This is a genomic window from Pseudomonas sp. RW3S2 (genome assembly GCF_014268955.1).
Lineage (GTDB): Bacteria > Pseudomonadota > Gammaproteobacteria > Pseudomonadales > Pseudomonadaceae > Aquipseudomonas > Aquipseudomonas wayambapalatensis.
The window spans coordinates 55,366-109,804 of record NZ_JABWRM010000019.1 but is presented as its reverse complement, the minus strand read 5'-3'; the positions used below and the strand labels follow the sequence as shown (position 1 = coordinate 109,804).

Sequence of the window (54,439 nt, the reverse complement as noted above, 5' to 3'; positions counted from 1 at the left end):
AGCCGGTGCCAGACACCGCAGCACCTGGCACCGGCTTTGCCGGTGATCGCGGGACGAGCCCGCTCCCACAGGAATTGCTCCAGCCGCGGGATAGTTGAACCAGACAACTACCCCACAGCGCAGAGCGCTTTACTTCTTCGCCGCCTGGTACAGCGGCATCACCTTCGGAATCGCCGCCTGCAGCGAAGCAATGCGGCTGGCCGAGGCCGGGTGGGTGCTCATGAACTCAGGCGGCGCGCCTTCGGAGGCCTTGCTCATCTTGTTCCACAAGGTGATCGCCGCATTCGGGTCATAACCGGCCCGTGCCGACAGTTCCAGGCCGATCAGGTCGGCCTCGTTCTCATTGGCCCGGCTGTTGGGCAGGGTCATGGAGTAGTTCACCACGGTGTCGGCCAGCGCCATGCTGTCCTGGCCAAGGCCGAAGATCGCACCGGCCCCCTGGCGCGCCATTTCGATACCGTAAGCCTTGGACATCGCCTCGCGGCCATGCTCGCGCAGGGCGTGGGCGATTTCATGACCCATGACCGCAGCCAGCTCCGCGTCGGTGAGCTTGAGCTGATCGATCAGCCCGGTGTAGACGATGATCTTGCCACCCGGGCCGCAGTTGGCGTTGAGCTCGTCGCTCTTGATCACGTTGACTTCCCACTTCCATTGCGCGGCATCCGGCCGGAACTGCGGGGCCTGGGCAATCAGGCGGTCAGCGATGACCTGCACACGCTTGGCATCGACGCTGCTCTTGTCCAGCACGCCCTTGCTCGATGCTTCGCCCAGGGTCTGCTGGTACGACTGCGCATACATCTTGTTGACCTCATCGGTCGACAGCATGCTGAACATGTACTGCTTGCGCTCGACGCCAACCGCTCCGCCGCTGGTGGTATTGACCGCCTGGCAACCACCCAGCAGAACGCTGGCGCTCAACAGGCTGATCACGAAAGACTTACGCATGAAAACACTCCCTTTCTACATGCCGCGTATCCTAGGCCCACTCGCCTGACCCTGCCAGAGCCGCAGGGAAGATTTCTCTCATCCTCCCCTCATGCTTTCCCTCGACCACGCCGATAACAAAAGAAAACGACCTCCTTGCGTGGAGCTTTCCGGTAATGAAGTTCAAGTCGATCCAGTTTTCCGTGGCGGCCCTGGCCGGTGCCATTGTATTGAGCATTGTCGCGGCGCTGGTGCTGTACGCCGTGTACTCCGGGGCCCGCACCCAGGACCTGGTACAGCAGCGCACCCAGCAGCAGTTCGAAAGCGTGATCGAACAGCGCCTTTCGGCCTTGGCCCGCACCCAGGTGAGCGAGATCCAGCGCGGCCTGGAAGCGCCGCTGCTGATCAGCCGCAGCCTGGCCACGGTCAACGCCATGCTCGGCATGCAGGACGCCGACGGCAAACCGCTGATGCAAATCGACCGCGCCTACCTGAACAACCTGCTCAAGCGCACCGTGGAGGTCAACCCGACGGTGCTCGGTGCGTATCTGGGCTGGGAATCGAACGCACTGGATCACGCCGACATCAATGGCGAACGCTACCTGCCCTGGTGGTTCCGCAACGCCGACGGCAGTCTCGGCCAGGACCGCCTGGTGGACGTCAACGACCACACCGTGCTGTCGACCGGGGTACGCGCCAGTGAGTACTACCTATGCCCGAAGGAAACCAAGAAGGCCTGCGTGATCGACCCGGCGCCCTACAAGGTTGGCGACAAGATGGTGATGCTCGCCTCGTTCGTCGAGCCGATCATGGTCAACGGCCAGTTCCAGGGCATCGCCGGGGCCGACCTGTCGGTGAACTTCATCCAGGACCTGCTCAACGCCGCCGACCGCCAGCTGTACAACGGCGCTGGCGAACTGGCACTGGTGTCGAGCAATGGTCGCCTGGTCGCCTACACCAAGGACGCCTCCAAGTTCGGCGAAAAGGCCAGCGACGTGCTGGACCCTGCCGAAGCCGCAACCCTGGCCAGCATCAGCGGCGAAGACCTGCAATATAAAGTCGACACCGCCAAGGACCGTATCGAGCTGTTCCTGCCGTTCAAGGTCGCCAGCACCGACGCGCGCTGGGTCCTGCTGCTGGAAATGCCGCTGAGCACGGTCATGGCCGACGTCAACCAACTGCAGAAAGACCTTGGCGAGCAGCGCCGCACCGACATCGCCGGCATGACCCTGGTCGGCCTGGGCATCGCCGCCCTCGGCCTGCTGGTGATCTGGCTGCTGGCCCACGGCATTGCCCGTCCGCTGAAGCAGATGGTGGCGATGCTCGACGACATCGCCCAGGGCGAAGGCGACCTCACCCGCCGCCTGCAGAGCGATCGCGCCGACGAGCTGGGCGCCATTGCCAAAGGCTTCAACACCTTCCTCGCCAAGCTGCAGGCGATGATCAGCCAGGTGGTGACCTCGGTGCAGAAAGTCAGCGACTCCTCGGAGCACACTGCCGACATCGCCATCCGCACCAACCAGGGCGTGCACAAGCAAATGGCCGAGATCGACCAGGTAGCCACCGCCGTGCAGGAAATGACCGCCACCGCCCAGGACGTGGCACGCAATGCCACCCACGCCGCCCACGCAGCCAGCAACGCCGACCAGGCTGCCAACCAGGGCATGCAGATCGTGCGCGACACCTCGCAGTCGATCAGCGTCCTGGCCAGCGAGATCGGCCGCGCAGTGACCGTGGTGCAGACCCTGGCCCGCGACAGCGAGAACATCAATGCCATCCTGGTGACCATCCGCGCCATCGCCGAACAGACCAACCTGCTGGCGCTCAACGCCGCCATCGAGGCTGCCCGCGCCGGAGAGCAAGGGCGCGGCTTCGCCGTGGTTGCCGACGAGGTGCGCAACCTGGCGCAGAAGACCCAGCAGGCGACCCAGGAAATCCAGCAGATGATCCAGCAGTTGCAGCAGGGCACCCGCGATGTGGTCAAGGTGATGGAAGACAGCCAGGGCAAGACCGACGACAGCGTGCAGCAGGCCAGCCGCGCCGCCGAAGCGCTGGAGAGCATCACCCAGGCCGTGTCGGTGATCAACGACATGAACACCCAGATCGCCAGCGCCGCCGAACAGCAGAGCGCGGTGGCCGAGGATATCAACCGCAACGTCATCAACATCGGCCAGGTGGCCGGCGAAGTGGCCGGCGGGGCCGACGAATCGAGCCAGGCCAGCGCCGAGCTGACCAAGCTGGCCGAGCAGCAGCGGCGGTTGATCAATCAGTTCAGGGTTTGATTCACCCACCGCGTCGTTTTTTTCGCGAGCCTGTGGGGCGAAAAGCTCGACACCGACCTCAAGCCGGGGTCAGACACTCCGGCCCATCGAGCTTCGGATCGTTGACCAGATGCGCCAGCGCCCGCTCGCGCAACGCCGCTGGCGGGCTGGCCAGTAGTTCATGCAGCCGCGCCAGCGGTGTGTCGGGGTCCAGCCAGGCCGCCTGCCCGGCCTCGTCGAGGATCAGCGGCCGGCGCTGGTTCATCGCCGCCTGGGTGACCACCGCACAACTGAGCCACACCTGCTCCTGTACCGGATACACCTCCCATACCGCGGCATAGAACAACGACGCGCCCTCCCCCGGCGTCACCCAGTACGGGCGCTTGCGCGCCGTGCCGCGCCACTCGTAGAAACCGTTGGCCGGCATCAGGCAACGGCGCTGGCGAAAGGCTTCGCGAAACATCGGCTGCTCGGCGAGTGTCTCGGCGCGGGCATGGGCGGGGGTACGGGACAGGTCAGTGAGCCAGGCCGGGGTCAGGCCCCAGCGCGCCCTGGCCAGTTGCAACTGACCGTCGAGTCGGCGCTGGATCAGCACCGAAGCCCCAGGCGAGATGTTCCATTGGGCCTGCTGGTCGGCGGGAAACCCGGGCAGGGCGGCAAAAGCCTGGGACCAGCGAAAGAGGGCGTAACGTCCACACATAAGACAGCAAACCTAGCAGATCAGGGTACCGGGGATACTCTCCGGCTCGTCCCCGGCAAGGGGCTGGGCGGCATTGTACTCATCGATCAGCTGCCGTGCGTACCCGGCCTGCTCATCGGCCACCGCCAGGGCCAGCAGGCCCTGCATCGGCAGATCGCCCATGGCACCGACCAGATCGCCGCCGATCAGGTGCACCTCGACGCCTTCGCTGGCCAACATGCCTACCAGCATCTGCGCCTCCATCAGGCTTTCCGGTTCGTAGATCCGACGCATCAGGCATCGTCCTCGCGGCGCACTTCGAGCATCCATTCGTCACCATGCACCTGCAGGATGAACACGATGGGCTGGCAGCACACCTGGCAGTCCTCGGTATAGAGCTGGTCGCCAGCGGAAATATCGACCGTGGTCTCCACACGCTCACCGCAATAAGGGCAGTCATAAAAGTCGATTTCGAGCATCGGGGGCCTGCGCAGTGACTTATGCGTATAATTGCCGGTCTGTTTACGGGGTCCGTGTGTGTCCGAGCCGTTTTTTCGGCCCCGCCCCTACTTTATTACTCTAGCCGTTTCCAACAAGAGAGCATGATGGGCGAATTCGATGCCATCCGACCTTACGACGACGCTGAAGTGCCTGCCGTTCTGGCGCGCCTGCTCAGCGACCCGGCATTCCTCGATATCCTCACCCACTTCCGCTTCCCGCGTATCGCAGGTGCCTTCGGCTGGCTGCTCAAGCCGCTGATCGCCCGGCGCCTGCGCAAGGAGTTCGCTGGCGTGACCAGCGTCTCGACCCTGCAGGACAAGGTCGAATACTACGTCGACCGCACCATCGACCGTGCCACCGACGGGGTCACCTACACCGGCGTCGAGCAGCTCAAGTCGGGCAGTGCCTACCTGTTCCTGGCCAATCACCGCGACATCGTCATGGACCCGGCGTTCGTCAACTATGCGGTCTATCACGCTGGCCTGCCGACGCCACGTATCGCCATCGGCGACAACCTGCTGCAAAAGCCGTTCGTCAGCGACATGATGCGCCTGAACAAGAGCTTCATCGTGCACCGCTCGATCAGCGGTCGTCGCGAGAAGCTTGCGGCATACCAGTTGCTGTCGGCCTACATCAACCACTCGATCCGCAGCGACGGCGCCTCGATCTGGATCGCCCAGGCCGAAGGCCGCGCCAAGGATGGTGACGATCGCACCGATTCGGCGATCCTCAAGATGTTCCACATGAGCCGCAAGGACGAGCCGTTCGGCGCCGTGATCCAGAGCCTGAACCTGATCCCGGTGTCGATCAGCTACGAATACGACCCGTGCGACCAGGCCAAGGCCCGCGAGCTGTACATCCGCGCCACCACCGGCACCTACAAGAAAGTGCCTGGCGAAGACGACAACAGCATCGCCCAGGGCATCACCGGCTACAAAGGCCGGGTGCACATCAACTTCGCACCGCCAGTGACCGAGTACCACGAGGACACCAAGCAACTGGCCCAGGCCATCGACCGGCAGATTCTCGGCGGCTACCGGCTGTTCCCGGTGCACTACCTGGCCTACGCGATGTGGGACGGGCAGGACGCGGCGCTGGAAGTACCCGCTGCAGAGAAGGTGTTTGCGGCCGAGGAACTGGCACGGGCCAAGGAGGAGTGGCAGCGCCGCCTGGAAGCCTGCCCTGCGGAGCACCGGCCGTATCTGGTGCAGCAGTATGCGACGCCAGTGCGCAACCAGTATCAGGTGAAGGTGCAGGCCGAGGCGGTCTGAGCCTGGTGCAAGCGCCGGTTCGTAGGGGGACCGGCGATTGCACAGCTGATGTTCGCTACACGACGGTGAGATCGAAATCAGCTTCCAGAGCATCCGAACCACTGCCAGGGTTCAGCCGCAGTACCCCTTTAAGACGTCGGTTATCGACAAACTCGCTGATCTGCAGTGTTCCTGAGTGGACGGGAACATTTTCGCCAAGCCCCACAACACCGACCGTGGTCACATGCGCCTGACCAGCAGACAGGCTGGTGGTGCCCGGCGCAAACACATTGGCGTTGGTCCACTTGAACACCAGCTTGAGTGGTTTGCCACCGGGCCGCGGCTGCACGGCGGAGAATGACTTCTGGTCAAACTTCAGTTCGCCGGTCATCTCATATGGCGTCCCCTTGACGGTCAGAACGACCTTTCCGGTCGCCTTGGCCTTCTTCAGGACGTCCGCATCAAACGCTTCGCTTGAACGCGACATGTTGCCTCCTTGAGATGGTTGACACGCCGATCCAACGTACGTGCACGCATCACAAGCGACAACTGGCAGAATTGACAGGTAGGCAGTTCAGATCCAGGTACTGAACCACGACAGCAACAACGCCATCGCCAGGCACGAGAAGCCCAGGATGTAGTAGTAGCGCGGTACACGCAGGTCGAACGCATCGACCAGCCCTTCCTCGCCAGCCAGGCTTTCACGCGCATCGCTCTGGCGACGCCGCGCACTGTGCAGCAGCAGGCCGCCCGGGCAGGTGATGAACAGCGCCAGGACATTGATCAGCTTGGCGGGATGGGCGGCCAGGAACCCCCAGAGGACTTGCAGGGACATCGCGCAACCTCGTAACGACGATAAGCAAAGCCCGGCATTCTACCCAAGCCTGACTCACCCTCTCGTTTTTTGCGACCAAGTGTCACTAAATTTCATCTGTCACACGCTCGTCATCCAGACAGGCCACCCTGTCGGCCTTTGCAGACCGGAGCTTGTCATGCTGCACGCCGAAAACCAGGACCGTCTCTACCTCGTCTCGCAGAGCGACGAGCAGCAGGCGCTGATCGACGGGTTCGCGATCAATGTCCACGACCAGCGCTGGCTGGTGTATTGCGCCCTGGGCGGACACGCGCACCAGGACCTGCCGGAAGTGGATCAAGACACCGGGCTGAGTGTGCTGGACTTTGGAATCGAGGCGGCTTGACCTGCCCGCTCGTGCGATTGGTGGGAGCGGGCTTGCCCGCGAAATAGACATCGCGGTGCCTGGCACCGGCGAAGCCGGTGTTCGCGGGCAAGCCCGCTCCTACAGAGAAGTGACCCCAGGTGCCGCATCAACCAGGGTTTGAGCGAGCCTCAGCCCTGGTCCAGCCAAAGAAAAACCCGCTGCCTGTCACCAGGCAGCGGGTTTTGTTCATTCAGGCCGCGTGCTTATTCAGCCAGGACCTGACCGATGGTCGGATCCTTGAACAGCCGGGTCAGCGCATCGCTGAGTACGTCGCTGACCAGCTTGGTGTTGGTTTCCTGGTTCGGCGCCATGCCGAAACGCTGGTCGAGAGAAGCGCCATAGCGGCCGCTGTAGCGACGGTTGGCGTTGGACACGTCGGCACGGAAGGTGGCACCGATGGTGGCCTCGGTCACGTACATCTTGTCCTTGGGCGACTGGTACTTCAGCTCGGCCAGGGTCACGGTCAGCTGTGGCGCGCTGCCGGCACCCGAGGTGGGGGTGAAGCCGAGCAGGCGTACTGCCGCTTCGGCCTGGGCCTGCAGCTTGGGCACCACGTCATTGCCGTTGACGGTAATGGTGCTGGTCTCCGGGTACATGCCACCCCGTGTGCCCAGCGACTGCGAAGCACGGCCGTCGACCACCCGCACGACCACCGGCTGGCCACGACCCACCGGATTGAGCTGAGCGGTGAGCTTGGGTTGCGGGCTGAGTTGCTGCGGGCTGTGTGCACAGCCGACCAGGCTCAGGGTGGCCACCGCCATCAAACCGAACAACAGACGTTGCAGCATGCGCATTTCTCCAGAAAAAGCGGCAAAGGCCCACAGTATACCCAGCCTGGAGCAAGCCAGTCATCGGCCCGCAGCTGCTGTCACAATGGTTTCATGGCCACGGCGCTATCCTTGCCCCAGCCCGATCAAACAGGACTCGCCGCCATGGCCTCCCTCTGGACTCTGCTCTTCAAACGCCCGCGCCACACCACCTACGCCCGTCTCGACAGCGACGGCAAATGCCTGGCCTTCAAGCAGTGCCACCAGGCACCCAGCGGCAGTGGCTGGGTCCAGGTCAGCGAAGCGCACCTGGGCTGGCTGGGCCATCCGCTGCCCAACAGTGCCCGGATTTGCGTACCTGCAAGCCGCCGTTGGCAGCAACGCATCCTCCCTGCCTGACAAACGCTGCAATAAAAACCCAAGAAGAACGACCTTTCTGCCCGCGACCTCGTTATAATCTCCCCCCGATTATAAGGACGTCTCCTGATCGGGCCCCGCACTCGCCGCTTGACCCCGGCACCTTCACCGCTTCGCCCACAGAGAGCCTTCCACTCAGGTCTTGCATTGGCTGTCGTGCCTGCTGTCTCTGGCCGTCTGCTGCGCATGAACCTGCGGGTTGCCACCGCGCAGTCCACTTTTGAGGTTCACGACTCCAAAAGAGCGTGAAAAAACGGTTTTTCACAACTTCACGAGAGTGTGGCGAGCAAATGAACAGTCTGGCATGTGCAAAAGCGGCAGATACGTCTCGAACAGCCCTGAACAGACGGCAAAAGCGCTCATCCTGGATGGGAGCCTGAGGCCGGTCCATAACGCACGACGGAACACTTGACCATAAGTCGAATTGCCGCACCCGTGGCAAATGGCGTTCAATTATCGAACACCCAAGACTGATTGGCGGTGTCCGCGGAAGTTGCAAGAACTGCGAAGAGTCGGACATGGCGATCCTGGCCAACCCAGGGGTCCTATGCTGTCAATTAGGTGCTGTAGATTGTGGAGACGCGTTAATGGCGCAGAACGAATCGGTTGATGTGGTACTGGTAGGCGCGGGCATCATGAGTGCCACCCTGGCCGTACTGCTCAAGGAGCTGGACCCTGCGATCAAGCTGGAAGTCGTCGAGGCGATGGACTCCGGGGCCGCGGAAAGCTCCAACCCCTGGAACAACGCCGGGACCGGCCACGCCGGCCTGTGCGAGCTGAACTATACGCCCCAGGCCGCCGATGGCAGCATCGACATCAAGAAGGCCGTGCACATCAATACCCAGTTCGAGGTGTCCCGCCAGTTCTGGGCCTACCTGAGCAGAAAAGGCGGCTTCGGCTCGGCGCGCGACTTCATCAATCCCGTGCCGCACCTGAGCTATGTCGAAGGTGACAAGGGTGTGCAATTCCTCAAGAAGCGCTTCGAGCTGCTCAAGCAGCACCACGCGTTCTCCGAGATGGAATACACCGAAGACAAGGCGCTGATGAACGAATGGATGCCCCTGATGATGCCTGGTCGCCCGGCCGACCAGCACATCGCGGCCACCCGCGTGCTCAAGGGCACCGACGTCAACTTCGGCGCCCTGACCAACAAGCTGCTCAAGCTGCTGGGCGACAGCCCCAATGCCCAGGTCAAGTACAGCAAGAAGGTCACCGGCCTGCGCCGTAAAGGCGACGGCTGGACCGTGAGCATCAAGGACGTCAACAGCGGCAACAGCCGTGAAGTCGACGCCCGCTTCGTCTTCCTCGGCGCTGGTGGCGCGGCGCTGCCGCTGCTGCAAGCGTCGGGCATCCCGGAAAGCAAGGGGTTCGGCGGTTTCCCGGTGAGCGGCCAGTGGCTGCGCTGCGACAATCCGGAAATCGTCAAGCAGCACCAGGCCAAGGTCTACAGCCAGGCCGCGGTCGGTGCCCCGCCAATGTCGGTGCCACACCTCGACACCCGCGTGGTCGACGGCAAGAAATCCCTGCTGTTCGGCCCTTACGCCGGCTTCACCACCAAGTTCCTCAAGCATGGCTCGTTCATGGACCTGCCGCTGTCGGTGCGCATGGGCAACATCGGCCCGATGCTGGCGGTAGCCCGCGACAACATGGACCTGACCAAGTACCTGGTCAGCGAAGTGATGCAGTCGATGGAGCAGCGCCTGGAATCGCTTCGCCGCTTCTACCCCGAAGCCAAAGCCGAGGACTGGCGCCTGGAAGTGGCCGGCCAGCGCGTGCAGATCATCAAGAAGGATCCGAAGAAAGGCGGCATCCTGCAGTTCGGCACCGAGCTGGTCTCGGCCGCCGATGGCAGCCTGGCTGCGCTGCTTGGCGCCTCGCCGGGCGCCTCGGTGACGGTCTCGATCATGCTCGAACTGATCGAGCGCTGCTTCCCCGAGCAAGCGAAGGGCGCCTGGGCTGCCAAGCTCAAGGAAATCTTCCCGGCTCGCGAGAAGGCCCTGGCCACCGATGCCGCGCTGTACCACAAGATCAGCGCCGACAACGACGTGGCCCTAAACCTGGCGCAAAACAGCCCGGCCAAGCACTACGCCTGAAATGGCTGAAACGAAAAAACGCCCCGAGGGGCGTTTTTTTGTGCCTGCAATCCCTGCCCGCGAAAAGGGCAGACTGGAGGATCAGCCGCGGGCGTTGGCGATGACCTCGATGTACTCCGGCGCATTGCGCTGGTCGGCGATCGTTTCGGCGAAGGTCTTGCCGTGCTCGTCCTTGCCATCGACGTCGTATCCGGCCTCGACGAAGAAGCCAACGAAACGCTCGAAGTCGTCGATGCGCAGGCCACGATAGGCCTTGATCAGCTTGTGGTGCGACGGCGAGGTCAGGCCATCGGCCGGCTCGAACTGAAGGAACGTCTTGATGTAGTCGTCGCTGATCTCGTCACCGATAACCTGCTTCTTGTCTTTACGCATTGCCGACTCCAACTGGGCCATCACGGGCATTTCAAAGGCGGGCAGTGTACCGCTGGCAGCCCGTGCGCCTCAACGCGTACGTACGGTTCCGGTGTGCAGGTCGGCCCAGACGTGGCCGTTGGCGTAACTGAGGAACTGTACGTACAGCGTCTCGTTGCGCAGCAGGTCCATGATCACCCGGTAATCGGCCTGTGGATAATTCAGCGTAAGGGTGCGGGACTTGTCATCGTAGGTCGGCCGCTTGAGGCTCTTGCCGCCCTCGCCGTCGAAGGTGACCAGCACCTGCCCGATAGTTGCCCCCTTGCTCAAGGGCTTGCCCTTCAGGCGCAAGGTCAGGGACGAGGTGATGGGAATCGGCTGCTGGTTGGACTGACGCTGGGCACCGACCACCACCGAGTAGTCGGTGACCTGCAGCAGTTGTTGCGACTCGGGTTCTTCCTGGCGCAGCGAGAGGTCATCAGGCGGAAGGAACTGGCTGTGCAAGGGGGCTGCCGACAGCGGCAGGCTCAGCGCCAGCAGAAGGGGAAAGATCGCACGCATGAGAGGCTCCTTGGCAGAGGGGAGCACTCTAGCACGCCTGATCGACCGCTACTGTCAGCGCGCGCTCAATCGAACTGCGCGCGCATCCAGGCCTGGTACTGCGCCACCCCGTCCTCGCCCTCGCGCGGTGCCCAGTAGGCATGCTCGCCCTCGCCCACCGGGCGGTAGGGGCCGGATTTGCACTCGAACAGGATGCTGTCATCTTCGAGCACCACCAACCCGTGATAGGTGCCGGGCGCCAGGTCGACCCCCAGGCAATCACCGCCGGCTTCGAGCACACGCTTGTCGCACACCGCGCCCTGCTCATCGAAGATCAGCAGCCCCAGACGCCCCTTGAGCACCACCAGCGCCTCGGCCTTGTCATCCTTCAGATGACGGTGTGGCGGAATGTAGGTGTTCGTCTGCAAGCCGACTGCCATGCGATGGCAAGGCTCTTCCATCTCATGGAAATTGTGGTGCTGGCGACCACGCGGGTTGCTGGCAGCCTTGGCGGCCAGCCCGTCGAACAACGTCTTGTCGATGAAGGCAGGCTGGCGCATGGCTCACATGCCCTTTACGGCGAAGATGCCATTGGCGTTGCGCCAGTAGCCCTTGTAGTCCATGCCATAACCGAAGATATAGCGATCGACGCACGGCAGGCCGACGTAGTTGGCCTTCAAGTCCGGGCTGGCCTTGCGGTCGTGGTCCTTGTCGATCAGCACCGCGGTGTACACCGAACGCGCGCCGGCATGCTTGCAGAAGTCGATGATGGCGCTGAGGGTGTGGCCTTCGTCGAGGATGTCATCGACGATCAGCACATCGCGATCGATGAACGAGATCTCCGGCTTGGCCTTCCAGAACAGCTCACCGCCGCTGGTCTGGTTGCGGTAGCGGGTCGCGTGCAGGTACGAGGCCTCCAGCGGGAACTGCAGGTGGGTCAGCAGCTTGCCGGCGAAGATCAGGCCGCCGTTCATCACGCAGAAGACTACCGGGTTCTTGTCGTGCAGGTCCTTGCAGATCTGCTCGCCGACCTGGGCGATGGCCGCTTCGACCTGGGCTTCGTTGTACAGGCAATCGGCCTCGCTCATCACTTGGCGGATATGCTCGAGATCGGCGGACATGGCGCTCTCCAGGAGGTGCATTTTGGAAAAGCGGGCAAAGGTACGCATCCGCTCGTCCCAGATCAAGCATTTATGGACTAACGTGCTCAATGACTGCACGACAGCAAGGACTGAATAGATTAACCTAGCGCGGTTTTTTTGCCCGCCCCCCGGAGCCTTCCCCTATGCCTACTCGTGAGATCCGCCATCCGCTGATCCGCCACAAGCTCGGCCTGATGCGCCGTGCCGATATCAGCACCAAGAATTTTCGCGAACTCGCCCAGGAAGTCGGTGCGCTCCTGACCTACGAAGCCACCAAAGACCTGCCGCTGGAAACCTACGAGATCGACGGCTGGTGCGGCAAGGTCCAGGTCGAGAAGATCGCCGGCAAGAAGATCACCGTGGTCCCGATCCTGCGTGCCGGTATCGGCATGCTCGACGGCGTGCTCAGCCTGGTCCCGGGCGCCAAGGTCAGTGCCGTGGGCGTAGCCCGCAACGAGGAAACCCTCGAAGCGCACACCTATCTTGAAAAACTCGCCCCCGACATCAATCAGCGCCTGGCGCTGATCATCGACCCGATGCTGGCTACCGGCGGTTCGATGGTCGCCACCATCGAGCTGCTGAAGAAAGCCGGCTGCAAGGAAATCCGCGCGATGGTCCTGGTCGCGGCGCCCGAAGGCATCGAGGTGGTCGAGAAAGCCCATCCGGACGTGCAGATCTACACCGCGTCCATCGACGAGCGCCTGAACGAGCATGGCTATATCGTGCCGGGCCTGGGCGATGCCGGCGACAAGATCTTCGGCACCAAGCAGAAGGACGCCTGAACATGCAGGACGGCTTCAACGACCCGCTGTGGCGCCAGGTCGTCTCGGGCGCGCAGATGCTCTTCGTGGCATTCGGCGCGCTGGTGCTCATGCCGCTGATCACGGGCCTGGATCCTAACGTGGCACTGTTCACCGCGGGCCTCGGCACCTTGCTGTTCCAGCTGGTCACGGGCCGTCAGGTGCCTGTATTCCTGGCCTCGAGCTTCGCCTTCATCACCCCGATCATCCTCGCCAAGGGCCAGTTCGGCCTGGCCGCGACCATGGGCGGCGTGATGGCCGCAGGCTTCGTCTATACCTTCATGGGCCTGATGGTGAAGATCAAGGGCACCGGTTTCATCGACCGCATGCTGCCACCTGTGGTCATCGGTCCGGTGATCATTTCCATCGGCCTGGCCATGGCGCCGATTGCCGCGAACATGGCCATGGGCAAGGGTGGCGACGGCGCCGCGCTGATGCCGTACAAGACCGCCATGCTGATCTCCATGCCGGCGTTGCTGACCACCTTGATCGTCGCCGTGTTCGGCAAGGGTATCTTCCGCCTGGTGCCGATCATTGCTGGCGTGCTGGTGGGCTTTGCTCTGTCGTTCGCCTTCGGCGTGGTCGACACCGCGAAAATCGCCGCAGCCCCCTGGCTGGAACTGCCCAACTTCACCGCGCCGGAGTTCAACTGGCAGGCGATCCTGTTCATCGTTCCGGTGGCCCTGGCGCCGGCGATCGAGCACATCGGCGGGGTGATCGCGGTCGGCAGCGTGACCGGTCGCGACTACCTGAAAAAGCCCGGCCTGCACCGCACCCTGTTCGGTGACGGCCTGGCCACCACCGCTGCAGGCCTGTTCGGCGGCCCGCCCAACACCACCTACGCCGAAGTCACTGGCGCGGTGATGCTGACCAAGAACTACAATCCGAAGATCATGACCTGGGCTGCAGTGTTCGCGATCACCCTGGCGTTCATCGGCAAGTTCGGCGCGCTGCTGCAGAGCATTCCGGTGCCGGTGATGGGCGGCATTCTCTGCCTGCTGTTCGGCTCGATCGCGGCAGTGGGCATGAACACCATGATCCGCCACAAGATCGACCTCGCCGAGGCACGCAACCTGGTGATCGTTTCGGTGACCCTGGTGTTCGGTATCGGTGGTGTGCTGATCGGCAGCGGCGACGGCCCGGACGACTGGGGCCTCAAGGGCATCGCCCTGTGCGCCGTGGTCGCCATTGCCCTGAACCTGATCCTGCCGGGCAACGATGGTTGGAAGAACAAGAAGCTGGATGACCAGTTGCCTTGACCAGGCGTTGAACCGAGCCGACTTCTTCGCAGGGTTACCCGCGAAGAAGTCGTCACCGACTCAAGCCCTCTCGCACATCCCCGCCAATACCTGCGCCCACTGCGGGTGATCGTTCAGGCACGGCACCAGCACCAGCTCCTCGCCGCCGGCCTCGATGAACTGCTCCTTGCCGCGATCGCCGATCTCCTCCAGCGTCTCGATGCAATCGGCAACGAACGCCGGGCACATCACCAGCAGCTTCTTCACTCCCGCCTTGGCCAACTCGTCCAGACGCGTCTCGGTGTAGGGTTCGATCCATTTGGCTCGCCCCAGCCGCGACTGGAACGAGGCTGACCATTTGCCCTCGGGAATTCCTGCCGCCTTGGCGAACGCAGCAGCACTGGCCAGACACTGCGAGCGGTAGCAAACCTTGCGCACCTGGGCACAGGCAGTCTCGCAGCAATTCGGGCTCTGGAAACAGTGCGAACCGGTCGGATCGAGTTTCTTGAGATGGCGCTCCGGCAGGCCATGGAAGCTCAGCAGCAGATGATCGTAGTCCTGTTCCAGGTAAGGACGGGCACTGGTGACCAACGCATCGATGTACTCAGGTTCATCGTAGAACGGCTGCAACACGCGCATTTCGACAGGCAGGTCGCGCTCGGCGACTGTCTGGCGAGCCAGCTCCACCACCGTAGTCACGGTGCTGTCGGCGAACTGCGGATACAGCGGTGCCAGGGTCACCTTGCGCACACCCTGCGCGGCAAGGCGCTCGAGTACTTCTGGTAGCGCCGGTTGACCATAGCGCATGGCGATTTCCACCGGCCCATGCGGCCAATGCGGGGTGATGGCCGCCTGCAGGCGCCGAGTCAGCACCACCAGCGGCGAACCCTCGTCCCACCAGATCGACGCATAGGCGTGGGCGGACTGCTCCGGGCGCTTGATCAGGATCAGCGACACCAGCAAGCGCCGCACCGGCCAGGGCAGGTCGATCACATACGGGTCCATGAGGAACTGGTTGAGGTAGCGGCGCACATCGGCGACCGAGGTGGATGCCGGTGAACCCAGGTTGACCAGCAGCAGGGCATGATCGGTCATGCAGCGTCCTATGTCAGAGGCGGTCGGACAGGTCGTCCAACGCCGATTGCAGATCGTTGAAGCGGAACGTGAAACCTTCAGCCAGCAGGCGCACCGGGCGCGCACGCTGGCCCCCCAGCAGCAGGGTCGACAACTCGCCCAGGCCAGCCTTGAGCACCAGCGCAGGCACCGGCAGCAACGCCGGGCGATGCAATGCACGTCCCAGACGCCTGGCGAACTCACGGTTGCGTACCGGCTCTGGCGCGCAGGCATTATAGGGACCGCTGGCGTCGTTTTGCTGCAAGAGAAAATCAATGAGGCGGATCTGGTCCTCTATATGGATCCAGGGCATCCATTGCCGACCATCGCCGATCGGCCCGCCAAGCCCCAGCTTGAAGGGCAGGCGCAGACGCGAAAGAAAGCCCCCGTCGCTGGCCAGTACCAACCCGGTACGCACCAGCACCACGCGCATGCCGAGCGTATGCGCACGTTGCGCAGTCTCTTCCCAGGCGATGCACAGCTGGCTGGCGAAGTCCTCTTTCACCGGCTGCGAGGCCTCGGTCAACTCCCGCTCGCCACCATCGCCATACCAACCCACGGCCGAGCCGGAAATCAGCACCCCGGGACGCTGCTCGCGGCGCTCCAGCCAGCCCAGCAACTGCTCGGTGAGGGTGACACGACTGGCCCACAACAGCTGCCGGCGCGCGGCCGTCCAGGGTCGGTCGGCGATGGGCGCGCCGGCCAGGTTGACCACCGCGTCCAGCGGATCGTCCGCCTCCAGCTCCTCCAGCCGAGCGATACCGCGCACGCCGCTGCCGCAACGCTTGGGCACCTGGGCAGGCTCGCGGCTCCACACCGTCAGGCGATGGCCCTGGCTGAGCCAGAGCTGGCACAGGTGCCGGCCGATCAATCCAGTACCGCCCGTCAGCAATATATGCATGGCTGTGTCCTCGCAAGCTGCGGCCATGGTCTATTTTTAAGATCAAGGCACTTTTTAAACCGATAGCTCTCGGATAAACATAGGCCAACCTGTCCTATCGAGCGGAATAACCTTATACAAAACTTCTGCATTGTACAGGTTTGTCTGACAGCGTAGTCTGCTTAAAGCAAGGTTCGAAGAGGCCATCATGACAGTACCTATAGCCATCATCGGTGCCGGTATCGCCGGCCTGTCCGCCGCCCAGGCCCTGCAGAAGGCCGGACAGAACGTCCACTTGTTCGACAAGGGCCACGGCAGTGGCGGGCGCATGGCCAGCAAGCGCAGCGATGCCGGCGCGCTCGACCTGGGCGCCCAGTATTTCACCGCCCGCGACCGACGCTTCGTCGAGCAGGTCCAGCAATGGGTCGCCGCCGGCTGGGCCGCGCAGTGGAAGCCTCAGCTCTACAACTACCGCGACGGTGAACTGACCCCCTCCCCCGACGAACAGACCCGCTGGGTCGGCGTGCCACGCATGAGCGCCATCACCCGCGGCCTGCTCAAGGATGTCACGGTCAACTTCGGGTGCCGTATCACCGAGGTCTTCCGCGGCAAGCAGTACTGGCATCTGCAGGACACCGAAGGCTGCAGCCACGGGCCGTTCAGCCAGGTGGTGATCGCCGTGCCAGCCCCCCAGGCCACTCCCCTGCTGGCGGCCACACCCAAGCTCGCAGCGGTCGCCGCCGGCGTGCAGATGGAACCCACCTGGGCCATCGCCCTGGGCTTCCAGACACCGCTCGATACCCCGATGCAAGGCTGCTTCGTGCAGGACAATCCGCTCGACTGGCTGGCACGCAACCGCAGCAAACCCGGCCGCGACGAACACCTCGACACTTGGGTGCTGCACGCCACCTCCAGCTGGAGTCGCCAGCACCTGGACCTGCCCCGAGAAGAAGTGATCGAGCAGCTGTGGGGCGAGTTTGCCGAACTGGTCGGCTGCGTGGTGCCAGCACCGACCTTCGCCCTCGCCCACCGCTGGCTCTATGCCCGCCCCGTCGGCAACCATGAATGGGGCACCCTCGCCGACGCCGACCAGGGCCTGTACGCCTGCGGCGACTGGTGCCTGTCCGGACGCGTGGAGGGTGCCTGGCTCAGCGGCCAGGAGGCGGCGCGTCGCTTGCTCGAGCACCTCGAGTAAAGTTGTACAAAAAATTTGTCTTGCATAAGTTTTTCGATGTGCTGGAATAGACCTGTACAAAATTCTCGGATTGTACAGGTCTACGGAGGCCACGATGAACGCTCCCCACTCGACAGGCAAACCCCGCATCGCCATCAGCGCCTGCCTGGCCGGGCAGGATGTGCGCTACAACGGCGGGCACAAAGCCTCGGACCTGTGCCAGTCACTCGATGAGCATTTCGACTGGCTGCCGCTGTGTCCGGAAGTTGCCATTGGCCTGGGCACTCCTCGCGACGCCATTCGATTGGTCGGCGATCCCCAGGCCCCGGAAGTGATCAACCCGCGCAATCCCGGTACCGACCTCGCCCCTCCCCTGCGTGCCTACGGCCAGCAGATGGCCGAAGCACTCGACGATATCTGCGGCTATGTGTTCATGCAGAAGTCACCCTCCTGCGGGCTGGAGCGGGTCAAGGTCTACCAGGACAATGGCCGCCCCTCACTGCTGGGCGGGCGCGGCGCCTATGCCCAGGCGTTCTGCGAGCGCCGCCCGGACCTGCCGGTGGAAGAAGAAGGCCGCCTGCACGACCCAGTGCTGCGCGAGAACTTCATCAGCCGCGTCTACGCCTATGCCGACTGGCAGCACCTGCTGACACAAGGCTTGAGCCGGGGCGCCTTGATCCGCTTCCACTCACGCTACAAATACCTGCTGATGGCGCACAACCCGCAGGCCTACCGCGAACTCGGGCGCCTGCTGGGCAGCATGAGCCGCGACGACGACCCGCTGCAGATAGGCCCGCGCTACTTCAGCCAACTCATGCAGGCTCTGCGCCGCTGCGCCAGCCGCGGCACCCACAGCAACGTCCTGCAGCACCTGTGCGGCTATCTGCGCGATGCCCTGGACAGCAGCGACAAAGCCGAACTGCAGCGCCTGATCAGCCAGTACCAGCAGGGCAGCGTGCCGCTGGTGGTCCCGCTGACCCTGCTCAAGCACCATCTGCGCGTTCACCCCGACCCTTACCTGATGCAGCAGGCTTACCTGCAACCGCACCCGGAAAACCTGGGCCTGCGCAATGCACTCTGAAGACAGCCTGCCGATCGGCGAACTGGCCCGGCGCACCGGGGTCAACCCGGTCACCCTACGGGCCTGGGAGCGACGCTACGGCCTGCTGGTGCCGGAGCGCACGCCCAAGGGCCATCGCCTGTACAGCACACAGCATGTCGAGAAGGTGCAGGCGATCCTGCAGTGGCTGGAACGCGGCGCCTCGGTGAGCCAGGTGCGTGACCTGCTTGAAAACCGCAGCGAAGCCTCGCCAAGGCTGGAGGGTGACTGGCAAGCGCGCTGCCAGCAACTGGTCGAGGCCATTGCCAATCTCGCCCAACGCTCGCTGGACCAGCAACTCAACCAGGCCATGGCGCTTTATCCCGCCTCGACTCTGTGCGAGCAACTGCTGCTGCCGCTGCTCGAGCGCCTGGAGCAACGCTGGCGCAAGCACTTCGACGCCAGCCTCGAGCAGGCCTTCTTCCACACCTGGCTGCGCAGCAAGCTGGGCGCGCGGGTCTACCACGACAACCATTCGCTCGAGGGGCCGCCGGTACTGCTGGCCACGACCCTTGACGCCCCCTTCGATGCTCAACTGTGGCTCGCCGCCTGGCTGCTCAGCAGCAGCGGTTTTGCCGTGGAGGTGCTCGAACAACCGGTCGGCGGCAAGCAACTGCTGCACGCGATCGCCCAACTCGCCCCGCGCGCCCTGGTGCTGCACCTGGGGCCGCGCATCGACCTCCAAGCACTGGCCCCCCTGCGGGATGTAACGCTGACGAAACTCCTCGGGGGCGCCAGTGTCTTCATCCATGAGGAGCGACTGCGCGGCCTGGAACTTCCGGCGCTGCTGCTCTTCGAGACACCGCAGGGGGCATTGCGCCTGCTTCAGCAATCACGCTGAACCCGACTGTCAGAGACCCTGAGATGCAATTGATCTGGCTGCGCAGCGATCTGCGCATCAACGACAACACCGCCCTCGCCGCCGCCACCGCACAGGGGCCGACCATTGCCCTGTGGATCGCCAGCCCCGGGCAATGGCAGGCGCATGACGATGCGCCGAGCAAGGTTGACTTCTGGCTGCGCAACCTGCGCGACCTGCGCCACGCCCTCGAACGCCTGAACATCCCGTTGCTGATCCGCCATACCGACACCTGGCAACAGGTGCCCGAAACCGTGCTCAAGGTTTGCCGCACGCACAAGGTGCAGACCGTGCACTGGAACGACGAGTACGGCGTCAACGAAAGCCAGCGTGACCGGCGGACCCAATCCTTGCTGGAGCGCTCCGGCGTGACCGCCCGCACACACCTAGATCAGTTGTTCTTCCATCCCGGCACCCTGCTGACCAAGGCGGGCCACTATTTCCAGGTCTTCGGCCAGTTTCGCAAGACCTGCCTGGAACATTTGCATCGCAGCCTGCCAACCCTTGCCCAGCCCGTGAAACCACAGGCTTCCCTAGGCATCGCCAGCGACCCGATCCCCCGGCACATAGAAGGCTTCGACACGCCCGAGCAGAGCCTGCGCGAGCACTGGCCTGCCGGTGAAGACGAAGCCCAGGGCAGGCTGTCGCGCTTCGTCGACGAAACCATCGACGACTACCAGACCCTGCGTGACCTGCCGGCCAGGCCCGGCACCAGCCAGCTCTCGCCCTACCTTGCCGCCGGTGTGATCTCGCCGCGCCAATGCCTGCACGCCGCACTGTCGAGCAACCGTGGCGAATTCGACAGCGGCAGCCAAGGTGTACGCACCTGGATCGACGAGCTGCTCTGGCGCGAGTTCTACAAGCACATCCTGGTGGGCTATCCACAGGTCTCGCGCCACCGCCCCTTCCGCGCCCCCACCGAGGCTCTGCCCTGGCGTGACGCGCCCGACGATCTCCAGGCGTGGGAACAAGGCCGTACCGGCTTCCCGTTGATCGACGCGGCCATGCGCCAGCTGCTGCATACCGGCTGGATGCACAATAGGCTGCGCATGGTCGTCGCCATGTTCCTGAGCAAGAACCTGCTCATCGACTGGCGCAAGGGCGAGCGGCATTTCATGCGACACCTGATCGACGGCGACCTGGCGGCAAACAACGGCGGCTGGCAGTGGAGCGCCTCCACCGGCACCGATTCGGTGCCCTATTTCCGGATCTTCAACCCGGTGACCCAGTCGCAGCGTTTCGACCCCCAAGGACGCTTCATACGCCATTGGCTACCGGAACTCACTCATCTGGATGACAAATACATTCATTTGCCTGTGAAATCTTCCGGACTATTTGATACAAGTGGCTACATCAGCCCGATCGTCGATCTGGACAGCAGCCGCCATCGGGCACTGGCAGCATTCAAGGCGCTACCCGCCTCCATCAACTGAAGGGCATAGCATTGAGTAGTACGCGAAGGTTCTGGGTAACAGGGGCCAGCAATGGAGTAGGCCTCGCCTTGGTCGAACGATTGCTCGAAGAGGGCCATCGGGTCGCGGCCAGCGGCATGGATTGCCAGGAGCTCGATACCTTGGCCGAGCTGCACGAGGCACGCCTGCTGCGCCTGCCAGCGCACCTGAACGAGCTGGTCGGGGCGCAGTCTGCGGCCGAGCAGTTGCAGTCGCACTGGGGGGCACTGGACGTCTTGATCGTCAATGCCGGCACGTGCGATTACCTAGCAAACGATCTACCTGCCAACGCGGTAATGGAAGAGATCGTCAGCAGCAACCGGCGCGCCAGCGAGCATGTCCTGGCCAGCGCACTGTCGTTATTGGCCAGAGGCCACAGGCCACAGGTGATGGCACTGTTCAGCCGCTATTCGACGCTGCAACTGTTTGCGCCAGCGCAGACCCCGGCGGGCCACAACAGCCTGCCCCAGTGGTTCCGTGAGCAACGCAAGGTCCTCGACGATCTGGCGGTACAGCTTACGGTGGTCGCGCCACAGTCGCTCAAGGCACCGGTCAGCAACAGCATGGCGATACCTGAATCCTGGACGGCGCAGAGCGCAGCAGATGAGTTGGCGCGCAGGCTCAAGCACCCACAGGCCGAGTTGGTGCTCGAAGTGCTGGACCCGACGTTGCTGTGGCCACTGCCCTGGGAAGCCTGAGGTAAACACGGGGCGCTGCACGCCCCGGTGATCCGGGTCAGAGCGCCATTCGATAATGCAGCGAATAGCTCTCGACCCCATCATTGGGCTGCTTGATCCCGGCGTTGGAGTAGTGGATCGCGCGAACCCCGATCTCGTGCCCACCGGCAAAGCGCAGGCCAAAACCGATGCGGTCCTCGAACTGGAACGACGAGCCCAGGTCATTGCTTTCCAGCTTGGTCCGTGAGAATGCCGCCACACCGATCCCCGCTTCGATGTAGGGCTTGACTGAGTCCCCGGCGAACTCGTACACGAACACGGGGGCGAACGACAGGCTGTGATTGCTTGCCCGCTCATCGCCATCCCAGTAGGTGTAGGCACCGTCCCAGTACCCGGTGATTCGGCCTACGCTGGTCTGCCACCAACTGGCATCCCAGTTCGACTGCAACCCCAGTCGATAGACCATGGTACTGTCGCCAGTCTGCCCCACCGACAACGAAACATCAGCCGCCTGTGCCGACACCGCCTGCCCCAATGCCAACGCGGCAACCGCCGCCATTCCAAGCAAATGCCTCATGAGCTCGTCCTTCTTCCTGGTGTTGTTATCAAGTGTCCGCCTGTGAACCAGGCAAAATGATAGAAATCGACATTAGGACGATAGTTCAGCTTGTGTGCGGGAGATTTCAGCTATTTTTTACAGGTCGAACGCGCTGACCTGTTCTACAGACCCGTACCACAGCACCGGCAGGATTTCGCGAAGGTGCTGCGGCGCAGCGCTACTGTAGAAGGCCGCCTCGCGTGAAGGCCCCTCGGCAAGCAGGTCGCGGGCGCTCAACAAGCGCTGCAACTGGCGCGCCACCGCAGCGCCCGTGTCGATGATAGCCACATCCGAGGGCACCATTTCGGCCAACAGCGGGCGCAGGAAGGGGTAGTGAGTGCATCCGAGGATCAGCGTGTCGCAGCCCGCCGCCAGCAGCGGCTGCACGTACCCCTGCAGCATTGCACGCAGCTTCGGGCTGCCCAGATCGCCTGTCTCGATCAACTCCACCAGCCCCGGGCACGGCTGGGTCACGACCTGTACATCGCTGGCGAATCGGTCGAGCAACGCGGCAAATTTTGCGCTCTGCAAGGTGCCGGTGGTGGCCAGGACGCCGACCACGCCGGAGCGTGTCGCCGCGGCGGCCGGCTTGACCGCAGGTTCCATGCCCACCAACGGCCAATCGGGGTAGCGTTCGCGCAAGTCGGCCACGGCCGCCACGGTCGCGGTATTGCACGCCAGGACCATGGCCTTGGCACCGCGAGCATGGAAGAACTCGGCGATGCGCCGGCAGCGCTCACGGATGTAGTCGGGGGATTTCTCGCCATAGGGTACGTGACCGCAATCGGCCACGTAGAGCAGTGACTCGTTGGGCAGCAAGCGGCGAATCTCGGCGAGCACCGACAAGCCACCGACCCCCGAATCCATCACGCCCACCGGCGCCGAGCGATCAGCCATGGCGATCGCCACACACCGTGCAGGCCGGATCACGCTTGACCCGCAGCTCACGCATGCGCGTGCCGAGGGCATCGATCAGCAGCAGGCGGCCCACCAGGGGCTCGCCGAACCCGGCCAGCAGCTTCAGCGCTTCCAACGCCTGCAAGCTGCCGACCAGCCCTACCAGAGGACCGATCACGCCGGCTTCGCTGCAGGTCAGCTCGGCCTCGCTGCCATGGCCATAGAGGCAGTGATAGCAAGGGCTGTAGTCGCGGCGGGGGTCGAACACCGACAACTGCCCTTCCAGGCGAATCGCCGCGCCGCTCACCAACGGCTTGCCGGCCGCCACGCACGCGGCGTTGACCGACTCACGGGTGGCGAAATTGTCGGAGCAGTCCAGCACCAGGTCCACCGCCGCCACCGCCGCAGCCAAGGAGTCGTCGTCCAGGGCATGGCGATGGGCGACCAGCGTGACTTCCGGGTTGATCGCCTGCAGGCGCTGCAGCGCCGAATCGACCTTGCTCATGCCGACGCTGCCGCTGTCATGGAGGACCTGGCGTTGCAGGTTGGTCAGGTCGACCGTGTCGAAGTCGGCCAGGTGCAATTCACCCACGCCGGCAGCCGCCAGGTAGAGCGCGACCGGCGACCCCAGGCCACCAAGCCCGACCACCAGGGCCTTGCTCTGCTTGAGCCGCAACTGGCCGTCGATGTCGACCTGCGATAGCAGGATCTGCCGACTATAGCGCAACAGCTCCTGGTCGCTCAGCATGGCAGGCGCCCCAGGGAAATACGTTCGTGGCCGCCCAGGTCGCGGCGGCTGTCCACGTCGATGAAACCGCTGCCAACCAGCAGGTCGCGCACGGCGGCCGCCTGGTCGTAGCCATGCTCGAGCAGCAACCAGCCGCCGGGCAACAGGTGCTGCGGCGCCTGGGCGATGATCAGGCGCAGATCGTCAAGGCCATCGGGGCCGGCCACCAGCGCACTGCTGGGCTCGAAACGCACATCGCCCTCGCTCAGGTGTGGATCTTCGGCGGCAATGTAGGGCGGGTTGCTGAGGATCAGGTCGAAGCGCTCGTCGGCCAGGGCGTCGAACCAGTGACTGCTGCGCACCTGGACATTCGCCAGGTGCAGACGCTCGCGGTTGCGCTCGGCCAGAGCCACGGCCTCGTCGATGCGATCGACCGCCGTCACCTGCCAGGCCGGGCACTCGCTCGCCAGGGCCAGGGCGATGGCGCCGCTGCCGGTGCCAAGATCCAGCACCCGGGCGGGTTTGGCAGGCACCCGTTCGAGCGCGACCTCCACCAGCAGCTCGGTGTCCGGCCGAGGGATCAGGGTGTGCGGCGCGACTTCAAGGTCGAGCTTCCAGAAGCCCTGCTGACCGAGAATGTACGCCACCGGCTCACCTGCACGACGGCGCTCGAGAAAAGCCGCGAACGTCTGCGCCGCCTCACTGCTGACGATGCGCTCGGGCCAGGTGTGCAGGTAGCTGCGCGACTTGCCCAAGGCAGCGGACAACAACAACTCCGCGTCCAGGCGCTCGGTCGGCGAATCGGGCAATTGCGCGTTGCGCAGCAGGCTGGCGATGATGGTCATCAGTCCCCCAGGGCGGCCAGTTGATCGGCCTGGTATTCGGCCAGCAAGGGTTCGATCACGGCATCGACGCCACCGGCGAGCACATCGTCGAGGGAGTAGAGCGTCAGGTTGATGCGATGGTCGGTCACCCGACCCTGCGGGTAGTTGTAGGTGCGGATGCGCTCGGAGCGGTCGCCCGACCCCACCAGCAGCTTGCGCTCGTTGGCAATCGCATTCTGCGCGGCGCTGGTCTGCATGTCGTTGAGCTTGGCCGACAGCCAGGACATGGCGCGGGCGCGGTTCTTGTGCTGGGAACGCTCTTCCTGGCACTCGACGACGATACCGGTCGGCAAGTGGGTGATGCGGATCGCCGAATCGGTCTTGTTCACGTGCTGACCACCGGCACCGGAGGCGCGGTAGGTGTCTATGCGCAGGTCGGCCGGGTTGATCTCGATCGCGGCCTGCTCGTCAGGCTCGGCCAGCACCGCCACGGTGCAGGCGGACGTGTGGATGCGACCCTGCGATTCGGTTTCCGGCACCCGCTGCACGCGGTGCGCACCAGACTCGAACTTGAGCTTGCCGTATACGCTGTCGCCCTCGACGCGGGCGATGATTTCCTTGTAGCCGCCGTGCTCACCCTCGTTTTCGGAGAGAATCTCGAGGCGCCAGCCACGCTTCTCGGCGTAGCGCGAGTACATGCGGAACAAATCGCCGGAAAAGATCGCAGCCTCGTCGCCGCCGGTGCCGGCGCGGATTTCGAGGAACACGTTGCGCCCGTCGTTGGGGTCCTTGGGCAGCAGCATGCGCTGCAGCTGCGACTCCAGGACGACGAGTTGCTCCTTGGCGTCGCGCACTTCCTCCACGGCCATCTCACGCAGGTCCGGGTCGCTGTCCTTGAGCAGCGCCTGGGCGCCCTCCAGATCCTCCTGGACCTTGCACCACTCCTTGTAGGCGACGAACACCGGCTCGACTTCGGCATATTCACGGGAATAGGCGCGGAAACGGGTCTGGTCGGAAATGACTTCGGCATCACCCAGCAGGGCGGTGAGTTCTTCGAAGCGGTCCTGGAGGATGTCCAGTTTTTTCAGCAGCGACGCTTTCATTGCGTGGGTTTGTCCGTCAAGCCCTCGTGGAGGGCAAAGAGTTCCTGGGCCATGGCCAGCGCATCGACGCGGCCTTCGGCAGAGAGCTTTTTCAGTTGCACGCTGGGCGCGTGCAACAGCTTGTTGGTCAAGCCGCGGGCCAGTTGGGCGAGTACTTCTTCGGGGTTGCCGCCGTTGGCCAGCAGGCGCTGGGCTTTTTGCAGTTCCTCATCGCGTAGCCGCTCGCTTTGCTGACGGTAGGCCTTGAGCACGTCCACCGCAGCCAGCTCGCGCAGGCGCGCCATGAAATCCTCGGCACCGAGATTGACCAGCTCTTCGGCGGCCTGGGCTGCACCCTGGCGGCTCTTGAGGTTTTCGGCGACGACCTCGTGCAGATCGTCGACAGTATAAAGGTAGACGTCGTCCAGCTCGCCCACCTGCGGCTCGATGTCCCGCGGCACAGCGATGTCGACCATGAAGATCGGCTTGTGCCGGCGCTGCTTCAGCGCGCTCTCGACCGCACCCTTGCCAAGAATGGGCAGCTGGCTGGCGGTGGAACTGATGACGATATCGCTGTTGGCCAGCTCCTGGGGGATGTCCGCCAGCAGCACGGCATGGGCACCGAACTGCTCGGCGAGGATGCTGGCTCGCTCAAGCGTGCGGTTGGCGACGACAATCCGCTTGACCCCCTGCTCGTGCAGGTGGCGGGCGACCAGGGTGATGGTTTCACCGGCACCGATCAGCAAGGCCTGGCTGCGGCCCAGGTCGGCGAAGATCTGCTTGGCCAGGCTGACCGCGGCAAAGGCGACCGAAACCGGGTTCTCACCGATGGCGGTGTCGGTGCGCACCTGCTTGGCGGCACTGAAGGTGGCCTGGAACAGGCGCCCGAGCAGCGGACCGATGGTGCCGGCCTCGCGGGCCACTGCGTAGGCCGACTTCATCTGACCGAGGATCTGCGGCTCGCCCAACACCAGCGAGTCGAGCCCGGAGGCGACACGCATCATGTGCTTGACCGCATCGTGCTCTTCGTGAACGTAGGCGCTGGCACGCAGTTCGTCGAGGCTCAGGCGATGGTAGGCGGCCAGCCATTGCAGCACGGCGTCGGCGCTGAGCTGGTCCTGCTCTATATAAAGCTCACTGCGGTTGCAGGTCGACAGGATCGCCGCCTCGCGGCTGGCGGTCAGTCGGCAGAGCTGCTGCAGGGCATCGACCAGTTGCTCGGGCGTAAACGCCACGCGCTCGCGTACGTCTACCGAGGCAGTCTTGTGGTTGATACCGAGGGCGAGAAAGGCCATGCAAGGTCGCTGGTTGGGACGGGAAGCCGATAATTGTCCTACTTCGCAGGATTCAGGACAACCACCGTTCGCTATTGTCGTGATGAGCCTGGGCTATCTCGAGGCCTGCGGATAAGGCGCGAATCAAGGCCCGGCACCTGCCGCAACCAGTTGTGGTAGCGGGCCTGCCCGCCGAACATCCCGCGCCCGGCGCGGTCACACACTTCGCGGGTGGGTTTGCCCCCGCGCTTGTGTCATCATGCTCCGACCGCCGGTTAGTCCACCAAAGCCTCTATGAACAGACCCTACGCATTGCTGCTTGCCTTCGCCCTGCTCCAGGGCTGCCAGAGCCTGACCCCGCACAAGAGCGAGGATCAGCAAGCTGTTGCCGAAGCCGACAAGCCCGAGGCGAAAGCGCCTGTGGTGTATGGATCGTTCAAGCAGGACACACTCTACAGCCTGCTGGTGGCTGAGCTTGCCGGCCAGCGCAATCGCTTCGACATTGCCCTGGCCAACTATGTCGACCAGGCGCAAAAGACCCAGGATCCGGCCGTCTCCGAGCGCGCCTACCGCATCGCCGAGTACCTAGGAGCCGACGAACCGGCCCTCGACACCGCACTGATCTGGGCCCGCAACGACCCGCAGAGCCTCGACGCCCAGCGCGCCGCAGCGATCCAGCTGGCCCGTTCCGGGCGCTACGACGACGCCATGGCCTATATGGAGAAAGTGCTTCAGGGCCAGGGCGACACCCACTTCGACTTCCTCGCCCTGTCTGCCGCCGAAACCGACCAGAGCACCCGCGACGGGCTGATGCAAAGCTTCGATCGCCTGCTGGTCAAGTACCCGGACAACGGCCAGCTGGTCTTCGGCAAGGCCCTGCTGCTCAACCAGGACGGCAAGACCGAACAAGCACTCGAACTGCTCGAAAGCCACCCGCCACGCAATGGCGAAATTGCGCCGATCCTGCTGCGCGCGCGCCTGCTCCAGGCCCTGGACCGTGGCGACGAGGCCCTGCCACTGCTGCGCGGGGCGATTCGCGACAATCCGGACGACAAGCGCCTGCGCCTCACCTATGCGCGCACGCTGGTCGAGCAAGACCGCATCACCGACGCCAAGGCCGAGTTCGAGAACCTGCTGCAACAGTACCCGGATGACGACGAGCTGCGTTATTCGCTGGCCCTGGTGAGCATGGAGAACAAGAACTGGGACGAGGCCGAAGGCTATCTGCAGGAACTGGTCGAGCGCGACAGCAACGTCGACGCCGCGCACCTGAACCTCGGCCGCATTCGCGAAGAACGCAACCTGCCGGCAGCGGCCCTGCGCGAGTATGCGCTGGTCGGCCCAGGCCCGGACTACCTGGCCGCGCAATTGCGCCAAGCCGACATCCTGATCGCCAACGGCCGCAGCGCCGAGGCCTCGCGCCACCTGGCCGAAGCCCGCGAAGCACAGCCCGACTATGCGATCCAGCTCTACCTCATCGAGGCCGAGACCCTGGGTAACAATGGCAAGGAAGCCCAGGCCGACCAGGTACTGCAGCAGGCCATCAAGCGCTACCCCGACGACCTCAATCTGCTCTACACCCGCGCTATGCTGGCGGAGAAGCGCGACGACCTGCCGCAGATGGAAAAAGACCTGCGCGCCATCATCGCCCGCGAGCCGGAAAACGCCATGGCCCTCAACGCCCTGGGCTACACCCTGGCCGACCGCACCACACGCTATGGCGAAGCCAAAGCACTGATCGACAAAGCCCACCAGCTCACCCCGGACGATCCTGCGGTGCTCGACAGCCTGGGCTGGGTCAATTATCGCCTGGGCAACCTGGACGAGGCCGAACGCCTGTTGCGCCAGGCGCTGGAGCGCTTCCCCGACCATGAAGTCGCCGCCCATCTGGGCGAGGTGCTGTGGGCCAACGGCAAACGCCGCGAAGCACGCCAGGTCTGGGCCAAGGCCTTCGCCGAGCAGCCCGACAGCCCTATCCTGCGCAAGACCGTCCTGCGCCTGACCGGATCCGAGAACCTCTAAATCATGCGTTTGCGTCATCTCATCACCTTCGCCCTCATCGCCCTGCTCACCGGCTGCGCCGGTTTTGGCACCCGTGAAGCCGTCCAGGGCAAGGGCAGCCCGCAACAGTGGCGCGAACACAAGCAACAATTGAGCACCCTCGACGGCTGGCAGATCAACGGCAAGGTCGGCATCCGTGCCCCGCGTGACTCGGGCAGCGGTACGCTGTTCTGGCTGCAGCGCCAGGACTACTACGACATTCGCCTGGCAGGTCCTCTGGGTCGTGGCGCCGCACGCCTGACCGGCCGCCCCGGCGGCGTGGTGCTGGAAGTGGCCAACCAGGGTCGCTACGAAGCAGCGAACCCCGAAGCCTTGCTCGAAGAGCAACTCGGCTGGCGCCTGCCGGTGTCGCATCTGGTCTGGTGGGTCCGCGGCCTTCCGGCCCCCGACAGCAAGAGCCAGCTGACCCTCGATGGCGACAGCCGCCTGGCCCGCCTCACCCAGGACGGCTGGGAAGTCGAATACCTGAGCTACATCGAGCAGAACGGCTACTGGCTGCCCGAGCGCCTCAAGCTGCGCGGCGAAAACCTCGACGTCACCCTGGTGGTCAAGGACTGGCAACCCCGCCAGCTGGGACACTGATCCGATGCACAGGCTCACCCTGCCCGCCCCGGCCAAGCTCAACCTGTGGCTGCACATTACCGGCCGACGCGCCGACGGCTACCACGAGCTGGAAACCGTGTTCCAGTTCCTCGACCACGCCGACCAGTTGAGCTTCGAGCTGCGCGACGATGGCCTGATCCGCCTGAACACCGAGATCGCCGATGTCCCCCACGACAGCAACCTGATAGTGCGCGCAGCGCGCAAGCTGCAGGAACAGTCCGGCACGCAACTGGGTGTCGACATCTGGCTCGACAAGATCCTGCCCATGGGCGGCGGTATCGGTGGCGGCAGCTCCGATGCGGCCACTACCCTGCTCGCCCTGCACCATCTCTGGCAGCTCGACTGGCCGGTCGACCGCCTCGCTGCGCTGGGGCTGACACTGGGCGCAGATGTGCCGGTGTTCGTACGCGGTCACGCCGCCTTCGCCCAGGGTGTCGGCGAACAGCTGACCCCGGTTGATCCTGAAGAACCCTGGTATGTCGTGCTGGTGCCGCAAGTGTCTGTCAGCACAGCGGAAATTTTTTCGCATCCAGAGTTGACACGTGATTCCCTCCCCCTTAAGATGCGCCCCGTTCCCGAGGGAAACAGTCGAAATGACTGCCAACCGGTGGTAGAGCAACGTTATCCAGAAGTTCGCAATGCGCTGAATTCGCTGGGTAAATTTACGGAAGCTCGAATGACCGGCACTGGAAGTTGCGTGTTTGGGGCCTTCCCAAGCAAAGCCGAAGCTGATAGAGTTCTGGCCCTTCTTTCAGAGACCCAAACAGGGTTTGTGGCAAAAGGAAGCAATGTTTCGATGTTGCATCGCAAGCTGCAAGGTCTGATCAAGAAGTCGAGCGCATAAGCGTTCGCAGCAACAGATACAGGGGCGTCGCCAAGCGGTAAGGCAGCAGGTTTTGATCCTGCCATGCGTTGGTTCGAATCCAGCCGCCCCTGCCATTTTCCTTATACTCATCCAGGTTACCCTCAGCCTTCAGGTACTGCGCGTGTCCAAGATGATGGTCTTCACGGGGAATGCCAACCCCGATCTGGCTCGGCGTGTAGTACGTCAGCTGCATATCCCACTGGGTGATGTTTCTGTCGGTAAATTCTCCGACGGCGAAATCAGCACTGAGATTAATGAAAACGTCCGCGGTAAAGACGTCTTTATCATTCAGCCGACTTGCGCTCCGACCAACGATAATCTGATGGAACTGGTAGTGATGGCCGACGCCTTCCGCCGCTCCTCAGCTTCCCGAATCACCGCTGTGATTCCTTACTTCGGATACGCCCGCCAGGACCGCCGTCCGCGTTCGGCACGTGTAGCCATCAGCGCCAAAGTCGTCGCTGACATGCTCACTGTCGTGGGTATCGACCGTGTTCTCACCGTCGACCTGCACGCTGACCAGATCCAGGGGTTCTTCGATATTCCTGTCGACAACATCTACGGCTCGCCCGTACTGGTCGACGATATCGAAGACCAGCGTTTCGATAATCTCATGATCGTCTCCCCCGACATCGGTGGTGTGGTGCGTGCACGCGCCGTCGCCAAGTCGCTGGGCGTCGACCTGGGTATCATCGACAAGCGCCGCGAGAAAGCGAACCACTCCGAGGTGATGCATATCATCGGCGACGTCGAAGGACGCACCTGCATCCTGGTAGACGACATGGTCGACACCGCCGGCACTCTGTGCCACGCGGCCAAGGCCCTGAAAGACCACGGCGCTGCCAAGGTCTACGCCTATTGCACCCACCCGGTTCTGTCGGGTCGTGCGATCGAGAACATCGAGAAGTCGGTGCTCGACGAGCTGGTGGTGACCAACACCATCCCGCTGTCCGCCGCTGCTCAAGCCTGTGACCGTATCCGCCAGCTGGATATCGCACCGGTAGTCGCTGAGGCGGTCCGCCGCATCAGCAACGAAGAATCGATCAGCGCGATGTTCCGCTAAGCGGAACGCACGCTGACGAAAAGCGCCCCGCCCCGGCATCGATGTCGGGGCGGGGCTTTTTTGCCATCCCCGTCCGGCGCTGGTCGCAAACGCCCTCGGGGGGCTATTTTGGAGAAACAAAATGACTGATTTCACCCTGAACGCCAAAGTGCGTACTGACCTGGGGAAAGGTGCGAGCCGCCGCCTGCGTCACTCCGCCAACATCCCAGCCGTTGTCTACGGTGGTAACAAGGACGCCGAGTCCCTGACCATCCTGGCCAAGGAAATCACCAAGCTGTTCGAAGACGAGGCTGCCTTCAGCCACGTTCTGCAGCTGAACGTCGACGGCACCAAGCAAGACGTCATCGTCAAGGCCCTGCAGCGCCACCCGGCCAAAGGCTTCATCATGCACGCCGACTTCGTTCGCGTCGTTGCTGGCCAGAAGCTGACCGCCAAGGTTCCGGTTCACTTCGTTGGTGAAGAAGCCCCGATCAAGAAAGGCGGCGAGATCTCCCACGTAGAATCCGAGATCGAAGTTTCCTGCGAAGCCAAAGACCTGCCTGAGTTCATCGAAGTCGACCTGTCCAAGGCCGAAATCGGCACCATCATCCACCTGTCGGACCTGAAAGCTCCGAAAGGCGTAGAGTTCGTCGCTCTGGCCCACGGTGATGACAAAGCCGTTGCCAACGTTCACGCCCCACGCGTGTCCGCTGAAGCTGCTGAAGAAGGCGCTGCCGAGTAATCCACTCGCACGCCGGCGTTGATCGGGTTACAGTGCCGCGCGCACTGTAACCCACCAACTCCAAGGAAAGAGCCCCTGACGTGACCGCCATCCAGTTGATCGTTGGCCTGGGTAACCCCGGCCCCGAATACGAACAGACCCGGCATAACGCAGGGGCTCTTTTCGTTGAACGCATTGCCAGCGCCCAGCGCGTTTCGCTGTCTGCTGACAAAAAGTATTTTGGCCTGACGGCTAAGTTCAGCCATCAAGGCAACGATGTTCGCCTGCTGATTCCCACCACCTACATGAACCGCAGCGGCCAGTCCGTGGCGGCCTTGGCCAATTTCTTCCGCATCAAGCCGGAAGCGATCCTGGTGGCGCATGACGAACTCGACCTGCCTCCCGGCGTCGCCAAGCTCAAGCGTGGCGGCGGGCATGGCGGGCACAACGGCCTGCGCGACATCATCGCGCAGCTCGGCAACCAGAACGACTTCCACCGCCTGCGGCTTGGCATTGGCCACCCGGGCGACGCCAAACTGGTCTCCAACTTCGTCCTGGGCCGCGCGCCGCGCGCCGAGCAGGAGAAGCTCGACGCCAGCATCGATTTTGCCCTCGGCGTGCTGCCGGACGTACTGGCCGGCGACTTCGCCAAGGCCATGCGCGAACTGCACAGCCAGAAGGCCTGACTTTCTAGAAAGGGGAATTCCCATGGGTTTCAATTGCGGCATCGTCGGCCTGCCCAACGTCGGCAAGTCCACCCTGTTCAACGCCCTGACCAAATCCGGTATCGCGGCGGAGAACTTCCCCTTCTGCACCATCGAGCCGAACAGCGGCATCGTGCCAATGCCCGACGCACGCCTGGCGGCGCTGGCCGAGATCGTCAAGCCGAACCGCATCCTGCCGACCACCATGGAGTTCGTCGACATCGCGGGTCTGGTCGCCGGTGCTTCCAAGGGTGAAGGCCTGGGCAACAAGTTCCTCGCCAACATCCGCGAGACCGACGCCATCGCCCATGTAGTGCGCTGCTTCGAAGACGAGAACGTGATCCACGTCTCCAACAGCGTCGACCCCAAGCGCGACATCGAGATCATCGACCTCGAACTGATCTTCGCCGACCTCGACAGCTGCGAGAAGCAACTGCAGAAGGTCGCTCGCAACGCCAAGGGCGGCGACAAGGAAGCCCTCGCACAGAAGGCCTTGCTGGAAAAGCTGATCCCGCACTTCACCGAAGGCAAGCCTGCGCGCAGCCTGATGAAGCATATGGCTGACGACGAGAAGGCTGCCATCCGCGGCTTCCACCTGCTGACCAGCAAGCCGGTCATGTACATCGCCAACGTTGCCGAGGACGGCTTCGACAACAACCCGCACCTGGACGTGGTGAAAGCCATCGCCGAGGAAGAAGGCGCGGTCGTGGTGCCGGTGTGCAACAAGATCGAAGCGGAGATCGCCGAGCTGGAAGACGGTGAGGAGAAGGACATGTTCCTCGAGGCCCTGGGCCTTGAAGAACCCGGCCTGAACCGCGTGATTCGCGCCGGCTACGAGCTGCTCAACCTGCAGACCTACTTCACCGCCGGTGTACAGGAAGTGCGCGCCTGGACCGTCCGCGTCGGCGCCACCGCCCCGCAAGCCGCCGGTGTCATCCACACCGACTTCGAGAAAGGCTTCATCCGTGCCGAAGTGGTCGCCTATGACGACTTCATCCAGTTCAAGGGTGAAGGCGGTGCCAAGGAAGCCGGCAAATGGCGCCTGGAAGGCAAGGACTACATCGTCAAGGACGGTGATGTGATGCACTTCCGCTTCAACGTCTGATCGCGCTGCAGGAGCATTCGGTACGCCGTCTCACTCCGAGCCAATAAAAAACCGCGCCTTTGCGCGGTTTTTTATTGGCAATTGGAAGCCTCGATGGGCGAGGGGCCGCTAGGCGAACATCACGGCTACTGTTAATGCAGCTGGAATTGACAAGTCCAATCCGCCCGCTTTATCCCGCCGGCATCAACCACCATCATTGAATCAACCGCTCCACTGCCGACCATCGACGCAAGCAACACTGCGAGGGCTCGAACATGACCAGCATTCCCCGCGACACCCCGTCATCCGTCCGCAATCTTCAGGCACGCCTGGAGCCGGTCTTCTATGCCCTGCTGCGCGCTGTACTGGGCATCGTCATGTTCACCCACGGGCTGCCCAAGCTGCTGGGTGACTCACATGGCTCTATAGCCGATCCGATGGCCAGTTCGACCCACCTCATCGGCAACGTGATGGGCCTGCCGTTCGCCGCCGAACTGGCGTTTCTGGTGATGCTGCTGGAAACCGTCGGCGCGCTGATGCTCGTCGTCGGCGTGCTGACCCGGCCCGTTGCCCTGGCCATGGCCGCGGAGATGGTCGGGATCAGCTACGCCCTCGGTCCGACCTGGCCGTGGGTGGACCGGGGCATCGAATATCCGGTGATCCTCGGCAGCCTGGCGTTGTATATGGCCATCCGGGGCGGCGGACGCTTTGCCTTGGATCACAGGTTGTGGCACGGGCGCTAAGTGCAACGCGATCCGTTCAGGCGACGCTCGATCAGCCGTTGCGGAACAGGAAGCTGTAGGCGTTGAGTGCCGGCACACCGCCCAGGTGCGCATACAGCACCCGCGAACCTTCGGGGAATTCGCCATCGCGCACCATGCCGATCATCCCCGCCATCGACTTGCCCTCGTACACGGGGTCGGTCAGCACCCCCTCCAGCCGGCCACACAGGCGGATCGCCTCCAGCGTGCCCTCGTTCGGCAGCCCATATTCGGGGTAGGCGTAGCGGGTATCGAGCACCACATCGTCCTCGGTGATCTCGCGCCCCAGGTCCACCAGCTCGGCGGTGTGACGTGCGATGCGCAGGATCTGCGCCTTGGTCTGCTCCGGCTTGGCTGAAGCGTCGATGCCGATCACCCGCTGCGAGCGCCCATCGGCGGCAAAACCGACCACCATGCCCGCCTGAGTGCTGCCGGTAACCGAACACACCACGATGTAGTCGAACTTGAAGCCCAGCTCCGCCTCCTGCTGGCGTACTTCCTCGGCAAAGCCGACAAAGCCCAGCCCGCCGTAGGGGTGCTCGGAGCACCCTGCCGGAATCGGGAACGGCTTGCCGCCCTTGGCGCGGCTGTTCGATGCGGGCGTGATCAAAGGGGTGCATGCCCACGTCGATCCGAACGTGCTGCAGCAAGGCACCGTAGTACTCATCGGCGTGGTGCTGGATCGCTCCACCCCCGAGAGCTTCGCCGCGTTCGAAGCGGCCGCGCGCAACCTGCAGCAGGTGCTGGAATGCTGGCTGGTGGCGGGGGATGTGGACTACTTCCTGAAGATCCGCGTGCGTGACCTGCCGGCCTTCAACCAACTGCACAATACGCAGATCATCGCCCTTCCCGGAGTGCGGCAGGTGCGCACCTTCTTCGTGCTCAACGAGGTGAAGTCCGGGGGTTTCATCAATATCTGAGGCAATGCCACCTGCTTTGGTAAACCGTCCCTGAAAGGCATCCGTTCCTTCTTTTTCGAGCAGTGCCCCGACGCTCTAATGCCGACAGCGGTCCGTCGCAGACGCTCCGCTTCCCCCAGGAACGGAGCGTCCCATGCCACTTATCAACGCGTCCATGCAATTGCCAGGTCTGGCGGTGGCCTTGCTATACACAGGGCTCATCAGCGCACAGCCAGCCGATCCGCAGACCGAGACTCTGCAACTGGAACGCCGTGCCGCGCAGTGCGTGCCGCATCTGGAGAGTCTGGAGCGGCTGCTCATCGACAGCATCCATCGCCTGGAGCCCACCATGGGTGAAAGGCTGCGGCAGATTCCCGAAATCGAACGTCGTATAGCCCGCCTGCGCCAGCAGTTGGACCAGGAGCTCCAGGACTACGAAAAACTGCCGTGGCGCCCAGAGCACCGCATACGTCTGCAAGCGCTTGAAAACGAAATCTGGACCAATCAGAGCGCCATCCGTTCGACCCAGTTCGACGAGCGCAACCTGACGGTGATGAAACCGGCACTCAGCAGCACACGCCTGCAACAGAGCGCCGTACTCCAGCAACTGGACGCATTCACCGCCGCACGCCATGACTGTGAATCCCCCCAGCACAGCCCTCAGTGCTACGCCGAGGAGGTCGTGCCTCTGCACCCTCTGCTGCAGTCGGCACTCGACGACACCCATGCGCTGCTCAAAACGCTCTGGTCACAGCTCAGCAACATTGCCTTCTATTCGATGACATGGATAGACGACTGCGCGGCGACAGCCCCCTCGGGATTCGGCCGACAGCCATCCCCCGATTTCCAAACCCCCGCTAGATAGTTCTCCCAATCCACAGAAGAGGTCCACCGTGTCTGAATCTACCCCATTCATCAGCCGCAGAGCCCTGATCGAGAAAAACATCCGTAAGGAACTGACAACTCATGGCGCATCCCAACCGTTGAGCCTGCCAACCGTCCACAGCCCGCTCGTGACTCACTACGTGAACAGGATCGAGGGCTCCTACGACTCGTCGCGCGCCAGGATCGATACGGACCACGCCATCGACCTGCTCTACATCGCCTACAACACCACGCCCCAACGCAACGGCGACATCCGCGTCAAGATCAGCAGCATCATGAACAGCCTGATCAAAGCGCAGCAGGAGAGCGAACGCCAGATCAAGGCCGCCAGCAATGCCGCCAGCCGTCTCACCCGAAGGCTCAACCGCGGCCTGACCGGCTGGACCGCCGCCCAGACAAGCGGCGACATCACGCAGATCAAGCGCTTCGTCGGCAAAGAACTGATGGAGATGGCCAACGAGATCAAAAAATCGGCCATGGAGGTCAACGCGAACCTGCAAACCATCGTCGACCGCTACGATTGCATCATCAATGACACCAACGAAGTGACCGCCAGCAGCGAAATGGCCTTGAGCTTGACACTTGAGGCCAACGAAAAAATTCGTCAGGAAATTCTTCAGCACAAGGCTCGCAGCAAGGCACTGGAATCGCTGGTAGCCGACATGCAACAACAGGTCCAGCGCTACGAGGCGCTTGCCCGCGACTATGCAGCCCAAGCCAAGTCTTCCGAGGAGCGCGCCTTCTGGTCAGGCATGCTGCGTGGTGCGGCGCAGGTGGTATCGGCCGCCATGCCACTGGTGGCCATGGCCGCCAGCGGCGGCGGCTCGTCGCTGATCGCCGCCGCCTCAGTCGCTACCAGCGTCGGTAAAGGCGCCAACAGCGACACCACTGGCGATCTCATTCGCCTGAAGAAAGAACGCTCCGAGCAGCGCGCGGAACTGGCCCTGATACAGGAGGATGTGGAGAAACTGCAGACGTCGATCTCCGGTTATCAGAAGCAGAAAGGCCAGGAGAGCGACACCGGCAAGCTCAAGGCGCTGGAGAACCGGATCACCGAAGCCCAAGAGCTTCTGGCCAAGGCCAAGGTCAAGTACAACCTGGCCAAGGAGCACCTTGGAACACTGGATTCCGCGCTCCAGACGCTGGCCTCGGCTGCCGGTGAGATCAGCGATGCCAGCCGGGAACAAGCCGACAACCTGCGCCAGATGCAGCTGCATATGCTCGATAATGCCGACAAGTACGAAACCGCCCGGCGCGAACAGGCAGCCGAACTGGCGGAAGTCTCTGTGCTGATGGCAGGCAAAGGCAGCGAGCAGGAGATCATCGAGCTTGCCATCAGGTCACTGAACCTGAGCGTGAGCGCCCTCAAGCGCACCCGCGAAATCGTCGTGGAAATTGCGTTCTTCTTCCGCTCGTTCTGCGACTTCATGGAGATCATTCGCCAGGATGCCCAAGAGCAGATCGAAGAGTTCGAAGATGCCGAAGACATCGACTCGAGCCGCGACTACCTCTTCTCGCAATTGTGTGAGTCCACCGACGCATTCTTCATCAGCCAGACCGGGCAGTGGATCGCCGTCGGCATTGTCTCCGATCATTTCGCCCTGACGTTCAAGGACGGCTGTAGCAAGCTCAACACGCTGTCCGGAAAGTACATCACCAACGACGAACTGCCGGCCTATCTTACCGAGGCGGCGGGCAAGCTGGACATGATCGCAGCCGACCGCAATGCCGCCAGCCACGAGCGTCAGGTGTACCTGGAAAACTACCGTAGCGAACTCAACGCCGGTTAATGGCCTCCCGCCAGGGGCAAATAATCAGTTCATGATTTTCTGAACTGATTATTTGCCCCTGCCGATTTTTCCCCCTGACACGCCTCTCCAGAATCGCCTCACCACAATCACAATAACCGTGAGGCCACTCCCGTGGACCAGACCCTCCAGGTACGGCAAGCTGCCGCCGACCTCGTCGACGCCTTTGCCAGTAACGATACCGCCCGCTATTTCGCCTGTTTCAGCGAAGACGCCACGTTCCTGTTCCATACGCTGCCCCAACCGCTTCTGTCTCGCCGCGCCTATGAAGACCTTTGGGCCCAGTGGAAAGCCGACGGCTTTGCCGTGCTCGGCTGCACCTCGAGCAATGCCCACGTGAGCCTGCAGGGCGATCTGGCGATCTTCATGCACGACGTGGCCACACGCATTCGCATTGCCGAGCAGGAACAAGCGCTGAACGAGCGCGAGACCATCGTGTTCCGCCTGCAAGGCGAGCGCTGGCTGGCGTGCCATGAACACTTGTCGGTCGCCTCCTGCGCCTGACCTTCGACAACGGCCTTGCCGCACTGCCATCGCACTCACAACAAGGCCTGCCTCAGGCCAACAACACACGCGCTGGAGCACCACCATGAGCCACTCGACCGGTATCGAGACCAATGGCGTCGAACAGATCCCCGACGATCAACGCGACGCCACTCCCCTTGACCTTTTCCGCCTGATCTTCGGCGGCGCCAACACTTTCGCCACCGCCGTGCTCGGCAGCTTCCCGGTACTGTTCGGGCTGTCCTTCCAGGCGGGGCTGTGGGCGATCCTGCTCGGCGTCGGGGTCGGTTCGCTGATCCTTGCCCCCATGGGGCTGTTCGGCGCACTCAACGGCACCAACAACGCCGTCTCGTCCGGTGCGCATTTTGGCGTACACGGACGGATCGTCGGCTCGTTCCTGTCGCTGCTGACCGCCGTGGCGTTCTTTTCGTTGTCGGTGTGGAGCTCGGGCGATGCCCTGATCGGCGGCGCCAAGCGCCTGGTCGGGCTGCCCGAAACCGACCTCACCCTGGGTCTGGCCTATGGCCTGTTCGCAGTGCTGGTGCTGGTGGTATGCATCTTTGGTTTCCGCTTCATGTTGTGGGTCAACAAGGTTGCGGTATGGGCTTCAAGCCTGCTGTTCCTGCTCGGCGTCGCCGCCTTCGCCGGACCGTTCGACGCAAGCTTCGCCGGCAGCGTCAACCTCGGCCAGCCGGGCTTCTGGGCCGCCTTCGTTGGCGCCGCGATCCTCGCCATGAGCAACCCGGTGTCCTTCGGCGCGTTCCTCGGTGACTGGTCACGCTACATCCCGCGCCAGACCCCGAAATCGCGCATCATGCTGGCGGTGATCCTGGCCCAGGCCGCGACCCTGATCCCGTTCCTGTTCGGTCTGTGCACCGCTACCCTGGTGGCCAGCCAGGCGCCGGACTATATCGCCGCCAACAACTATGTCGGCGGCCTGCTGGCGATTTCGCCGACCTGGTTCTTCCTGCCGGTATGCCTGATTGCCGTGATCGGCGGCATGTCCACCGGCACCACCGCGCTGTACGGCACCGGGCTGGACATGTCCAGCGTGTTCCCGCGCCTGCTCAGCCGCGCGGCCGCCACCCTGCTGATCGGTGTGCTGGCGATCGCCTTCATCTTCATCGGCCGCTTCGCTTTCAACCTGGTGCAGAGCGTATCGACCTTCGCCGTGCTGATCATCACCTGCACCAGCCCGTGGATGGTGATCATGATCCTCGGCCTGATCACCCGCCGTGGCTTCTACCACGCCGACGACCTGCAGGTGTTCACCCGCGGCCAGCGTGGCGGCCACTACTGGTTCCTGCACGGCTGGAACTGGCGCGGCATGGGTGCCTGGATCCCCAGCGCCGCCGTGGGCCTGTGCTTCGTCAACCTGCCGGGACAGTTCGTCGGCCCGTTCGGTGACCTGGCTGGCGGCATCGACCTGAGCCTGCCGGTCACCCTCGGCATCGCCGGCGTGCTGTACCTGATCCTGCTCAACCTGTTCCCCGAACCTGCCGGTGTCTACGGCCCGCGCGGCCCGCGCTGGGTACGCTGCAAAGATGCTCCCGTGACACCCGTGACCACTGCCGAAATGGCCTGACTGGAATCCGACCATGACCACCCCCCACTACATCGACGGCCGCTGGGTCGAAGGCCAAGGCAACGACAGCATCAGCGTCTGCGATCCCTCTCTGGGCGTCCCGTTCGCCGAGCTGAAATCGGCCAGCAGCGCCCAGGTGGACGAGGCGGTGCAAGCCGCACGCCGTGCGCTGCCCACCTGGAAGAGCCGCCCCGCCGCTGAGCGCGCAGCCCTGTTGCGCGGATTTGCCGAACAGCTCGGTGCCCGCCGCGAGGAATTGATCGCGCTGCAGATGCGCAACAACGGCAAGCCACGGCACGAGGCCGAGATCGATCTGGACGACGCGGTGGCAACCTTCGCCTACTACGCCGAGCTCGCTGAACAACTGCCGCAGAAAAACTGCGACGTGCCCCTGGCCGCCCCAGGCTTTACCGCACGCACCCGCCTGGAAGCCGTCGGCGTGGTCGGCCTGATCGTGCCGTGGAACTTCCCGCTGGTGACCAGTGCCTGGAAGCTCGCCCCGGCCCTGGCCGCCGGCTGCACCGTGGTGCTCAAGCCCTCGGAGGTCACCCCACTGATCGAACAGGCCTACGGCCAGATCGCCGAGCAGTTGGGGCTGCCTGCCGGGGTGCTGAACATCGTCAACGGCAAGGCCGAGACCGGCGCGGCGCTGAGCGGCCACAACGGTCTGGACAAGCTGTCGTTCACCGGCAGCAATGCCGTCGGCAGCCAGGTCATGCGCAGCGCCGCCACGCAGTGCCGCCCAGTGACATTGGAGTTGGGCGGCAAGTCGGCGATCGTGGTCTTCGACGACTGCGATCCGGACCAGGCGGTAGAGTGGATTGTCGCCGGCATTACCTGGAACGCCGGGCAGATGTGCTCGGCCACCTCACGCCTGCTGGTGCAGGACGGTATCGCCGACACGCTGCTGCCACGCCTGCAGGCGGCGCTGGAGAAATTGCGCGTGGGCAATCCACTGGTCGAAGACGTCGAGATGGGCCCGCTGACCAGCCAGGCGCAATGGCTCAAGGTTGCCAGCTATTTCGCCAGGGCGCGTGAAGAAGGGTTGAAGTGCCTGGCCGGTGGCAAGGCGCTGGATGCCGAAGGTTGGTTCGTCAGTCCGACACTGTACGTCGATGTGCCCGAGACCAGCCGCTTGTGGGTCGAAGAGATTTTCGGCCCGGTGCTGTGCGCACGCCGGTTCACCACGGAAGAGCAAGCAATTGCCCAGGCCAACGACAGCCGCTTCGGCCTGGTGGCCACGGTCTGCTCGGCGGACCTCGAGCGCGCCGAACGCGTGGCCGATGCGCTGGAGGTCGGGCATGTGTGGATCAACTCGGTGCAGGCGGTGTTCGTCGAAACCTCGTGGGGCGGCACCAAGGGCAGCGGCATCGGGCGCGAGCTTGGGCCTTGGGGGTTGTCGGGGTATCTGTCGGTGAAGCACGTGACGCGGTGCGTAGGCTGAGGTCTCGGTAATGCAGTTGGGGCTGCCTTGCAGCCCATCGCGGGACCAGCCCGCTCCCACACTGATCGGGGCATGCCCAGAGGGTGGACGCATATCCCACTAAATCTGTGGAAGCGGGCTGGTCCCGCGATGGGCCGCAAAGCGGCCCCATTTGTGTCACACCGATTCGTCTGCCGCCCGCGTCCCTTCCTGCAGCAACACCATGCTCTGCGGCGACGACAGCGCGATACCTTCCTCGCGCAGGCGCCCGAGAATGGCAAACAGCAGGTCACTGCGTGCGCCCGACGCCTGCCGCGGCCCGGCCACGTAGCCACTGGCGCTGAGCACCATGCCGCTGGCGGTCAAATCCTTGAAGGTGACCGACGGCGCCGGAGCATCGAGGATCGCCTCGTGGTCGCGGTAAGCCTGCAGCAGCAGCTCGCGCACGTGGTTGGCATCGGTCTCCAGTGGCAGGGTCAAGGTCACACCGACCACACCCAGCGCATTGGCCATGGTCACGTTGCGCACGTTCTGCGAGATGAACTGCGAGTTGGGCACGATCACCGTCGAGCGATCGGACATCTGGATCTCGGTAGCACGCACGTTGATGCGCCGGATGTCACCCTCCACCCCCGCCAGGCTGACCCAGTCACCCACCTTCACCGGACGCTCGGTGAGCAGGATCAGGCCGGAGATGAAGTTCTGCACGATCTGCTGCAGACCGAAACCGATACCCACCGACAGCGCACTGACCACCCAGGTCAGGCTGGTCAGGTTGATGTGCAGGGTCGACATCACCAGCATGGCCAGGAACAGGAAGCCCAGGTAGCCAACCAACGTCACCAAAGAGGCACGCATGCCAGCGTCCATGTCGGTTTCCGGCAACAGACGCTCGCTCAGCCAGCGCTTGACCACACGAATGGCGAACAGCCCGCCGAGGAAGATCGCCAGCGCCAGGAAGATATCCTGGGGCACGATGTTCAGGTTGCCGAGGATCTTGCCACCGCTACCATCCCAGTCGGCCAGGCTCAGCAGCAGCTCGCCGGGGCTGGTGCCCGAAGGCATGAACGCCAGCAGCGCGGCGATGAACAGCAGTACGGTGCGACCGATACCGGCCAGCACCGTGCTGGCCTGGGCCTGGTGACGCTGCTGCAGGCCCAGCGCCGAGGCCAGCGCCAGGCCAGCAGGCTGACGCGGCGACAGCAAGGTTTCGCAGAGGTCGCCGAACACGGTCACCAGCAGGTAGGCGCACACCGCCACGACACTGATCCACAGCAGCTTGGCGGTCAGGAAGTAGGCCAGGGTGAGGTAGCCGGTGAGCAGCGCCAGCAGGATCGCGATGACCCACACCACCACCACGAAGGGGATCAGCCCCGCCAGGCCCGCCGGGCGCTCCAACCCGTGCTGGCGACGAGTGCGGCGATAGCGTACCAGTACGGCGACGAACAGCAGCGATACCACCAGCGCGGTCAGGCCGTTGGTGGCCAGGGTCAGTGCCAGGCTGGTGCCGATGACACTGTTGATCCGCTCCTGGGTCAGCAGCAGCACCAACGCCAGGGCCAGGGCCTGCGGGAACCAGCCCAGGGCGCTGGCCACTTCGTCGGGGATCGGCGGCAGGCGCCAGGACGGGCGCTGCAGCATCAGCATGGCGCGGCCCAGGCCCGAGATGAAGGCGCTGAACACCACCAGGGTGAGGACATGATTGGTCAGGCTGGCAAGGTCCGGCCCTACCTCGGCACTGCTTTCCAGGCCCCAGCGCAGCAACGACACGGAACCGGCGATGGTCGCCAGGGTGGCCAACGCCACGCCCAGGGCCAGGGCACTGCGGCGCAACCGGCCTTCGGGCAGCCAGCGGATCATCGCGTCGGCCAGCAGGCGCTCGAGCACCTTGCGCACCAAGGTCCAGACCAGCACGGCAGCCACCAGCGCGCTGATGAACAACCAGCGGTGCTCGGCGCTGAGGGCACTGGCCACAGCATCTGCCGCCTCACCGCGCAGGTCGCGCAGGCGCGCCACGTCTTCATCGGTAGGACGGATCAGGCTCGACCAGAACGCCGGGCTCAGCGGGCTGGCGGCGCGGCTGGTGATCTGCGAGTTGAACAGGCTGCGGCGCAGGTTGACGATCTGCGTAGACAGGTCACGCGCCGACTGGGTGAGCTGGGTAGCTTCGGTCTGCTCGGCCACCAGGGTCTTTTTCTGCTTGCCCAGTTGCTGGCGCTGGCGCGTCAGGCTCTCGGCCTCCTCGGGCTGCACCGGCCCCAGCACATTGAGCTGATCATCCAGCCGGGCGACATCCGCCGTACGCTGCGTGGCCAGGGCATCGGCCTGGCGCTGCACCTGCAGCGCCGACTGACGCAGTTGCGAGAGCAGGTCGTCATTGGCATTGCTGGTCACGCCCTGGCGGATCTGGTCGAGCCGGTCGCTCAGCTGATCCAGGCTGGCATCTTCGTCCAGCACCTGCTGTTCGGCAGCGGCCAGGCTCGATACCGGGGTGGCCGGTGCCGACCAGGCGGGCGTGGCCACCCACAGCAACAAGGCCAAAATCCCCACGTAAAAACGCTCAAGGCTTACACGCCTCATCGAAATACCCTCTATACAACTCGACAGGCGGAGGATTCTACGCTGCCGCGGCGATCAGGTGATGACCGTTTCTCGCGCCAGCAACAGACGCTTGCGTTCCACACCCCAGCGATAACCACTGATATCCCCATCACGCCGCACCACTCGGTGGCAGGGGATCGCCACGGCAATGCGGTTGGCCGCGCAGGCCAGGGCGACGGCACGCACCGCCTTGGGGGCGCCGATGCGCTCGGCGATATCGCTGTAGCTGACCCGGCCGCCCGCCGGCACCTCGCGCAGTGCCTGCCAGACGCGCTCCTGGAACGCGGTGCCCTGTACATCGAGGGGCAGTTGCAGCCCCAGCGACGGTTGCTCGACAAAACCCACCACCTCGGCAACCAAGCGCTCGAAATCGGGGTCACCCCCGATGAAATGGGCCTTGGGGAACTGGTCCTGCAGTTGTTCGAGCAGCGTTTGCGGGTCATCGCCAAGCAGGATGGCGCAGATGCCGCGCTCGCTTTGCGCCACCAGGATCGCCCCGAGAAAGCACTGGCCAAGGGCAAAACGGATGGTCGCGCCCACACCGCCAGCCCGGTACTCACGCGGCTGCATGCCCAGGCGCTGGCCCGCGCTGGCATAGAAGCGGCTGTTGGAGTTGTAGCCCGCGTCGTAGATCGCATCGGTGACGCTGCCTGCCTGCTCCAGCCCTTCACGCAAGCGCCGGGCACGGAAGGCCGACGCATAGGCCTTGGGCGTGAGGCCAGTTTCGGCCTTGAACAAGCGGTGCAGGTGGAAGGGGCTGACACCCAGTTCGGCGCCAAGCTGCTCAAGTTGAGGAGCGCTGTCGTGGGATTCGATCAGCCGGCAGGCACGCGCGACCAGCGCGGTACGCTTGGCGCCAGGGTCGACGAGGGTTGCCGTGCAGCGTTTGCAAGGGCGGTAGCCGGCGGCTTCAGCGGCGGCGCCATCATCGAAGAACTCGACATTTTCGCGCTTGGCCATCCGCGACTTGCAGCCGGGCTGGCAATAGATGCCCGTGGTGCGCACGGCATAGACGAAGTGACCGGCCGCTTGTGGATCGCGGGCCTGGACGGCCTGCCAGCGGGCGGCATCGGTGTTGTAGGGGGTGGCTGGCATGGGCGGGGCCTCTGGGGTGATTGGCTGTCAGGGTGGCAGGTTCTCTTGGAGCGGGCTCTCCGGTTCTTGCGGGGCTATTTTGTGCTGATCTTTTCGCGGGCAAGCCCGCTCCTACAAGAGACAGCGCGCCCATGCAGGAGCGGGCTTGCCCGCGAAAAGGCCCCCACCTCAAGCCCGCCAGAGATACCAGGCCGCCACCGTCCGATACGGGCTCCACACCCCACCCAGCGAGCGCATCTGCGCCGGTGTCGGTGCCCTCTCCAACCCCTTCAGACGACGGTATCCCTCGCGTACCCCGAAGTCATCCACCGGCAGGATGTCCGAACGCTCCAGGCTGTAGATCAGCAACATCTCCACGGTCCAGCGCCCCACGCCACGCAAGGCCACCAGCCGCTCGATCAGCGCCTCATCCTTCATCGCCAGCGCTTCCTCGCGCCCGGGCACAGCCCCGTCGAGACGGGCCTGGGCGATGTGCAGGATGCTCGCCAGCTTGCTCGCCGAGAAGCCACAACCGCGCAACACCTCGGGGTCGGTGGCGAGCAACTGCTCCGGCGCAGGAAACGCCACCTGCGGATACAACGCCAGCAAGCGCCCGAGTATCGCCTCGGCCGCCCGGGCATGCAGTTGCTGGTACGCCACCGCCCGCACCAGCGCCTCGAACGGCTCACGCCCAGGCGTAGCGCGGTGCAGGCACGGCCCGACCGCGGCGATATGCCGGGCCCAGTCCGGGTCCAGCCCGCTGAGGAAGTCGATCGCCTGCTGATAGGCGTGCGGCGAGAGATCGGCATGGATCATGGCACGTTACCCGTGGAATGAACTGAAAGCCCCATGTTAGACCAACCGTTCATCGCCAGATCGCCGAATCTTGCGCGACAAATTCCTGGTATGCCATTGCTCCAACAGCATTGCCCCGCATAGAATTGAGAACTATTCACACTCACTCCCCCACTCTTTCCTCGCAACCAGGGCCGCAGCCACGATGCAGATGAACGACATGCTCAAGCCTGCCGAAATCGATCTGCTCTACCAGACCCACCATGCCTGGCTACGCGGCTGGTTGCGGGCCCGGGTCGGCTGTCGGGAGCATGCCGCGGACCTCGCCCAGGACACCTTCGTGCGCCTGCTGCGCGCGCGTCAGGTTTCGCCGCTGAAAGAGCCCCGCGCCTACCTCAGCAGTATCGCCCGCGGCCTGATGATCGATCAGTTCCGGCGCCGCGCACTGGAACGCGCCTATCAGGAAAGCCTGGCCTGCCTGCCCGAAAGCGATGCGCCCAGCGAGGAGCATCGCCTGGTGATCCTCGACACCCTCGAACGCCTCGACCGCGCCCTGCACCTGCTCAAACCCCGGGTGCGCCAGGCGTTCCTGCTGGCCCAGCTCGATGGCCTGAGCATCCCGCAGATCGCCATGCGCCTGGAGGTGTCCCGGGCCACGGTCGAGCGCGACCTGGCCCGGGCGCTGGGCACCTGCTATCGGTTGCGCTATGCCGACGCCTGAGCGCATCCCGGCCCAGGCCCAGGTCGACGAGGCGATCGACTGGCTGGTGAAACTGCGCTTCGACGATCCATCGGCGCACCACCAGCAGCAATTCCAGCACTGGCTGCACAGCCATCCGCACAACGCCCTGGCCTGGCAGCGGGTCAACAGCCTGGGCAACGAACTGGCCGGCCTGCCCCCCGACCTGAGCCGACGCACCCTCGAGGGCAGCCAGCGGCAACGCATGAGCCGGCGAGACAACCTCAAGCTGCTGGTCGGATTCGCGGTTGCCGGGGGGGCTCTCTGGACCGCGCGCGAGCCCCTGGGCCTGCCCGCGCTGATGGCCGACAGCCGCACCGCCACCGGCGAGCGCCGCGACCTGCAAGGCAGCGACGGCAGCCGCATCCAGCTCAACACCGCCAGCGCCATCGACCTGCGCTACAGCGCCGACCAGCGCCTGCTGACACTGATTCGCGGCGAGGTCAGCCTGGACAGCAACGCCAGCGACAACCGCACCTTCCACATCGACACCGCCATCGCCGACATGGACACCCGCAACGGCCAGTTGCTGCTGCGCGAGAACGACGACGGCCTGCTGTTGGCGGTTCGCCGTGGCGAGGTGCTGCTGTTCCCCTCCTCCGCTCGCCCACGGTGGGTGAAGACCGGCGAGGTGCTGCAGGTAAGTGCCTCGGGGCTAACCGAGGTGGCGACCCTGCATGGCGACCCGTGGGGCTGGACCGATGGCGTTCTCAGTGTGCAGCAGATGCCACTGGGCGAGTTCGTGGCCGAGCTTTCGCGGTATCGGCCGGGGCTGCTCAGATGCGCACCGGAGGTCGCCGGGCTGAAGGTCTCGGGGACTTATCAACTGGCAGACATCGATCAGATCCTGCTGTTGATCGCACGAACCCTGCCGGTGCGCATCGACTACCGCACGCGCTACTGGGTGAGCATCGACCTGGCCTGACCCTGGGACGTTTGGCCAGTCAACATGCATCGACGAAAATAAATGAGGTGGAATCTCATTCTCGTCCGGCCTGAAGGAACAAAGCCCGAAAAGTGGTCTCCCCCAACCTTCAGGAGCGCTTCATGATTCGCCCGTGTTCCCCCCGCAACGACAGGCTGCGCAATGCCATACACGCCGCTGCCTTCGGCCTGGGCCTTGCCAGCGCCACGCTCTCGGCCCAAGCTTTCGCCGCCACGGCAGGCCAAAACCAGCAGCTCGCCTGGAACATCCCGGCCGGCCCGTTGGCCCCAGCGCTGGACCAGGTGGCCCGCCAGGGCGGCCTGAACCTGTCGTTCGACGCGAACAGCCTCCAGGGCAAGACCACCCGTGGCGTGCAAGGCAGCTACGACAGCGCCCAGGCCCTGTCGATCCTGGTGCAGGGCAGCAACGTGCAAGTTCAGCAACAGAGCGACAAGAGCTTCATGCTGATCCCGGCGCTGGACGTCGGTGATGCACTCGAGCTTGGTGCCACCAGCATTTCCAGCGACCGCCTGGGCGAGACCACCGAGAACACCGGCTCCTACACCACCGGCGCGGTGACCATCGGCAAGACTCCGCAAAGCATCCGCCGCACCCCGCAGTCGGTGACCGTGGTCACCCGCCAGCGCATCGACGACCAGAACATCACCAACCTCACCAACCTGCTCGAGCAGACCCCGGGCGTGGTGGTCAACCTGACCGACAGCGAGCGCGTGCAGTATTACTCGCGCGGCTACTCGATCGACGCCATCCAGTACGACGGCGCCACCGTGGTGCAGAGCAGCGGCGGCGGCTCGTTCATCCAGAGCGACTCGGCGATCATCGACCGCGCCGAGATCCTGCGCGGGGCCACCGGCATGCTGCGCGGGGCGGGCAACCCTTCGGGCACGGTGAACCTGGTGCGCAAGCGCCCGACCTACGAATACCAGGGCAGCGGCAGCATTACCCTGGGCACCTGGAACGCCCAGCGCTATGTCGCCGACATCTCCGGGCCATTGACCGAAACCGGCAACGTGCGTGGGCGGATCATCGCCGTGCACGACGACAAGGACCACTTCCAGGAGTCGCGCCAGGAACGCAAGGACGTACTGTACGGCGTACTGGCCTTCGACCTGAACGACAGCACCACCCTCACCACCGGCCTTGAATGGACCAAGCTCGACGCCACCGGCGCCTGGGGCAACCTGCCCGCCAACTACGACGGCTCGCCGCTGCCGTTTGGCCGCAGCACCTACCTGGGTGCCGACTGGAACCGCTGGAACCGCAGCAACCTGCAAACCTTCGCCGAGCTCGAACATCGTTTCGACAACGACTGGAAGCTCAAGCTGATGGCCCAGCGCACCCACTTCGAGTTGGCCGACGATGGTTTCAAGCAGACCTACTTCACCCGCGCCACCGGCGCCGCCAACCCCACCAACAACCCGTACCTGATGAGCTACCAGGTCACCGAAGGCGATGGCGGCGAGAGCCTGCAGAACAACCTGAGCGCGACCCTCAATGGCCCGTTCGACCTGCTGGGCCGCACCCACGAGCTGATGCTGGGCGTCGAGCGCATCCGCAACGATTCCTACGCCTCGGCCACCAACAACGTTCAGTCGGGGGTGTTCGACATCCGCAACTGGGACCCCAAGACCAGCCTGGCCAACCCGCCTATCAACATCCTCGCCCACCCGGTGCGCACCCGCACCACCCAGGAAGGCGCCTACGCCACCTGGCGCATTTCCCTGGCCGACCCGCTCACCGCGATCATCGGCGCGCGCACCAACTGGTACGACTATGAGCAGGAAAACAACACCCGCTCCAACGGCAAGTTCAGTGTCGACAACGAAGTGGTGCCCTACGCGGCGCTGATCTATGACCTCAACGACAACTTCAGCACGTACGCCAGCTATACCGAGATCTTCAACCCGCAGACCGCCACCGACGCCACTGGCTCGGTGCTCGCGCCGGTCACCGGCGAGGCCTACGAGACTGGCATCAAGGGCGAGTTCTATGACGGACGGCTGAATACCTCGCTGGCGTTCTTCCGCATCTATCAGGTCGGCAACCCGCTGGACGACATCAGCGGGCCAAATCCCTGCCCACCCAACTACACCAGTGGCTACTGCAAGGTTGCGGCCGGCAAGAACCGCAGCCAGGGCTTCGAACTGGAGATTTCCGGCGAAGTGCTGCCGGGCTGGAACGTGACCGGTGGCTACACCTACAACACCACCGAGTACCTGAAGGACACCACCAGCAACACCGGCAATGCGATCCGCACCACCGACCCCAAGCGCATGCTGCGGCTGTTCACCAGCTACCGCCTGCCGGGTGAGCTGGACGCCTGGACCATTGGTGGTGGCGTGCAGGCCCAGAGCGACATCTACAACCGCAGCGGCACTGCGGTCGCCACACAGTCGGGGTATGCGGTGTACAACGCGATGGTCAACTACCGTTTCAACGACCACTACTCGTTGCAGGTCAACGCCAACAACATCTTCGACAAGCAGTACTACCGCCAGGTGGCACCGACACCGACCGGCTACTACTGGGGCGATCCGCGCAATGTGTCGGTGACCTTGCGCGGGAGCTTCTGATCGCCTCGACCTGAATGGGCCTGTTCGCGGCGGTTCGCCGTCCCGACTTGCCCGCCAAGAAGCCTCACTGGCCCGGGCTGGCTTCCACAGAAACCCGCCCGGCCCGCCGCCAGGCCTGCCGTGCAAAGCACACGAACAACCCTGCCATCACCGCCAGCGCCATGGGCAAGCCGTGCGGCGCGACGTCCATTGCCGCGCCGCTGACCAGCGGCCCGACCAGGCTACCTACACCCCACAGCAAGCCGACGCTGGCGTTGGCCGTCACCAGGTCCTTGCCCTTGAAGCGCTGCCCGATCAGCACCAGCGCCAAGGTATAGATCCCCCCTGCCACGGCCCCGAGCACCACCAGCAACGGCCACAGCAGCCAGGTCACCTGCAACAGCCACGGCAAGGCGATACCGATCGCCATCGCCACCAGCCCGCACGCCAGGTGCAGCCCGGTGCGCTCCACCCGGTCCGCCAGCCAGCCCAGCGGCAACTGGAACAGCATGTCGCCAGCGAACACCACCGTCACCATCAGCGCAGCCACGCCTATGGCAAAGCCATGGCTGGTGGCATACACCGGCAACAACGACAGCACCACGGCGTCGAAGAACGAGAAGAACAGCACCGCCACGCACAGGGCCGGGGCAACCCGGAAGAAGCCGCCCAGGGTGAAGCTCTTGTCGTCCTCCTCGCCATGCTCGACATGATCGTTCGGCACCGTGAGCAGGATGCACAGCAACGCCAGGCCATAGCAGGCGGTGACCACACCCGTCACCCAGGGGCTGTTGGCACCGACCAGCGCCAGCATCGCCGGACCCAGCACCTGGAAGCCGGTGAAACTGGTGGCGTACAGGGCCATGATCTTGCCGCGGTTGTGCTCCGGGCACAGTTCGTTGACCCACGACTCACCCAGGATGATCGCGATGCCCATGCCGATCCCCAGCGCCAGACGCAGCAGCGCCAGCAACCAGATCGACGCGAACGACCACTCCAGCAGGCCGATGCTCAGGGCGCAGAGGCTGAAGCACAGCAGGTAGATGGTGCGCCGGGTGAGGTGCCGGCAGCAGGCATCGACCATGAACGCCGAGAGCATCATGCCTGCGGCCGGAATGGCCGAGACGATGCCGATTTCCAGGGTGCCCGCCCCCGCCTCGTGCAGACGCAACGACACCAGCGGCAGGCTGGCCCCCAGGCTGAAGCCCACCACCGACACGGCGAACAGAAGGCCCGCCAGCAAACGCATGTTCATGTACCACTCCACTGAAAAAGACGTGCAAACGCAGGCGCCCGCGGCCACGCCGAGGCGGCGCAGCAGACAGGGGCGCTGATCAGTTCAGTGCGCGGTGTGTGGCGAGAAGGTGAAGGCGAACAGGACGCTGCGCCGGCGCTTGAGCACCGTGTCGCTCGGCCACGCGCGACGCGCTGTCGGGGCGACAGGCAGGCATGTGTGGCTGAGGGGGTGTGGGCGGCGCATTGCTGGAATCGCAGGGAAAAATGAAGGAGGCGGCACTCTAGGCCAGGGCTGATCGTTCAGTCAACTGGAGAGCCCCTTTCGCGGGCGAACCCGCGAAAGGGGCGCAGCAGGTGCCGGGGGCTCAACGCTTGCCGGTAGACGGCAGGAACACCGCCAGCAACCCGAACAACGGCAGGAACGAGCACAGCCCGTACACGTACTCGATCCCGCGCAGGTCGGCCAGATAACCGAGCAGCGCGGCACCGATCCCGCCGAACCCGAACATCAACCCGAAGAAGATGCCCGCGATCATGCCGACGTTCCCCGGCACCAGCTCCTGGGCGTACACCACGATCGCCGAGAACGCCGAGGCGAGGATGAAGCCGATCACCAGGCTCAGCACCGTGGTCCAGAACAGGTCGGCGTAGGGCAGCGCCAGGGTGAACGGTGCCACGCCCAGGATCGAGAACCAGATCACCGCCTTGCGCCCGATACGGTCACCGATCGGCCCTCCGAAGAAAGTGCCCGCCGCCACCGCGCCGAGGAACAGGAACAGGTGCAGTTGCGAGCTGGCCACCGACAGGTCGAACTTCTCGATCAGGTAGAACGTGAAGTAGCTGGTGAAGCTGGCCATGTAGAAGTACTTGGAGAACACCAGCAGCCCCAGCACGATCAACGCGGCGAGCACGCGCTGGCGCGACAGGCCATGGGTGGCAGCACCGGCCTTGCGCGCCTTGAACTGGTTCAGGTGATCCTTGTACCAGCGGCGCAGCAGCAAGGTCACACCGAAGAAGAACAACGCCGCCAGGCCGAACCAGGCGACGTGGGTCTGGCCGAACGGGATGACGATCGCCGCCGCCAGCAGCGGGCCGAAGGCCGAGCCGGCGTTGCCCCCTACCTGGAACGTCGACTGGGCCAGGCCGAAGCGTCCGCCGGAGGCCAGGCGGGCGATGCGCGAGGTTTCCGGGTGGAAGGTCGACGAGCCGATCCCCACCAGCGCCGAGGCCAGCAGGATCATCGGGAAACTGCCGACGAACGCCAGCATGACGATACCCACCAAGGTACACAGCGTGCCCAGCGGCAGCAGGTTCGGCGTCGGCCGCTTGTCGGTATAGAAGCCGACCCATGGCTGCAGCAGCGAGGCGGTCACCTGGAAGGTCAGGGTGATCAGGCCAATCTGGGCGAAGCTCAGGTCGTAGTTGGCCTTTAGCATCGGATAGATCGCCGGCAACACCGACTGGATCAGGTCGTTGATCAGGTGCGCAAGTGCGCAGAAGGTGATGATCCGCATCACCAGCGGGCTGCTGCCGGAAGTCGGCGTTGCACTGCTGGTCGTGGGGCTGGACGAGGTACTGCTGATGGCCATGGGCTCGACATCCGTGCTCAGGTTGGGATCCGATTATTAGAAACATCCCGATACGAAGCCACCCTTAATTTGTTTTTTCTGTGCGCTCACGCAATCACATGCGAACACCTTGAAAGACATGCCTGAAAAAGCGCAAAGACGCTTAAACCACAAGACCACCCATCGCCCACTCACTTGCAAATGGTTCTCACTATATTTAGCATCCTCAGCTCATTCCCTCCGCAAACACAGGGCACACCGCCCTTCTCGCGAGCAGACCGATCCCATGAACCCGATGCCCGCCGTGCAGTTCGATCACGACCCCCAACGCGAAGCACTGGAATGGTTCGCGCGCCTGCGCCAGCCGGGCGGTGACGAGCGGCAGCGCAAGGCCTTCGCGCTATGGTGCCAGGATCCGGACAATGCCCGCGCTTTTGCGGCGCTGGAAAGCCGCTGGCAGCAACTGCAGAGCCCGCCTGCGCGGCTGCGACCGCGGGAGGTGGCGGTACGTCGCAGTCACTGGGGCAAGGCACTGGGGGCGTTGTTCCTGTTGCTGCTGGCCGCGCTGGCCTACCTCTACTGGCCATTGATGCAGCGCCTGGGCAGCGAGCTGCACACCGCTGCAGGCGAGCGCCGCAGCCTGCGCCTGGCGGACGGTTCGACCCTGCATCTGGACAGCGCCAGCGCCATGAATGTCGACCTGCGCAGCCGCACCCGGCAACTGCAACTGCTGCAGGGCCAGGTGTACCTTGAAGTGATGCTCGATGGGCGTGCGCTGGAGGTGCAGGTGGACGCCGCGCGGATCCAGGTGTTCGGCACCCGCCTGATGATCGCCCGCAACAGCGACTACGACGAACTGGTGGTACTCAGCGGCAAGGCCATGGTCAGCCAGGGCGGCGACCAGCGCATGGTGTCGGCGGGCGAGCGGGTCAGGTTCAACCCGGTGCGTATCGATGCGGTGGAAAAGGCCGACATCAAGACTGCCGATGCCTGGCGCAGCGGGCAACTGGTCGCCCGGGACATGCCGTTGCAGCAAGTGCTGGAGCGGCTAGCCAGCTACCAAGGGCAGCGGGTGTGGCTGATGGACGAGCAAACCGCTTATCGGCGCATCAGCGGTGATTTCAACCTCGACCGCGCAGGCGAAA

54 protein-coding genes, 1 tRNA gene and 1 pseudogene (1 of these 56 cut by a window edge) are annotated in these 54,439 nt (G+C 64.0%); 31 read left to right on the top strand and 25 right to left on the bottom strand.

All coding sequences use genetic code 11. From position 1 onward, the window contains the following. Window positions 1–129: 129 nt before the first annotated feature. Window positions 130–945 carry a M48 family metallopeptidase gene (locus HU748_RS22690; protein WP_186711794.1) on the bottom strand — a complete coding sequence of 272 codons (816 nt, stop codon included), beginning with the start codon at window positions 943–945 and terminating at the stop codon, window positions 130–132. Between the two features lie 155 nt (window positions 946–1,100). On the opposite strand from HU748_RS22690, the gene HU748_RS22685 reads away from it, so the two are divergent. Beyond that, entirely contained in the window at window positions 1,101–3,206 is a 2,106-nt protein-coding gene (locus HU748_RS22685; RefSeq protein WP_186722010.1) for a methyl-accepting chemotaxis protein, read from the top strand. Between the two features lie 58 nt (window positions 3,207–3,264). On the opposite strand, the gene HU748_RS22680 is transcribed toward HU748_RS22685, so the two are convergent. Genes HU748_RS22680 through HU748_RS22670 form a run of 3 tightly spaced genes read right to left on the bottom strand, consistent with a single transcriptional unit; the run spans window position 3,265 to window position 4,343 of the window. Further along, window positions 3,265–3,885 (bottom strand): SOS response-associated peptidase, encoded by a 621-nt coding sequence (locus HU748_RS22680; protein WP_186667670.1) that lies wholly within the window; start codon window positions 3,883–3,885, stop codon window positions 3,265–3,267. Window positions 3,886–3,897: 12 nt separating this feature from the next. Further along, window positions 3,898–4,158: a DUF2007 domain-containing protein gene (locus HU748_RS22675; RefSeq protein WP_186667669.1), complete on the bottom strand. Its 261-nt coding sequence runs from the start codon at window positions 4,156–4,158 to the stop codon at window positions 3,898–3,900. Further along, window positions 4,158–4,343 carry a CPXCG motif-containing cysteine-rich protein gene (locus HU748_RS22670; RefSeq protein WP_186667668.1) on the bottom strand — a complete coding sequence of 62 codons (186 nt, stop codon included), beginning with the start codon at window positions 4,341–4,343 and terminating at the stop codon, window positions 4,158–4,160. Before HU748_RS22670 ends, HU748_RS22675 begins: the two co-directional genes overlap by 1 nt. Window positions 4,344–4,469: 126 nt before the next feature. Here HU748_RS22670 and HU748_RS22665 point away from each other — a divergent pair, with 126 nt between their 5' ends. Beyond that, entirely contained in the window at window positions 4,470–5,636 is a 1,167-nt protein-coding gene (locus HU748_RS22665; protein WP_186667985.1) for a 1-acyl-sn-glycerol-3-phosphate acyltransferase, read from the top strand. A gap of 55 nt (window positions 5,637–5,691) precedes the next feature. Here the strand turns inward: HU748_RS22665 and HU748_RS22660 are convergent, their stop codons facing one another. Beyond that, complete coding sequence (locus HU748_RS22660) at window positions 5,692–6,102, bottom strand: hypothetical protein (RefSeq protein WP_186667667.1); 411 nt, start codon at window positions 6,100–6,102, stop codon at window positions 5,692–5,694. Window positions 6,103–6,189: 87 nt separating this feature from the next. Further along, window positions 6,190–6,450 (bottom strand): hypothetical protein, encoded by a 261-nt coding sequence (locus HU748_RS22655; RefSeq protein ID WP_186667666.1) that lies wholly within the window; start codon window positions 6,448–6,450, stop codon window positions 6,190–6,192. Between the two features lie 157 nt (window positions 6,451–6,607). On the opposite strand from HU748_RS22655, the gene HU748_RS22650 reads away from it, so the two are divergent. Beyond that, window positions 6,608–6,814, top strand: coding sequence for a hypothetical protein (locus HU748_RS22650; protein ID WP_054894589.1), 207 nt, complete (start codon window positions 6,608–6,610; stop codon window positions 6,812–6,814). Window positions 6,815–7,038: 224 nt separating this feature from the next. Here HU748_RS22650 and HU748_RS22645 read toward each other — a convergent pair whose 3' ends face one another. Then, entirely contained in the window at window positions 7,039–7,623 is a 585-nt protein-coding gene (locus HU748_RS22645; protein WP_054894590.1) for a YajG family lipoprotein, read from the bottom strand. A 144-nt stretch (window positions 7,624–7,767) separates the two neighbouring features. On the opposite strand from HU748_RS22645, the gene HU748_RS22640 reads away from it, so the two are divergent. Beyond that, a complete protein-coding gene (locus HU748_RS22640; protein ID WP_186722008.1) occupies window positions 7,768–8,001 on the top strand; it encodes a hypothetical protein in 234 nt (77 codons plus the stop codon). A gap of 605 nt (window positions 8,002–8,606) precedes the next feature. Further along, window positions 8,607–10,112 (top strand): malate dehydrogenase (quinone), encoded by a 1,506-nt coding sequence (mqo, locus tag HU748_RS22635; protein ID WP_186722006.1) that lies wholly within the window; start codon window positions 8,607–8,609, stop codon window positions 10,110–10,112. Window positions 10,113–10,193: 81 nt separating this feature from the next. Here mqo and HU748_RS22630 read toward each other — a convergent pair whose 3' ends face one another. The 4 genes from HU748_RS22630 to HU748_RS22615 form a co-directional block, all read right to left on the bottom strand. Beyond that, window positions 10,194–10,484 carry a PA4642 family protein gene (locus HU748_RS22630; RefSeq protein WP_186667662.1) on the bottom strand — a complete coding sequence of 97 codons (291 nt, stop codon included), beginning with the start codon at window positions 10,482–10,484 and terminating at the stop codon, window positions 10,194–10,196. Between the two features lie 69 nt (window positions 10,485–10,553). After that, complete coding sequence (locus HU748_RS22625) at window positions 10,554–11,024, bottom strand: hypothetical protein (RefSeq protein WP_186667661.1); 471 nt, start codon at window positions 11,022–11,024, stop codon at window positions 10,554–10,556. A gap of 65 nt (window positions 11,025–11,089) precedes the next feature. Beyond that, entirely contained in the window at window positions 11,090–11,563 is a 474-nt protein-coding gene (locus tag HU748_RS22620) for a WbuC family cupin fold metalloprotein (protein WP_186667660.1), read from the bottom strand. A 3-nt stretch (window positions 11,564–11,566) separates the two neighbouring features. Continuing rightward, window positions 11,567–12,124, bottom strand: a complete 558-nt coding sequence (locus HU748_RS22615; protein ID WP_186667659.1) for a hypoxanthine-guanine phosphoribosyltransferase — start codon at window positions 12,122–12,124, stop codon at window positions 11,567–11,569. 164 nt (window positions 12,125–12,288) lie between these two features. Here HU748_RS22615 and upp point away from each other — a divergent pair, with 164 nt between their 5' ends. Next, complete coding sequence (gene upp / locus HU748_RS22610; protein WP_186667658.1) at window positions 12,289–12,927, top strand: uracil phosphoribosyltransferase; 639 nt, start codon at window positions 12,289–12,291, stop codon at window positions 12,925–12,927. A 2-nt stretch (window positions 12,928–12,929) separates the two neighbouring features. Further along, on the top strand, window positions 12,930–14,204 hold the full coding sequence (locus tag HU748_RS22605; RefSeq protein ID WP_186711208.1) for a uracil-xanthine permease family protein: 1,275 nt from the start codon (window positions 12,930–12,932) through the stop codon (window positions 14,202–14,204). Window positions 14,205–14,264: 60 nt separating this feature from the next. Here the strand turns inward: HU748_RS22605 and hemH are convergent, their stop codons facing one another. Together hemH and HU748_RS22595 are read right to left on the bottom strand one after the other, a co-directional pair. After that, window positions 14,265–15,278, bottom strand: a complete 1,014-nt coding sequence (gene hemH / locus HU748_RS22600; RefSeq protein ID WP_186722004.1) for a ferrochelatase — start codon at window positions 15,276–15,278, stop codon at window positions 14,265–14,267. Between the two features lie 13 nt (window positions 15,279–15,291). Then, window positions 15,292–16,197 (bottom strand): TIGR01777 family oxidoreductase, encoded by a 906-nt coding sequence (locus HU748_RS22595; protein ID WP_186667655.1) that lies wholly within the window; start codon window positions 16,195–16,197, stop codon window positions 15,292–15,294. A 187-nt stretch (window positions 16,198–16,384) separates the two neighbouring features. Here HU748_RS22595 and HU748_RS22590 point away from each other — a divergent pair, with 187 nt between their 5' ends. The 5 genes from HU748_RS22590 (at window position 16,385) to HU748_RS22570 (ending at window position 21,457) form a co-directional block, all read left to right on the top strand. Next, window positions 16,385–17,371, top strand: a complete 987-nt coding sequence (locus tag HU748_RS22590) for an NAD(P)/FAD-dependent oxidoreductase (protein WP_186667654.1) — start codon at window positions 16,385–16,387, stop codon at window positions 17,369–17,371. Window positions 17,372–17,465: 94 nt separating this feature from the next. After that, a complete protein-coding gene (locus HU748_RS22585) occupies window positions 17,466–18,431 on the top strand; it encodes a DUF523 and DUF1722 domain-containing protein (RefSeq protein WP_186667653.1) in 966 nt (321 codons plus the stop codon). After that, window positions 18,421–19,290: a MerR family transcriptional regulator gene (locus tag HU748_RS22580; protein ID WP_186722002.1), complete on the top strand. Its 870-nt coding sequence runs from the start codon at window positions 18,421–18,423 to the stop codon at window positions 19,288–19,290. The genes HU748_RS22585 and HU748_RS22580 overlap by 11 nt, the downstream gene beginning before the upstream one ends. 23 nt (window positions 19,291–19,313) lie before the next feature. Continuing rightward, window positions 19,314–20,741: a deoxyribodipyrimidine photo-lyase gene (gene phrB / locus HU748_RS22575; RefSeq protein ID WP_186711210.1), complete on the top strand. Its 1,428-nt coding sequence runs from the start codon at window positions 19,314–19,316 to the stop codon at window positions 20,739–20,741. Between the two features lie 11 nt (window positions 20,742–20,752). Further along, window positions 20,753–21,457: an SDR family NAD(P)-dependent oxidoreductase gene (locus tag HU748_RS22570; RefSeq protein WP_186722000.1), complete on the top strand. Its 705-nt coding sequence runs from the start codon at window positions 20,753–20,755 to the stop codon at window positions 21,455–21,457. Between the two features lie 37 nt (window positions 21,458–21,494). Here the strand turns inward: HU748_RS22570 and HU748_RS22565 are convergent, their stop codons facing one another. The 6 genes from HU748_RS22565 to hemA form a co-directional block, all read right to left on the bottom strand. Further along, window positions 21,495–22,013: an acyloxyacyl hydrolase gene (locus HU748_RS22565; protein ID WP_186667649.1), complete on the bottom strand. Its 519-nt coding sequence runs from the start codon at window positions 22,011–22,013 to the stop codon at window positions 21,495–21,497. 117 nt (window positions 22,014–22,130) lie between these two features. Further along, window positions 22,131–22,931 carry a glutamate racemase gene (gene murI / locus HU748_RS22560; protein WP_186667648.1) on the bottom strand — a complete coding sequence of 267 codons (801 nt, stop codon included), beginning with the start codon at window positions 22,929–22,931 and terminating at the stop codon, window positions 22,131–22,133. Continuing rightward, window positions 22,924–23,679 carry a molybdopterin-synthase adenylyltransferase MoeB gene (locus HU748_RS22555; RefSeq protein WP_186667647.1) on the bottom strand — a complete coding sequence of 252 codons (756 nt, stop codon included), beginning with the start codon at window positions 23,677–23,679 and terminating at the stop codon, window positions 22,924–22,926. The genes murI and HU748_RS22555 overlap by 8 nt, the downstream gene beginning before the upstream one ends. Next, window positions 23,673–24,503: a peptide chain release factor N(5)-glutamine methyltransferase gene (gene prmC, locus HU748_RS22550; protein WP_186667646.1), complete on the bottom strand. Its 831-nt coding sequence runs from the start codon at window positions 24,501–24,503 to the stop codon at window positions 23,673–23,675. The genes HU748_RS22555 and prmC overlap by 7 nt, the downstream gene beginning before the upstream one ends. Continuing rightward, window positions 24,503–25,585, bottom strand: a complete 1,083-nt coding sequence (prfA, locus tag HU748_RS22545) for a peptide chain release factor 1 (RefSeq protein ID WP_186721998.1) — start codon at window positions 25,583–25,585, stop codon at window positions 24,503–24,505. The genes prmC and prfA overlap by 1 nt, the downstream gene beginning before the upstream one ends. Further along, the gene (gene hemA / locus HU748_RS22540) at window positions 25,582–26,859 is read right to left on the bottom strand and encodes a glutamyl-tRNA reductase (RefSeq protein ID WP_186721994.1); all 1,278 of its coding nucleotides are present in this window, start codon (window positions 26,857–26,859) and stop codon (window positions 25,582–25,584) included. Before hemA ends, prfA begins: the two co-directional genes overlap by 4 nt. A gap of 273 nt (window positions 26,860–27,132) precedes the next feature. On the opposite strand from hemA, the gene HU748_RS22535 reads away from it, so the two are divergent. The 9 genes from HU748_RS22535 (at window position 27,133) to HU748_RS22495 (ending at window position 34,661) form a co-directional block, all read left to right on the top strand. Then, window positions 27,133–28,860 (top strand): tetratricopeptide repeat protein, encoded by a 1,728-nt coding sequence (locus HU748_RS22535; protein WP_186667644.1) that lies wholly within the window; start codon window positions 27,133–27,135, stop codon window positions 28,858–28,860. Between the two features lie 3 nt (window positions 28,861–28,863). Next, window positions 28,864–29,481, top strand: a complete 618-nt coding sequence (gene lolB / locus HU748_RS22530) for a lipoprotein insertase outer membrane protein LolB (RefSeq protein ID WP_186667643.1) — start codon at window positions 28,864–28,866, stop codon at window positions 29,479–29,481. Window positions 29,482–29,485: 4 nt separating this feature from the next. Beyond that, entirely contained in the window at window positions 29,486–30,346 is an 861-nt protein-coding gene (gene ispE / locus HU748_RS22525) for a 4-(cytidine 5'-diphospho)-2-C-methyl-D-erythritol kinase (protein ID WP_186667642.1), read from the top strand. A 20-nt stretch (window positions 30,347–30,366) separates the two neighbouring features. Next, window positions 30,367–30,441, top strand: a tRNA-Gln gene (locus HU748_RS22520). 47 nt (window positions 30,442–30,488) lie between these two features. Then, the gene (locus HU748_RS22515; RefSeq protein ID WP_029614333.1) at window positions 30,489–31,430 is read left to right on the top strand and encodes a ribose-phosphate pyrophosphokinase; all 942 of its coding nucleotides are present in this window, start codon (window positions 30,489–30,491) and stop codon (window positions 31,428–31,430) included. A 121-nt stretch (window positions 31,431–31,551) separates the two neighbouring features. Continuing rightward, window positions 31,552–32,151, top strand: a complete 600-nt coding sequence (locus HU748_RS22510; RefSeq protein ID WP_186667641.1) for a 50S ribosomal protein L25/general stress protein Ctc — start codon at window positions 31,552–31,554, stop codon at window positions 32,149–32,151. An 80-nt stretch (window positions 32,152–32,231) separates the two neighbouring features. Beyond that, window positions 32,232–32,816 (top strand): aminoacyl-tRNA hydrolase, encoded by a 585-nt coding sequence (gene pth, locus HU748_RS22505; protein ID WP_054894616.1) that lies wholly within the window; start codon window positions 32,232–32,234, stop codon window positions 32,814–32,816. Window positions 32,817–32,838: 22 nt separating this feature from the next. Next, the gene (ychF, locus tag HU748_RS22500) at window positions 32,839–33,939 is read left to right on the top strand and encodes a redox-regulated ATPase YchF (protein WP_186667640.1); all 1,101 of its coding nucleotides are present in this window, start codon (window positions 32,839–32,841) and stop codon (window positions 33,937–33,939) included. A 254-nt stretch (window positions 33,940–34,193) separates the two neighbouring features. Further along, window positions 34,194–34,661, top strand: a complete 468-nt coding sequence (locus HU748_RS22495) for a DoxX family protein (RefSeq protein ID WP_186721992.1) — start codon at window positions 34,194–34,196, stop codon at window positions 34,659–34,661. Between the two features lie 31 nt (window positions 34,662–34,692). Here the strand turns inward: HU748_RS22495 and HU748_RS22490 are convergent. Then, window positions 34,693–35,256 (bottom strand): annotated as a pseudogene (locus tag HU748_RS22490) (pyridoxal-phosphate dependent enzyme); the annotation flags it as partial. Between the two features lie 25 nt (window positions 35,257–35,281). Here HU748_RS22490 and HU748_RS22485 point away from each other — a divergent pair. The 6 genes from HU748_RS22485 (at window position 35,282) to HU748_RS22460 (ending at window position 41,804) form a co-directional block, all read left to right on the top strand. Then, window positions 35,282–35,599, top strand: a complete 318-nt coding sequence (locus HU748_RS22485) for an Lrp/AsnC ligand binding domain-containing protein (protein WP_346655482.1) — start codon at window positions 35,282–35,284, stop codon at window positions 35,597–35,599. A 133-nt stretch (window positions 35,600–35,732) separates the two neighbouring features. Beyond that, complete coding sequence (locus tag HU748_RS22480) at window positions 35,733–36,443, top strand: hypothetical protein (RefSeq protein ID WP_186711637.1); 711 nt, start codon at window positions 35,733–35,735, stop codon at window positions 36,441–36,443. Window positions 36,444–36,603: 160 nt separating this feature from the next. Further along, window positions 36,604–38,253, top strand: a complete 1,650-nt coding sequence (locus HU748_RS22475) for a hypothetical protein (protein WP_186721990.1) — start codon at window positions 36,604–36,606, stop codon at window positions 38,251–38,253. A 132-nt stretch (window positions 38,254–38,385) separates the two neighbouring features. Continuing rightward, complete coding sequence (locus HU748_RS22470) at window positions 38,386–38,775, top strand: nuclear transport factor 2 family protein (protein WP_186711635.1); 390 nt, start codon at window positions 38,386–38,388, stop codon at window positions 38,773–38,775. An 85-nt stretch (window positions 38,776–38,860) separates the two neighbouring features. Then, window positions 38,861–40,360: a cytosine permease gene (locus tag HU748_RS22465; protein ID WP_186721988.1), complete on the top strand. Its 1,500-nt coding sequence runs from the start codon at window positions 38,861–38,863 to the stop codon at window positions 40,358–40,360. Between the two features lie 13 nt (window positions 40,361–40,373). Then, window positions 40,374–41,804: an aldehyde dehydrogenase family protein gene (locus HU748_RS22460; RefSeq protein ID WP_186721986.1), complete on the top strand. Its 1,431-nt coding sequence runs from the start codon at window positions 40,374–40,376 to the stop codon at window positions 41,802–41,804. Window positions 41,805–41,960: 156 nt separating this feature from the next. Here the strand turns inward: HU748_RS22460 and HU748_RS22455 are convergent, their stop codons facing one another. The 3 genes from HU748_RS22455 to HU748_RS22445 form a co-directional block, all read right to left on the bottom strand. Then, window positions 41,961–44,363 (bottom strand): DUF3772 domain-containing protein, encoded by a 2,403-nt coding sequence (locus HU748_RS22455; protein ID WP_186721985.1) that lies wholly within the window; start codon window positions 44,361–44,363, stop codon window positions 41,961–41,963. Window positions 44,364–44,417: 54 nt separating this feature from the next. After that, window positions 44,418–45,479 (bottom strand): bifunctional DNA-binding transcriptional regulator/O6-methylguanine-DNA methyltransferase Ada, encoded by a 1,062-nt coding sequence (ada, locus tag HU748_RS22450; protein ID WP_186711627.1) that lies wholly within the window; start codon window positions 45,477–45,479, stop codon window positions 44,418–44,420. Between the two features lie 168 nt (window positions 45,480–45,647). Then, window positions 45,648–46,274 (bottom strand): DNA-3-methyladenine glycosylase, encoded by a 627-nt coding sequence (locus HU748_RS22445; RefSeq protein ID WP_186667631.1) that lies wholly within the window; start codon window positions 46,272–46,274, stop codon window positions 45,648–45,650. Window positions 46,275–46,458: 184 nt separating this feature from the next. Between HU748_RS22445 and HU748_RS22440 the strand changes: the two genes are divergently transcribed. The 3 genes from HU748_RS22440 (at window position 46,459) to HU748_RS22430 (ending at window position 50,511) form a co-directional block, all read left to right on the top strand. Next, entirely contained in the window at window positions 46,459–46,974 is a 516-nt protein-coding gene (locus HU748_RS22440) for a sigma-70 family RNA polymerase sigma factor (RefSeq protein WP_186721984.1), read from the top strand. After that, window positions 46,961–47,917, top strand: coding sequence for a FecR domain-containing protein (locus HU748_RS22435; protein ID WP_186667629.1), 957 nt, complete (start codon window positions 46,961–46,963; stop codon window positions 47,915–47,917). Before HU748_RS22440 ends, HU748_RS22435 begins: the two co-directional genes overlap by 14 nt. A 122-nt stretch (window positions 47,918–48,039) precedes the next feature. After that, window positions 48,040–50,511 carry a TonB-dependent receptor gene (locus HU748_RS22430; RefSeq protein ID WP_186721983.1) on the top strand — a complete coding sequence of 824 codons (2,472 nt, stop codon included), beginning with the start codon at window positions 48,040–48,042 and terminating at the stop codon, window positions 50,509–50,511. Window positions 50,512–50,575: 64 nt separating this feature from the next. On the opposite strand, the gene HU748_RS22425 is transcribed toward HU748_RS22430, so the two are convergent. Both HU748_RS22425 and HU748_RS22420 read right to left on the bottom strand, forming a co-directional pair. Next, window positions 50,576–51,745, bottom strand: coding sequence for an MFS transporter (locus tag HU748_RS22425; RefSeq protein WP_186667627.1), 1,170 nt, complete (start codon window positions 51,743–51,745; stop codon window positions 50,576–50,578). A 346-nt stretch (window positions 51,746–52,091) separates the two neighbouring features. Next, entirely contained in the window at window positions 52,092–53,315 is a 1,224-nt protein-coding gene (locus HU748_RS22420) for an MFS transporter (protein WP_186667626.1), read from the bottom strand. A gap of 265 nt (window positions 53,316–53,580) precedes the next feature. Between HU748_RS22420 and HU748_RS22415 the strand changes: the two genes are divergently transcribed. Beyond that, window positions 53,581–54,439, top strand: partial view of a FecR domain-containing protein gene (locus HU748_RS22415; RefSeq protein WP_186667625.1) — the 5' portion only. It continues 74 nt past the right edge of the window; the window shows 859 of its 933 coding nt (coding positions 1–859); the start codon lies at window positions 53,581–53,583; its stop codon lies off the right edge, out of view.

What these genes read in the sequence shown, in the direction of transcription:
- HU748_RS22625 (WP_186667661.1), bottom strand. Translation starts at nt 11,024, where the DNA reads ATGCGTGCGATCTTTCCCCTTCTGCTGGCGCTGAGCCTGCCGCTGTCG.
- HU748_RS22670 (WP_186667668.1), bottom strand. Translation starts at nt 4,343, where the DNA reads ATGCTCGAAATCGACTTTTATGACTGCCCTTATTGCGGTGAGCGTGTG.
- HU748_RS22605 (WP_186711208.1), top strand. Translation starts at nt 12,930, where the DNA reads ATGCAGGACGGCTTCAACGACCCGCTGTGGCGCCAGGTCGTCTCGGGC.
- HU748_RS22535 (WP_186667644.1), top strand. Translation starts at nt 27,133, where the DNA reads ATGAACAGACCCTACGCATTGCTGCTTGCCTTCGCCCTGCTCCAGGGC.
- hemH (WP_186722004.1), bottom strand. Translation starts at nt 15,278, where the DNA reads ATGACCGATCATGCCCTGCTGCTGGTCAACCTGGGTTCACCGGCATCC.
- phrB (WP_186711210.1), top strand. Translation starts at nt 19,314, where the DNA reads ATGCAATTGATCTGGCTGCGCAGCGATCTGCGCATCAACGACAACACC.
- HU748_RS22665 (WP_186667985.1), top strand. Translation starts at nt 4,470, where the DNA reads ATGGGCGAATTCGATGCCATCCGACCTTACGACGACGCTGAAGTGCCT.
- HU748_RS22565 (WP_186667649.1), bottom strand. Translation starts at nt 22,013, where the DNA reads ATGAGGCATTTGCTTGGAATGGCGGCGGTTGCCGCGTTGGCATTGGGG.
- mqo (WP_186722006.1), top strand. Translation starts at nt 8,607, where the DNA reads ATGGCGCAGAACGAATCGGTTGATGTGGTACTGGTAGGCGCGGGCATC.
- prmC (WP_186667646.1), bottom strand. Translation starts at nt 24,503, where the DNA reads ATGACCATCATCGCCAGCCTGCTGCGCAACGCGCAATTGCCCGATTCG.
- HU748_RS22480 (WP_186711637.1), top strand. Translation starts at nt 35,733, where the DNA reads ATGCCACTTATCAACGCGTCCATGCAATTGCCAGGTCTGGCGGTGGCC.
- HU748_RS22660 (WP_186667667.1), bottom strand. Translation starts at nt 6,102, where the DNA reads ATGTCGCGTTCAAGCGAAGCGTTTGATGCGGACGTCCTGAAGAAGGCC.
- HU748_RS22585 (WP_186667653.1), top strand. Translation starts at nt 17,466, where the DNA reads ATGAACGCTCCCCACTCGACAGGCAAACCCCGCATCGCCATCAGCGCC.
- HU748_RS22495 (WP_186721992.1), top strand. Translation starts at nt 34,194, where the DNA reads ATGACCAGCATTCCCCGCGACACCCCGTCATCCGTCCGCAATCTTCAG.
- HU748_RS22690 (WP_186711794.1), bottom strand. Translation starts at nt 945, where the DNA reads ATGCGTAAGTCTTTCGTGATCAGCCTGTTGAGCGCCAGCGTTCTGCTG.
- HU748_RS22455 (WP_186721985.1), bottom strand. Translation starts at nt 44,363, where the DNA reads ATGAGGCGTGTAAGCCTTGAGCGTTTTTACGTGGGGATTTTGGCCTTG.
- HU748_RS22465 (WP_186721988.1), top strand. Translation starts at nt 38,861, where the DNA reads ATGAGCCACTCGACCGGTATCGAGACCAATGGCGTCGAACAGATCCCC.
- HU748_RS22680 (WP_186667670.1), bottom strand. Translation starts at nt 3,885, where the DNA reads ATGTGTGGACGTTACGCCCTCTTTCGCTGGTCCCAGGCTTTTGCCGCC.
- prfA (WP_186721998.1), bottom strand. Translation starts at nt 25,585, where the DNA reads ATGAAAGCGTCGCTGCTGAAAAAACTGGACATCCTCCAGGACCGCTTC.
- HU748_RS22420 (WP_186667626.1), bottom strand. Translation starts at nt 53,315, where the DNA reads ATGGCCATCAGCAGTACCTCGTCCAGCCCCACGACCAGCAGTGCAACG.
- HU748_RS22425 (WP_186667627.1), bottom strand. Translation starts at nt 51,745, where the DNA reads ATGAACATGCGTTTGCTGGCGGGCCTTCTGTTCGCCGTGTCGGTGGTG.
- HU748_RS22685 (WP_186722010.1), top strand. Translation starts at nt 1,101, where the DNA reads ATGAAGTTCAAGTCGATCCAGTTTTCCGTGGCGGCCCTGGCCGGTGCC.
- HU748_RS22580 (WP_186722002.1), top strand. Translation starts at nt 18,421, where the DNA reads ATGCACTCTGAAGACAGCCTGCCGATCGGCGAACTGGCCCGGCGCACC.
- HU748_RS22435 (WP_186667629.1), top strand. Translation starts at nt 46,961, where the DNA reads ATGCCGACGCCTGAGCGCATCCCGGCCCAGGCCCAGGTCGACGAGGCG.
- HU748_RS22430 (WP_186721983.1), top strand. Translation starts at nt 48,040, where the DNA reads ATGATTCGCCCGTGTTCCCCCCGCAACGACAGGCTGCGCAATGCCATA.
- HU748_RS22675 (WP_186667669.1), bottom strand. Translation starts at nt 4,158, where the DNA reads ATGCGTCGGATCTACGAACCGGAAAGCCTGATGGAGGCGCAGATGCTG.
- HU748_RS22620 (WP_186667660.1), bottom strand. Translation starts at nt 11,563, where the DNA reads ATGCGCCAGCCTGCCTTCATCGACAAGACGTTGTTCGACGGGCTGGCC.
- HU748_RS22615 (WP_186667659.1), bottom strand. Translation starts at nt 12,124, where the DNA reads ATGTCCGCCGATCTCGAGCATATCCGCCAAGTGATGAGCGAGGCCGAT.
- HU748_RS22440 (WP_186721984.1), top strand. Translation starts at nt 46,459, where the DNA reads ATGCAGATGAACGACATGCTCAAGCCTGCCGAAATCGATCTGCTCTAC.
- HU748_RS22650 (WP_054894589.1), top strand. Translation starts at nt 6,608, where the DNA reads ATGCTGCACGCCGAAAACCAGGACCGTCTCTACCTCGTCTCGCAGAGC.
- HU748_RS22645 (WP_054894590.1), bottom strand. Translation starts at nt 7,623, where the DNA reads ATGCTGCAACGTCTGTTGTTCGGTTTGATGGCGGTGGCCACCCTGAGC.
- HU748_RS22595 (WP_186667655.1), bottom strand. Translation starts at nt 16,197, where the DNA reads ATGCATATATTGCTGACGGGCGGTACTGGATTGATCGGCCGGCACCTG.
- HU748_RS22445 (WP_186667631.1), bottom strand. Translation starts at nt 46,274, where the DNA reads ATGATCCATGCCGATCTCTCGCCGCACGCCTATCAGCAGGCGATCGAC.
- lolB (WP_186667643.1), top strand. Translation starts at nt 28,864, where the DNA reads ATGCGTTTGCGTCATCTCATCACCTTCGCCCTCATCGCCCTGCTCACC.
- ispE (WP_186667642.1), top strand. Translation starts at nt 29,486, where the DNA reads ATGCACAGGCTCACCCTGCCCGCCCCGGCCAAGCTCAACCTGTGGCTG.
- HU748_RS22460 (WP_186721986.1), top strand. Translation starts at nt 40,374, where the DNA reads ATGACCACCCCCCACTACATCGACGGCCGCTGGGTCGAAGGCCAAGGC.
- HU748_RS22555 (WP_186667647.1), bottom strand. Translation starts at nt 23,679, where the DNA reads ATGCTGAGCGACCAGGAGCTGTTGCGCTATAGTCGGCAGATCCTGCTA.
- HU748_RS22655 (WP_186667666.1), bottom strand. Translation starts at nt 6,450, where the DNA reads ATGTCCCTGCAAGTCCTCTGGGGGTTCCTGGCCGCCCATCCCGCCAAG.
- ychF (WP_186667640.1), top strand. Translation starts at nt 32,839, where the DNA reads ATGGGTTTCAATTGCGGCATCGTCGGCCTGCCCAACGTCGGCAAGTCC.
- ada (WP_186711627.1), bottom strand. Translation starts at nt 45,479, where the DNA reads ATGCCAGCCACCCCCTACAACACCGATGCCGCCCGCTGGCAGGCCGTC.
- HU748_RS22590 (WP_186667654.1), top strand. Translation starts at nt 16,385, where the DNA reads ATGACAGTACCTATAGCCATCATCGGTGCCGGTATCGCCGGCCTGTCC.
- HU748_RS22640 (WP_186722008.1), top strand. Translation starts at nt 7,768, where the DNA reads ATGGCCTCCCTCTGGACTCTGCTCTTCAAACGCCCGCGCCACACCACC.
- HU748_RS22630 (WP_186667662.1), bottom strand. Translation starts at nt 10,484, where the DNA reads ATGCGTAAAGACAAGAAGCAGGTTATCGGTGACGAGATCAGCGACGAC.
- murI (WP_186667648.1), bottom strand. Translation starts at nt 22,931, where the DNA reads ATGGCTGATCGCTCGGCGCCGGTGGGCGTGATGGATTCGGGGGTCGGT.
- HU748_RS22510 (WP_186667641.1), top strand. Translation starts at nt 31,552, where the DNA reads ATGACTGATTTCACCCTGAACGCCAAAGTGCGTACTGACCTGGGGAAA.
- upp (WP_186667658.1), top strand. Translation starts at nt 12,289, where the DNA reads ATGCCTACTCGTGAGATCCGCCATCCGCTGATCCGCCACAAGCTCGGC.
- hemA (WP_186721994.1), bottom strand. Translation starts at nt 26,859, where the DNA reads ATGGCCTTTCTCGCCCTCGGTATCAACCACAAGACTGCCTCGGTAGAC.